Raw genomic sequence first — 57,671 nt, 5'->3', positions numbered from 1 at the left:
ATAAGTTTGAGACCGGTTTAGCAGCAGGACCAACGATAATTTCGACATCAAATTCAGCGCCGGCTTGCTGAGTAGAGGCGGTGGAAGGGGTAATGGGAATATCGCCGCCTCCTGCGCTAATCCTCACGCTTTTTCCTCCGGACCAACTGGAGACAACTGAATTATCAGAAGAACATCGAGCCTGGGCTTTCACTGTATAGGTTCCAGGAGAACTATAAGCATAGCTTTGAGAAGAAGAACCCCAGGAGGAATAAACGCCATTGCCCCAATAAAAACGGTATTGGACACTATGTCCCTGATTACAGGTCGAGCCGCCGGTTGAGAAGGACAACGATTGATTAACAGTTCCTGTTGAAGGACCGGAAGGCGTGTTCGGAGTACTTACTGTATGGCTAATGTTCCCTGCAGTTTCCCAACAAATTGCCTTGAAGAGTTCTTTTGATTTGTCATTGTAAGAAGGTGAACCAGCCCAGAAAGCCACCGAACCCTTCTGATAGGAGCGAACGAAACTAAAAATATTTCCGCTGTCATAGTCCCACATTGCCAATATAGTTGCATCCGAAGCAACATTCCTCACAGCTGCGCCTCCCCAGCCGCCACAATAAGCTAGGATATCGTTCCTGCGCAGCGATGTACGTAAGGGATTGTCGATCTCCACCTTAGCATAGCTAACACCTACGTTGCTATATCGTGATGTACCAAACCAACTTGAAATGTAACTTATGTCATAACCGCCGCCGCAAAAAACACATGGCGTGCCGCCCATCAAGATTGCACCACCTCCACTTGCTACATAGTTTTTGATATAGTCGGCAGTTGTTGTGTTACAAGCTCCGTAGTCCTCGCAGATAACAAGAATGTAGCTTGACAGATCGGAGGGAATAGTGGTTGCCACATCAGTCGTAAAACCAAGCTGAGTTAAAGCAGTTAAGACACCAGCGTCCGATGCTCCTGTAACGTATCGACATCGTTTGGTTTGTCCCAAAAGGTTTGTTACAAGAATAAGCGATGAAATAATGCCCGAAAAAATAATCCGTTTCATTTTGTCCTCCCGATTTCCTGTTCAACTTAGTACTTTGCCTACCGCTCATTTTTCATGTTCCACCCGTCCAGCACGTTGTTCTCGTAAACGAATTTTTCATAGCACAATCCAGATATTCACCTCCTCATGTTTGACAACTCCTTTGTTATCATCTTCAAAGAGTTATTCGACCATAGTCTTACAGTCCCCCAATTCTTACCCCCCTGAATCCCATACCAGTAAGATTCACGACATCATTAACTGGCAGCCAGGCAACGCTCCCTTGCTTTTTCCGGCTAACACTACATTGGTTGTAAAACAGATCAGCGACTAAAGCTGAGCGATCGCCTTATTTGAAGCTGACGCGTCTAGAGAAGGTGTCAAAAAAGCTATGGTAAAAACATTGGATCAAGATGGTTATTCACCCCCTTACCTGTTTATATTTACCTTGTGAAGCCTCAAGCTCTGCCGATGCAAGCGCTCACATCGAGCGATTTCTTTCAGATAAGTACTTTTGTGTTCCAGTTGACAGGCTTTTCCGACGGCGGTCCTGGCCTCTTCATAACTTCCGGCGCACTCGTAGGCCACCCCAAAGTCAAAGAACGCTCTGGAGTTCGTTGGAGACTGCTCGACATCAGTCTTAAAGACCTTGATGACCTTTTCCCAATTGCCTGGATTTCGCATGTCCAGTATTCCCTCTCTATTTTGTGCTTTGTCATACAATTCTTATGCCTTGTCAATAATATTCTGTAGTATCATATATTGCAAATAATAATAGGGAGTTAAATGAAAACTACATTGCCGGAGAATGACTGCTGTTCAATGTCGAGTGTAAAATTGACACAAAGGATTCCGGCTTGCTTCCGTATCCTCTGGAACATCAAGCCGTAAGGTGTTGAAAAATGACACGGATTTTATGATGCCGGTGAGACAAACCAATTCAGCCGTTCACGACTGAAATGCTCTGCTCGGTCACAAGTCGCGCTATCCGGGGAAAATCTTTGGAAGGAAGGACGGGATTGCTGTTCGACGGGGATCTTTCAGTCGACAACAAGATAATCTTGAGCGGAGGGGATTCAAATTCATTATGAGCGGCAAAGTTCTGCAACTAATTCATGCCAACGTGCGATACAGGCACTTTCTGCCCCTGCGCTGGCTTCCTTAAAGTGTCTCTCCGATTTCTTGGCCGAGTCTCTTAACTCTTTATCCCCAACTGTCTCATCTTTCGATACAGATTGGCGCGGTCCATACCCAGTATTTCGGCGGCCTTGGCCACCCGGCCGTCCGCGGCTTTCAAGGCGTTCTGGATATATTCCCGTTCAAACTGTCTGCCGGCTTCGGTGAGGGGTTTTGTTTCCTTGGCGGCGGGTGCGAGGAATGTGCCGCCTTCTTCCTCGAGCAGCGGCCGCACCGTGTCCAGATCGATTACGTCCCCTTGTTTCAAGATCATCAATCGACTCACAAAGTTGCGGACTTGGCGGACGTTGCCCGGCCAATCATAACCTTTGAGGAAATTCACCGCGGCCGGTGTGAGCTGGGGCTTGAGGGTTGCATTCTTGTCCGCATAGTCGCTGATAAAGTAATCCAACAGCAGAGGGATGTCTTCCCGGCGTTCTCGCAGAGGGGGAATCGTGATAAGGAGAACGTTCAGACGGTGATAGAGGTCTTCCCGAAAGGTTTGAGCATCGACCATTTGCTTAAGATTCTTGTTGGATGCGGCAATGACCCGCACATCGACCCTTGAGGTTTGGGCGGCGCCGACCCGTTGGATGTCGCCGGTTTCGAGAAAGCGCAGCAGTTTGGCCTGAGCCGCAGGACTTAGGTCGCCTATTTCATCCAGAAACAAAGTGCTGCCGTCGGCGGCCTCAAAGCGGCCCTTTTTGGCCGTATGGGCGCCTGTAAAGGCGCCTTTGGTATGGCCGAACAACTCGCTCTCCATAAGCGTGTCGGGAAGAGCGGCGCAGTTAATTTCCACCATCGGCCTCTTGGCTCTGGGACTACAGGCGTGGATGGCCCGTGCTACCAATTCTTTGCCCGCGCCGTTTTCGCCGAGGATGAGCACCGGCGAGTCGGCAGGAGCCACCTGCTCGATCAGTTGATACACTTTCCTTATCGCCTGCGTTTGGCCTACCATGCGATAACGAGCCAGCGAATCTGCCTTGTAACGTTCCAATTGCTGCTGCAAAAAACTGTGGGCAAGGGCGTTGCGCACGGTGACGATGATTCTGTCCCGATCGAAGGGCTTTTCCAAAAAGTCGTAGACGCCCAGCTTTGTCGCCTCCACGGCTTTGGCGATAGTGCCGTAGGCGGTAATGAGCACGACGGGTATCAGGGGCTTGCGGGCGATCATTTTTGCTGCCGCTTCGATGCCGTCGAGGTCAGGCATGGTAAGGTCCATGAGCACGAGGGCAGGTTCGTTTTCGCTGAACAGTTGCAGCCCCTCGTTACCGGAGTGCGCTTCCAAGACCTGATAGCCTTGACCGGTCAGCATTTTTCCGAGTATCTGGCAAATCGAGGGGTCGTCGTCACCAATCAAGATTTTGGGATTGTCATTCATCGGCTTGCGATCGTATGGGTCAAATTGGCTAAAGACTTTGCGTTCAGATCTCAAGGCGACTCGCGCAGAGGCCTAACGCTCTTCCCCGAGGGATTGGTACCGTCCCGTTGTGCAGCAATGGGGCGATAAGATTATAATATACAATCCCTGTGCCAAATTATTTTTATCACTCTTCCGTGTGTGTCGTCCAATCGGTCATTCTGCCGGGAACCCTTTTCGCCGCTGCAGCATACGGCAAAAGTGTGCCGAAGCACCCTGGGGGTGAAAGGCATCCAATCGGGGCACGGTCGCGAACGCACCTCAAAGGGTCGCGTTACCGACTGCATAACGGCGCTCCCAGATGTGCACAATCTGGTCAAGGAACAGTCAGCTTTCATTTTTGGCTCGAAACCACAACGTTACGGTTGTTCCCCTGCCCACTTCGCTCTGGATATCAAGCTTCCCGCCGTGGGAATCCATGACCTTCTGGACGATGCTCAGGCCCAGACCGGATCCTTCCGGCTTGTTTAGGGTGAACCAGGGCTGCGTCACTTTGTCCAAGTATTCGGGCGGGATCCGGCAGCCGGTATCCCGAAGTTGCAGCTCGACGTACACCGCAGCGGGATGAAAGTGTCCCTCTTCGGAAAAAAGTTGTACTGTTTGCGTAGAAATGAGGATGCGCCCGCCGGCCTTTAAACTTTCGATCGCATTAAAGAACACGTTTCGAAAGGCGTGACCGAATTGCTCACGGTCGATGAGGGCATGCGGGAGGTTGTCGCCCAATTCCCAGTGGATATGGATGTTGGAGGAGCGTTCCGGTTGCCACTGCAGGACGAGCTCTTTCACTTCATCGTTCAGATCAACCGGCAGCAATTGTGGCTTTTCGAATTCCACGAATCGCATGAATGCATCGTTCAACCGCTTCAATTTGGTTACCTGCGTCGTCATTTGCTCGAAAAGCTCGTCGAGTTCCCCCTCTTCAATGCGATACTTCTCCTTTAATTGCACGCGCATTTCCTCGGCACAGAGCTTTACAGTCGTTAACGGGTTCTTGATGCTGTGCGCCAATTTCTGCGCCGCCTGTGCCCAATGCTTGATCTGGCGGGCCTGTTCCTCTTCATTCGAGTCGAAAATCATGAGGCAATACATTCGCACAGAAGGCAGATAAACAGCATGTAGTTTAAGAGGGATTCGATTTTCGCCCGCAACGATGCTAAAGTCGACCAAAGTTTCGGAAAGTGCTTGCCGGAGAGTATCGTCCAAGGCCCGCTTCAACGGTTCGAGCTGCGGCGCAGAAAAAGCCTCCCGCCAAGTCTTGCCGGTTATCGCACGGGGCGGCAGCCGCAAAAGCTCCGCCCAGGTGTGTCCCGCCTTGGCAATCCTCCCTTGCCGATCGATCAGCACAACCCGATGCATAACATCGGCTTCTTCAAGCACAGAAGGAAGAATGGCGCGCGCTCTCTCACCGTAAAACCAGTTTCGGATAATGAGGCCGGCAATGAAAAGCAAAAGGACAATGGCAATCCAGGGGCTTGATTTTGCCGCCATGGACACCGCCGGAAATGGAAACGGAGAGGTTTGACATTCCAACAGTTGATATTCTTTGTGATCAGGGAATTCACTGATGACCAGCAGATGGTTCTTTTTTCCTCCATGTACCACCTGGACATAGGTTTGCGAGGCGGGAGCGGTAATCGGCCAACGGCACAGCTCCTGCAATTGGCTGTCCAAGAGGATGATCTGTTCATTGGGGAGTATGCAGACGGTTTCGTGGAGGCCGTCGCCGTCAAAATCTTCTGCTGCTGCCGCCGCCACCCGTTGCTGATAGGCTTTTGAGACTCGCTGTTCGATTAATTTCCCATCCAGGAGACGCACAAAGCCGTCGGTATTGCCCATGACGATTTCATCTTTGCCGTCGCCATCAAAGTCCCGACAAAATTGCCGTTGGAAATCCCCGACGAATGTGGTAAACTGGTTGCCGTGTCGTTTCTCAACTAAAAGTGAACCGTCGCGGGCATCCAGAATTTGAATACGATCCTGATTGGGAAAAGACTCTCGATTGCTGTATTGATACACGGCGATGCTCTTGCTGCCGTTTCCCTGAAAATCACCCACTCCGGCCCAGGCGCCGGTCCAGTACGGCCCGACGGCGCGCTGCCATCTCAGACGGCCGTCGCAGTCCAGCACAAAGACGTAGGAGCTGTCGTCGGCGGTGTCGAGCCCTTTGATGCCGTTGCAGTTCGCATAGCTGCCCACAACAATTTCTGCCTTATTATCGCCGTCCAGATCGCTCACTAGGATGTTGCCCACAGAAGGTCCGATGAGGTACTGCCAAACCACCTTTCGCGAATGAATATCGGCCGCCAGGAGACCACGTACTCCGTTTGTATCCCAGGAGGTGTTGATGATAAATAAAGCAAGGTTCTGACCGGAGCTATCGGTAATGAGCGTAACGGCACCGATAGATGGATGAAAACTAGATTCCGGTGTGTCCGGGTTTCTGTGAAAAACGACAAAATCCCTTAGGAATTTTTCGTCAATGGCCATTCCTATGGTCAGGGGGGGTGGAGGGAGAATCCTGCAGACCAGCGAGTCTTGAGTGCCGTAAGTCGCCAGAAACGCTAACGAATCCTGGACGGCAGTGGGGATCGGTTGCACGGCATACATACGGTTCCCGGAGATTTTAAAACTCCGGTAGTAGAGATTCAACTCTGAATCGACAAGGTCGGATTGTTGGTCGGGGTGTTGAACAAAGAGTTCATCGATACCATCGCGATTGAGATCGAAAGGCTGCATGCTGACCTGGTGACGGGTCCAACGGGGGTGCAGTCGGTAATATTTAGGCTGCACGCTCGCGCCCAGAGCGGTCATGTCGAGCCGGAAAACAAGAGGGCAGCAAGGCATAAGGTCCCTGCCGCCGCTCTACGGATCATGGTCGCCTCCCCATCGCAAGGCGCGCCCTTCGAAGGTACCCAAAGGCGCAGAAAAAGTCAAGCATTTTCTCCTTTGTGGCTGGAGAAACCAGGCACCCCCCACCCCGTCCTGCCTGCCTGGGACGCGCTGCGCAGGTCGCGTGTGGGCCATTGTCTTCAGCCCCAGCCTGGGTGCCCACCACTTGATTCCCCCGACACATGAGGTCACACAACAAGGCTCGGCGGTCCGCCCTCAGGAAGGGATTGCAGGCCTTTGCACGCCCCCTTGGCGCCACGCACCTCAAGCACCTCGGCAAACCGCCGCCCCTGGTTTACCCGTGGCTTAGGCACGCCGTTCCTTCGACATGGCGCGTTAGGCGCAACGTCGCCCCGTGGTAATTCCTTCGAGGCAAGAGCCCAGAAGCCCGGCTACCGCGAGGGGTGCCTCCTTTGGGCTCAAAGCCGATCGACGAACTCATACCCCAATTGGCACCGATAGGGTTGCCCGACAGTGTCGGAAAGCTCACCTGAGCCAACCGCATGGGGGTGGTACCATTACCATTTTCCTTGAATAAGAGACAATTTTGTTGTATTATTCCGACGGTTGACAGCGAGGTGAAAGTGTTTATCGACGTTGCTAAGATCTCAGTCAAGGCCGGGGATGGAGGAAACGGGTGCGTGAGCTTCCGGCGCGAGAAGTATCTGCCCAAGGGCGGCCCTGACGGCGGCGATGGTGGCGATGGTGGGGATGTGATCGTGGAAGCCGACGAGCACCTGATGACCCTCCTGGATTTCCGCTACCGGCATCGCTTTGCCGCTGGCCGAGGTGGTCACGGGCAGGGTGCCAACTGCGCCGGACGGCGTGGCAGGGAGGTGGTCATCCGAGTTCCGGTGGGGACGGTAGTCAAGGACCTCGAGAGCGGGCGGGTCATCGCGGACCTCACTGCGCACGGGCAGCGTGTGGTGGTGGCGCGTGGCGGCAGGGGCGGCAGGGGCAACGCTCGTTTTGCCACTCCCACAAATCGCGCGCCACGGGAGTGGGAAGAAGGGCAGCCGGGCGAAGAGCGCAACCTCGAGCTGGAGCTCAAGGTGCTGGCGGACGTGGGCCTGGTGGGGCTGCCCAATGCCGGCAAGTCGACGCTGCTGTCGCGACTGTCGGCTGCGCGGCCAAAAGTGGCCGATTACCCTTTCACCACGCTCTCGCCCCATCTGGGCATCGTCAGGGGCAACGACATGAGCTTTGTCATGGCCGATATCCCAGGCTTGATCGAGGGCGCGCATGCGGGCAAGGGCCTGGGCATCCAGTTCTTGCGGCACATTGAACGGACCCGGGTGCTGGTGTTCGTGATTGACGCGGCAGCAGGTGAGGTGCAGCAGACCTATCAGGTTCTTTGTCACGAACTGCAGGCCTACAGTCCGGCCTTGCTCACGAAGCCGAGGTTGGTGGCTCTGAACAAGATTGACCTGTTAGCCGACGGCCCGTCGCAAGGGGGCGGATTCGAGCCTGGTGTGCCGGTGTGTGCCATATCTGCCCTGACCGGGGAAGGTCTGGGGCAACTCGTCTACCTGGTGGAATCGCTGCTGCAAGGGGCGACGCTGCGCTTGGGTTCAGGAGGGGGCAAAGGTGAAGATTGACGTTGAAGCCTTGCTCAGGCTGTCTGCCGTGCCGGGCGTGGGACACAACCGTTTGCGGGCGCTGGTCGGGAGGTTCCAGTCCGCAGAGGCGGTGTTCAGCGCGTCCATGGCCGAGTTGATTTCGGTGGAAGGCATTGACAAGACCATCGCCCGCAACATCCGTACGTACCGCGACGATGGGTTTGCTCGCGAGCAGCTCTCGCGTCTTAACCGGCATGCGGCGCACATCGTCACCTTTTGGGATGCGCAGTACCCGCGCCTGCTCAAGTCCATAAGCGATCCCCCCGCCTTCCTCTTTGTGCGGGGCAGCTTGCGGGCAGAGGGCAATCAGGCCGTGGCCGTGGTGGGCACGCGCAGCCCCAGCGACTACGGCAGGCTGGTGACGGCGCGGCTGTGCGGCGAGCTTGCTACCCAGGGCGTGACCATTGTCAGCGGTCTGGCGCGGGGCATCGACACCGAGGCACACAAAGCGACCTTGCAGGTCGGGGGCAGGACCATCGCCGTGCTCGGTTCTGGGGTGGATGTCATCTATCCGTCCGAGAATCGCGCCTTGGCCAAGAGGATTATCGAGCAGGGGGCCTTGGTATCGGAGCTGCCCATGGGGGCGGGCCCCGATGCGCCCAACTTCCCGCGTCGCAACCGGCTCATTTCCGGCATGTCCCTGGGCACCTTAGTGGTGGAAGCGGGAGAAACGAGCGGCGCTCTCATCACTGCCAATGTCGCTTTGGAGCAGAACCGAGAGGTGTTCGCCGTGCCGGGCAGCATTTTCAGCCCAAAGAGCCGAGGCACGAACCGGCTCATTCAAGAGGGGGCGAAGCTGGTGATGTCCGCCGAGGATGTCTTGGCGGAGCTCCGCCCTCAACTCCCCTCTCTGGTCCGGGAGGCCAGGCGGCAGGAGGTAAGCGTCGCATTGACCGAATTGGAGAGAAAAGTGTTAGAATCCCTTTCCCACGAGCCGATGCACATCGATGTCATCTCCAAGAACAATGGCCTTTCCGCCGCGCAGACGCTCACTCTTTTGCTTTCCCTTGAGCTCAAGGAGTTGGTCAGGCAATTGGCCGGCAAAATGTTCGTGAGGGCATAGCAGGACGCGCGCATGAGAAGACTGCAGGAGGCGCCAGAGTTCCTGGCCGAGGCAAAGACCGCATCGCATCCCGCCGGAGTGGGCGTGGTCAGCGCAGTGCGCTGCCCGAGCTACGACTACCAGGTGGTGGCAGAGGCAGTGCAGCGCGTGCTTGCCCCGTTGGGAGGCATGGAGCGTTTTGTGCGGCGGGGGCAGAAGGTGCACGTCAAGCCCAACCTCCTTGCCGCCAAAGAGCCCGCGCGGGCCATCACCACTCATCCGGCGGTGGTGGAGGCGGTGGTGCGACTCGTGCAGCACTTGGGCGCCAAGGTGACCATTGGCGACAGCCCGGGCGGGGCAGTCACCGGTCTGCAGCGCTATTGGGACAACACCGGCCTTTCGCAAGTCGCGCGCCGCACAGGTGCACCGCTGGTGGCCTTTGAAACGGGCGGCGTGGTCGAGCGCAGGGTGCGCGGTATTAGCTACTATGTCTCCCGTTACGCGGTGGAAGCCGATGTGCTCATCAACCTGCCCAAGCTGAAGACCCACAACCTGACCCTGTACACTGGGGCCGTCAAGAACCTTTTTGGGGTGATACCGGGCTTGCGCAAGAGCGAGTACCACAAGCAGGCGCCGCACCCGGAGGATTTCGCCGAGGTGCTGGTGGACATCTATTCGGCGGTGCAGCCGCATCTGCACATCGCCGATGCGGTGGTTGGCCAGGAGGGGAACGGGCCTTCTTCTGGGAAAGTGCGACATATGGGTGTACTGTTGGCCAGTGCCGATGGGGTCGCCTTGGATGCTGTGGGCGCGGCGATGATGGGATTCGCCGAGGACGAGATCGACACCACGCGCATTGCAGCCCGGCGCGGCCTGGGTGAGGGCTCGCTGCAACGCATAGAGCTCATCGGCGCCGACATGGACAGCCTGCGCCTGCCGGATTTTGTCCTCCCGTCCAACCGGCTCATCAAGCTCATTCCCCGCTGGCTGATGCTCCTGGGGGCGCGCCTCATCTGGGTGCGGCCGCGCGCCATTCCCGAGCTGTGCCAGCGCTGCGGGGTCTGCGAGCGCAATTGCCCAGTGGGCGCCATCCATCCTGACGAGGAAGGCTTCCCCCACATGGACTATGCACGATGCATCGAGTGCATGTGCTGTGACGAAGGCTGCCCGCACCAGGCCATCGAGCAGGAGATGAGCTGGCTGGCCAGACGCTTCTCATGAGGTAACTTCCAACGCGAGGAACTATGTGCCCACCAACTTGCGGCAGGGCGAGGCTGCTTGCCCCCCTTCGCCACCTGGCAGTATTTTTCACGGTCCTCCTTGCCGTCACAGGGCAGAGCTTTGCTGGCCAGGAGCTCTCTTCGCTCGCCGCCAGCGCCAATGGTTTTCTTGTGGACAAGAGGTGCCCCTCTCGCGGACAGGTGCAGTCCGAAAATGGGCGCTACTGGTGTCGCTTTCGGGTGGCGGCCGCCGGGGACGAAGTGCGGCAGCTCGTGGACTTTTGCCTGTACGAGGAGGAGCGCCAGCTCTGGAAAATGAGTGTGGCCCCGGGTTCAGATCTCTACATCTCCAACGCGGGGGTGGTTGCCTTCGTGGTCCACGATCGCCATTGGGCCGGCGAAACAGCGCTCGTTTTCTATTCGCGGGACGGGCGCCGTCTCATGTCCCTGGCGAGCAAGGGAGCTTCCCTGTTCGGCTTTTCCGCCCAAGGAAATCTGTTTGGCGTCTGCTCTGCGGCGGGTTTGCAGGTGGTCGCCCCGGCCGCAGATCAAGTCACCACGCTTGAACCGGCGCTGCAATTTGATTTTTCCGGGGACGAGACCCTGGTGGCCCTGGCAAACCCAGGACGCGTGGTTGTGAAGAAGGGCCAGGCGACCCTGTTCGAGGCAGCCACCGGGCTCGCTTCCCCACGGGCAGTGCGCGTGTCGAGCCGGGATTCGCTGGTCGTGGTAATCGACCGACAGATGCTGCGTGCCTTTTCCTTGGCTACCGGCCAGTGTTTATTTGCGGACACTTTGACAGGGACCGCCGCCTTTCGTGACCTGCGCATAGCGGAGGGGAAGATCGTCGCCGGCATACAGGTGCCCGACAAAGGAGCCCTGCAGGGGGTGCTCAGAGTGCTGGACGTCGCAGGCAGAGTGGTGCACGAGGAGTACGGCGAGCGGCTGGTCCTACCGCAGGAGGGCGGCACGCAGCGGGGCCTACGGAAGGGCGCAGACGATGGCATCCCCTGGCCTTTCGCCCCTTTTGACAGCATGCGCACCGTGTGGAACTACTACGAGCAACACATGGGATATGACTCCAGCTCCTACCTGCACCAGGGACTGGACCTTAGCACGGCGATTGGCGAGCCGGTGTACGCGGTGGAGCCCGGCATAGTCAAGTGTGTCCTTACGCTGGGCGGGCCGGCATACTGGCGGCTGGCCATCGCTCCCCAACAGGTGGCGGAGCCCAGCGTTGGTTGGCTTTACGCCCATCTCATCAAGGAATCGATCGCCTGTGCACCTGGTGACACGGTGGCGCTGCATCAGTACCTGGGACAAATCGTCCGCTGGGGCGACGACTGGGGGCACATCCACTTCGTGCAGATACAGGACTCCGGCTTAGTGTGGCGCTACGATGACGGCGAGTGGGGAATCGTTGGCAACCCGCTGCTTTCGCTGCGGCCCAACACCGACACGATTCCGCCGCGCATCCTCGAAGTCTTCCCGGACAGTAAGTTCGGCATCTGTCTGAACGAAAGCAGCGTCTACTTGCGTCCGGACAGCGTGTACGGCGCCGTGGACTTTATCGTGAGGGTGGTCGACGACATTGGCGATGGCCTCTACGAGCTGCCAGCGTTCGAGCTCTTCTACTGGATTGTCTCGTTGGAGCGCGGCGACTTGGTAGTGCGCCGCAGGCTGGCACAACGGCTGAACCACGCCTACCCTTTTTATGGCTCCTCCCACTATGAGGAGTATGCGACGCTCATCTACAAGCGCGATAAGGTCCTGCCGCCGCCGGAATGGAGCCCTCACACCCGCGCCTTCTTTCATCTGCTGACCAACAGCGATGGCGACGATCAGCTTGACCTGTCTGAGCACCAACTTGCGTTTGTTACCACGGAGGTGCCGGATGGCCGCTACCGAATTCACGTCTTGGCCCGCGACCTGACCAATAGCGTCCGGGATAGCATGGACTTTAGGGTGATGAACTTCCCCACGCGCGCCGGGCGGGCCGCCCTTCCGGAGCACCTGGCCCTGGCACTTGAGGGGCCTTTCCCTAATCCATTCAACTCGAGCACGCGCGTGTCCTACAGAATCCCTACCGGCGGGGAGGCAGAGCTCGCCGTGTTCGATGTTGCCGGCCGCCAGGTGAAGCGCTTAGCCGGTAGTTGGCATCGGCCTGGCCGTTTTTCGGCACTCTTCGACGCCAAGGAGCTGACCAGTGGGATGTACTTCCTGGTCCTTCGGCTGGGAAGGCAGAGTGTGCGCAAGAAGTGCGTGTTGGTGCGGTAGGGAGCGCCCTGCGGCTCGGCGCATTGCCCGTTCCTGGCGCAAGGGCCGATTGTGTGAAAAACTGGTTGTTTGAAAAGGTGCGTTTTCTTATATTATGCGCGTCCTGCCGAGTGTCTGCTGCGGCAGGGAGACTCCATCTGCGAGCATGGTGAAAAGATGGAGGGCTAGACCTAATTGGTAAGGCAGCGGTCTTGAAAACCGCCGGGTGAAAACCCATGGGGGTTCGAGTCCCTCGCCCTCCGCAGTAGAGGTCGCAACCATCAGGAGAGGTGCCGGAGATGGCTGAACGGGGCGGCCTGCTAAGCCGTTGTAGGGTGTATAACTCTACCGAGGGTTCGAATCCCTCCCTCTCCGCGAAAAAGGCCAAGCGGGAGTTCATACAAACGTCAGTGGGTGACAACTACAGACCGTGAGTTCTTTGACAAAAGAGCAAGTGCGGGTACGCTTTGCCCCCAGTCCCACAGGCTTCCTCCATGTGGGCGGGCTGCGCACGGCCTTGTTCAATTTCCTCTTCGCGCGGCGGCACGGCGGTGTTTTTGTGCTGCGCATCGAAGACACTGACCGCACGCGTTACGTCGAAGGCGCCACCGAAAACCTCATCGAGATGCTGCGCTGGGCCGGCCTGGAGCCGGATGAAGGGCCGGATGTGGGAGGTCCATATGGGCCGTATGTGCAAAGTCAGCGTTTGGACATCTACCGCCACTATGCGCAACAACTGCTCGCTACTGGCCATGCCTACTACGCCTTCGATGACCCGGCCAGTTTGGAGAAAATGCGCCAGGCGCTGCGTGCGCAGGGCCGCTCCGATCAGCGCTATGACCGCGCCCACATGTGCAACAGCCTGACCCTCTCGGACTTGGAATTGCGCAGGAGAATCGCGGCGGGTGAACCGTACGTGGTCAGGCTCCTGGTGCCCGAGGACCGGGTGATCGCATTCGAGGATGTGGTTCGAGGCCGCGTGGAAATCCATAGCAGCGAGGTGGATGACCAGGTCTTGCTCAAGTCCGATGGCTACCCCACCTACCACCTGGCCAACGTGGTGGATGACTACCTGATGGCCATCACCCACGTCATCCGCGGCGAGGAGTGGCTGTCCAGCGTGCCTAAGCATGTGCTCCTGTACGAAGGCTTTGGCTGGCAGATGCCAGTGTTGGCGCACTTGCCGCTCATCTTCAATCCCGACGGCTCAAAGATGAGCAAGAGGGACATGGGCAAGCCGGGGCAGGAAGGGCGGCGTTTCGACCCGGATGTAGCTACCTATCGCAACGGTGGGTACCTGCGCGAAGCGCTCATCAACTATTTGGCCCTCCTGGGCTGGAATCCGGGAGAGGGGGATGAGCGTCAGATTTTCACCCTTGAGGAGTTGATCAGGGAGTTTTCCCTGGAGCGGGTGAACAAGGCGCGGGCCATTTTTGATCTGACCAAGCTGCAGTGGATTAACGCCGAGCACATCAAACGGCGGAGCGGTGCCGAGCTGGCGGCCCTGGTGAGGCCTGTGCTCGAGGCGCGCGGCATCGGCGACGTTGACGAGCTGTACTTGCGACGCGTGGTTGCTCTCCTCAAGGAGCGGGTGCGCATCATCCCCGATTTTGTGGAGCGCGGCTGGTACTTCTTCCGCGACCCAGAGACCTACGAGGAGAAAGCTGTCAAGAAGTACTGGAGCGCGGAAACCGCCGGGCTTTTGCGCGAGTTTGCTCAAGTGCTCGCGGGAGTTGAGGTCTTCACGAGCAGCCGCATCGAAGAGGCGGTGCGCAGCACGGCCTCGCGCCTCGGGGTTGGAGCCGAGAAGAGCATTCACCCCATGCGACTGGCGGTGTCAGGAGTCAGTGTGGGGCCTGGCCTCTTCGAGCTGCTGGAGGTTTTGGGCAAAGAGGCGGTGCTGCGGCGCATCTGGCGGGCAGCAGAGAAGTTGGGGTGAGTTTCCTCTGGGGAGTCGTCCAACGGTAGGACACATGACTCTGGATCATGGTATCGGGGTTCGAATCCCTGCTCCCCAGCAAGAGCCCGAGGCCAGGGTGCCCGTGACACAAAGGTGGGTGCGCAGCTGCGGTGAACGGGCGCCCGTAGCTCAACTGGATAGAGCTTCTGACTTCGGATCAGAAGGTTGGGGGTTCGAGTCCCTCCGGGCGCGCCAGGAAGGCAGGACACATCAGGGTGCGATGCGCGGTCGCACCTTTTGCGTGCCGGCCACCACGGGGGCAATCTTATTGACAGTGTTGCTTTTTGTTTGTATATTGGCAGGTCATGCTGCGGCGCGTTCGTCTAGTGGCCTAGGACGCCGGCCTCTCACGCCGGTAACACGGGTTCGACTCCCGTACGCGCTACTTATCGCGCGCACAAGCGCTGCGCACCGACAAGGGCAGCCATCGGGGTGCGCGCACGAGACTTTGTGAGCTGAGTGCCGCAGAAATGGTTGCGCCCGTAGCTCAACTGGATAGAGCGCTTGGCTACGGACCAAGAGGTTGGGGGTTCGAGTCCCTCCGGGCGTACAGAGGCTGTACACGGCGACGGTCATGGTGATGCACGACGGCGGCCACGAGACGTGGATGGAACAGGCCTTTCGCGAGGCAGAAAAGGCCTTAGCCAAGGGGGAAGTCCCCGTGGGCGCCGTAGTTGTGTATGAGGGCAGGGTCATTGGCCGAGGGCACAACTTAGTGGAGACGTTGCAAGATCCCACTGCCCACGCCGAGATCATCGCCCTCACTGCCGCCGCCAATTCGCTTGCCTCGTGGCGGCTCAACGACACCGTGCTCTACGTGACTTTAGAGCCGTGCCCCATGTGCATGGGGGCGCTCTTGCTGGCGCGGGTCTCCGGCCTGGTTTATGGGGCGCGCGATCCGCGCTATGGCGCGTGCGGCTCAGTGGTCGACTTGCCCAGCCAGAAGGAGCTGCGCGCCGACATCCACATCGTCGGGGAGGTGATGGCGGAGCGGAGCAGTGCGCTGCTCCGTCAGTTCTTTGCCACTGTGCGAAAGAGCGCCGCTGTGGGGCAGGGCTCATAGTCGCCAGCGCTTGCCACGGAGAGGTGCGAGAGCGGTTGAATCGGACGGTCTCGAAAACCGTTGTCCCCCTCCGGGGACCGTGGGTTCGAATCCCACCCTCTCCGCTCGAAAAGGACTGGTGAGGCAGTCAACATCTGCTCTGGGAGGCGTTGGAGAGGTGTCCGAGTGGTTTAAGGAGCACGCTTGGAAAGCGTGTGTACGAAAGTACCGCGGGTTCGAATCCCGCCCTCTCCGCCCGAGAGGCGCTGATAAGGCGACATTGACCGGGGGCGGCTGTGTGCGAGAGGCGGGGGATGGAGTTTTGGAGGATGTGGGGCCGTAGCTCAGCTGGGAGAGCGGTACGTTCGCAACGTACAGGTCATGGGTTCGAATCCCATCGGCTCCACAAGGCTGTGCTAGACGGGGAGTTAGCGGTGCCCTGTAACCTGCAATCCGCTATAGCAGGGTCGAATTCCCACCCTGAGGTCCGCTCGCACCTGTCTACTTCCCCGGCAAGCGGTGTTGATAGCCCAAGTCCTGCGCAATAGATCCGTGCTCAACCCCGTCAGGACCGGAAGGTAGCAGCGGTAGGCACTCCGTCTATGTGCCGCAGGGGAGCTTGGCTGGAGCTGGCTGCCGGAAAGGGTCAGGTGCAGAGAGATCGATGGTGGGTGCACAGCCGCTGAGCTGACTACCCAAGCTTGCCGGCGGAACGGTTCCTGTGCGGAGAGACGGATGTCCTACCTGGTGTTGGCCAGAAAATACCGGCCGATGCGCTTCGAGGAAGTAGTCGGCCAGCAACACGTCACAGCCACGCTGCGCAATGCCATTAGCTCAGGACGAGTAGCTAACGCCTACCTGTTCGCCGGGCCGCGCGGGGTGGGCAAGACTTCGGTGGCGCGCATCCTGGCCAAGGCGCTGAACTGCGACCAAGGACCTTCGCCCACCCCCTGCAACGAGTGCTCTTCCTGCCGGGAAATTGCCGAAAGCCGCAGCTTGGACGTGCTCGAGATCGACGGGGCCTCCAACCGCGGCATCGACGAAGTGCGCAACCTGCGTGAGACGTTGCGCTATGCTGCTTCTCCCGGCAAGCACAAGATCTACATCATCGACGAAGTGCACATGTTGACCATGGAGGCCTTCAACGCCTTGCTGAAGACGCTTGAGGAGCCTCCGAAGCATGTGCTCTTCATTTTCGCCACCACCGAGCCCAGGCGTGTGCCACCGACTATCCTCTCCCGCTGTCAGCGCTTCGACTTTAAGCGCATTGCTGCGCGGGACATCATCGCCCAACTGAAGACCATCTGCCAGGCAGAAGGCATCACCATCCCGGAGGAAGCGCTGCTGCTGATTGTGCAGAAGGCAGACGGCAGCATGCGCGACGCCGAGAGTATCTTAGACCAGCTGGTCGCCTATAGCGGCGACACCATCACCACCGAGCAGGTGTCCGACCTGCTGGGCATCATCGACCAAGACCTCTTTTTCGCCTGCTCGGCGCTCATCAGGGAGCACGGCAGCAAAGCGGCGCTGGCCATGGCCGACAAGGTTTTTGCCGAGGGCTTGGACTTTGTCGAGTTCATGGTGGGCCTCGCCGAGCACCTGCGCAACATCCTCATCACCAAATCCCTGCACAGCACCGAGACCTTGGACGTCTCCGACAGTTTTGCCGAACGTTACATGGCGGAGGCGGAGGGCTTTGCCGTCGAAGATCTCATGCGGCTCATCAAGATCGCCAGCGAGGCAGCGCAGAGCCTAACGCGCGTGGAAAACCCCCGCGTGCAGTTCGAACTGGCCTTGCTGCGCATGGTCAACTTGGACCGCACGGTGGACCTCGGCGAACTCCTGAGCAGGCTGGATGAGGTAAAAAAAAAGCCCCCGCTGAGCGGCCTGCTCCAGCCAACGCCCGTACCGCGCCACCAGCCACTGCGCCCCCCAGAGTAGCCGATCGCGTCCAAGCTGCTCCTGCAGCAAAGGCCGGCCAGGTGGACCTGGAGCAAGTGAGGCAGGCCTGGCCGCAGCTGATCGAGGAGGTGCGGCGGCAGCGCATGGGCTTAGCAGTGACCCTGCAGGAGGGCGTGCCCGCCAAGGTCGAAGGCAACGCGGTGGTGGTGGCCTTCCGCAGGGATAATGGCTTTCACATGCAGAGCGTGGAGCGCGGAAGGGGCTGCATCGAGGAAGCCCTGGCCCGCCACGTTGGGCAGAGGCTGCGCATCAAGTGCGTGCGGGACGAGCAGGGCGTGCTTGGCGAGGCGCCGCAACGCCAACGTCCCCCGGCGCAACAACAACTGCAAGAGTTGGCGCAGAACAATCCCGGGCTGAAGAAGTTGATGGAGCGGTTGGATACCGAGCTCCTCGAGTAGGAGCAGGGAGGAAGACTCATGCAGAAGATGGGCCTCGGCGGCCTGCTGAAGCAAGCGCAGAAGATGCAGGAGCAGATGCAGCGGGCACAAGAGGAGCTGGCTGCCTTGCGGGTGGAGGGGACAGCCGGTGGCGGCATGGTCAAGGCCGTGGTCACGGGCAAGTACGAGGTCGTCGAAGTCAAGATCGACCCCGAGGTGGTCAACCCCGAGGACGTCGAGATGCTCGAGGACCTGGTTGTCGCCGCGCTGAATCAGGCTTTCCAGAAGGTGCAGGAAAGGGCTGCCGAGGAGATGAGCAAGGTGACTGGCGGCTTAGGGTCCAACCTGTTACCGGGGCTCATGTAGCGCCCCCGGGGAGTGTTCTCTGTGCTATACCCTTCTGAGGCGGTAGAGAGAGCCATTACCCAGCTGTCGCAACTTCCGGGGATTGGTCGCAAGTCCGCGCAGCGCATTGTCTTCTATCTGCTAAAAGTGCCGGCCGACGAGGTGCGCGTGTTGGCCGAGTCGCTGGTCAGGCTTAAGGAGCGGGTGAGTCGCTGCTCCATCTGCTGCAGCATCACCGAGCAGGACCCCTGTGCCATCTGCAGCGATCCCAAGCGCGACCAGCGCGTCATCTGCGTGGTCGAAGAGGCCAACGACGTGCTGGCCCTGGAGCGCACGCACGAATACCACGGCCTGTACCACGTGCTGGGAGGCGCACTTTCGCCGCTGGATGGGATAGGGCCGGAACATCTGAAAGTGAAAGAGCTCATCACCCGCTTGCACCCGCCAGTGGAGGAGGTCATTTTGGCGAGCAACCCCAATGCGGAAGGCGAAGCAACCGCCCTCTACTTGCTCAAGCTTATCCAGCCCTTGGGCATCAAGGTGACGCGTATTGCGCGCGGCATCCCGATGGGGGTGGACCTGGAATACGCCGACGAGATTACCTTGACCAAAGCCTTGGAGGGGAGAACTGCGTTGTAGAGGGCAAGAGCGCATGGCTCACCAGGCGAGAGTTTGTGGTAGGAGGACTGTGACGTGGCACGGATGATCGAAGTGCGCTGGCATGGACGAGGAGGACAAGGGGCTAAGACGGCGGCACAGCTCCTGGCCGAGGCTGCCATCGAGGAAGGGAGCTACGGTCAGGCCTTTCCCGAGTATGGGCCGGAGCGGACAGGTGCGCCAGTGCGGGCCTACACGCGGATTTCCGATGCCCCGATAATCCTGCATAGCCCGGTCAAGCGGCCGTCGATTGTGATGGTGCTTGACCAGACCCTTCTGGACACCGTGGATGTGACCGAGGGGATGCCCGAAGACGGCACCCTCATCGTCAACACTCCGCAGACGCCGGAGCAAATCCGCAAGCGGCTGAATCTGACCGGGCGCAAAATCATCACGCTGAACGCGTCGCAGATTGCGCAAGAGACCATTGGGCGGCCGATTCCGAACACCGTCATGTTGGGCGCATTTCTGCGTGCCACCGGCATGTTGGAATTGGACACCGTGGTGGCCGACATCGAACACAAGTTCGCCCGCAAATTCAGTCGGGAGATCAGCGAGGCCAACGTCAAGGCGATCAAGCGCGCGTATCAGGAGGTGCAGATAGGATGAGCCTGAAGAGCTGGAAAGAACTTGCCACCGGCGGGGTGATTGTGGAGGCCGGTAACGCCGCGACCTACAAGACGGGCTCCTGGCGTGCCTTTAAACCCCTGTGGAAGGAAGAGCGCTGCATCCACTGTCTCTTTTGCTGGATTTACTGCCCGGAGCCGGCGGTGAAAGTGGAGGGGGGCAAGATGAAGGGGTTCGATTATGACTATTGCAAGGGGTGTGGCATCTGCGCCAAAGAGTGCCCCGAGAAAGCCAATGCCATCGAAATGGTGCCGGAGTTCTAGTTGCGAGGAGAAAGAATGGCTCAGATTGTTGCCCTCACGGGAAACGAGGCCGTTGCGGAGGCGATGCGGCAGATCAACCCCGACGTGGTGGCAGCCTATCCTATCACTCCGCAGACAGAGTTGATGCACAAATTCGCCGAGTTTCACGCCGATGGCCTGGTGGATACCGAGCTGGTCCTGGTGGAGTCCGAACACAGCGCCATGAGCGCCTCTGTGGGCGCCGCAGCTGCCGGCGCCAGGGCCATGACCGCCACCAGTGCCAACGGCTTGGCCCTGATGTGGGAGATCGTCTACATCGCAGCCTCGCTGCGCCTGCCGATCGTGATGGCCGTGGTCAATCGCGCCCTCAGCGGCAACATCAACATTCACTGCGACCACTCGGACACCATGGGCTGCCGCGACTCCGGGTGGATTCAGCTCTTCTCCGAGAACGCGCAGGAGGCCTACGACAACGCCATCATGGCGGTCAAGATCGCGGAGGATCGCCGCGTGCTGCTGCCGGTGATGGTCACGCTGGACGGCTTTATCATCAGCCACACGGTGGAGCGTTTGGAGATCCTGCAAGATCAGCAGGTCAAGGACTTCGTAGGCGAGTACCGGCCCGAGCGCTACCTTCTCGACGTCGACCACCCGTTTACGGTAGGACCCCTGGACTTGCAGGACTATTACTTTGAGCACAAGCGCCAGGAGATTGAGGCCGAAGAAAATGCACTGCCGGTCATCGAGGAGGTGTCGCGCGCCTACAGCACCCTCTGCGGCAGGGGCTATGACCTGATCGAAGAGTACCGCATGGAGGATGCAGATCGCGCCGTGGTGGCCATGGGCTCCACCTGCGGCACGGCCAAGGTCGTCGTCGACCAGTTGCGAGAGCAAGGAGAAGCGGTCGGCTTGCTCAAGGTGCGCTGCTACCGCCCGTTCCCGTATGACCGGATTGTGGCGGCGCTCGCCAAGGTCAAGGCGGCGGCAGTGCTCGATCGCGCGGTTTCCTTTGGCGCCAAAGGTGGCTCGTTATACGGCGATGTGCGCTCCGCCTTGTTCAGTAACAACGGCCACTACCCCGTGAAGGTGATTGACTACATCTACGGCCTGGGCGGACGCGATTTGGAGGAGGAACACCTGTACAAGGCTTTCGCTGATTTGAAACGCATCGTGCAGACCGGCCGGGTGGAATTTGAGGTTGGCTACTTGGGACTCCGCGAGTAGCGAACAGGCGTATGGACGAGGTGTGAGATATGGCGACCATCAAAGAGCTTGCACAGAGAGGAGATAAGCTATCCCCTGGGCATCGTGCCTGTGCTGGCTGCGTGCCGATTATTGCTTTCCATCAGGTGCTGCGCTCGGCCCAGGGACATGTCGTGTGCGGCTGTGCAACCGGCTGCATGGAGGTGGTGACCACCATCTTCCCCTACACGGCCTGGAAGGTGCCTTTTATCCATAACGCCTTCGAGAACGTGGCAGCCACCATCAGCGGTGTGGAGGCCGCTTATCGTGCCCTGAAGCGCAAGGGGCGAGTGGGCAAGGACATCAGGTTCATCGCCTTTGGCGGAGATGGCGGCACCTATGACATCGGTCTGCAGGCCCTTTCCGGGGTTTTGGAGCGCGGCCACAGCATGCTCTACGTCTGCTATGACAATGAAGCCTACATGAACACCGGCATCCAGCGCTCCAGTGCTACGCCCTTTGCTGCCGATACAAAGACCGCCCCGGCAGGCAAGGTGCACAAGGGGAAGAAGCAGTTCCCCAAGAACCTGACCGAGATCGTCATCGCGCACAATGTGCCGTATGCCGCGCAGGCCAGCGTCAGCCACTGGAAGGACCTGAACCGCAAGGTGGAGCGGGCATTGGCAGTGGAGGGGCCGACGTTCATCAATGTTCTGGCCCCCTGTCCGCCCGGATGGCGGTTTCCGCAAGAACTGGGTATCGAGATGGCTCGTCTGGCCGTGGAGACCTGTTTCTGGCCGTTGTACGAGTACGATCATGGCGCGCGCATCTTGAACTATCGCCCGAAGGAGAAACTACCCCTCAGCGAGTGGACGAAGCACCAGGGGCGGTTCCGTCATCTGCATCGCGCCGAGAACGCGCACCTTTTGGCCGCAGCTCAGGAAGAGGTGGATCGGCGGTGGGAGCTGTTGGTGCGCATGTGCGAGCAGAGCGCTGGTCAGAAGTGACCTAAACTCGGCGGGGCCCTATGACGCTTGCCAACGGTTTGACGCTGTTGCGCATCGCCCTCACACCACTTTTTGTCGCTCTGATCTTGGGCGAGAACCTGGTCAGTCTCTACGCGGGGTGCACGATCTTCGTGGTAGCCTCGCTCACGGACCTCTATGACGGCTACGTTGCTCGCCGTTTTGGCGCGGTGAGCACATGGGGCAAGTTCCTTGACCCTCTTGCCGACAAGATCCTCATCACGGCTGCCTTGATCTGCCTGGCGATCCTCGGCTACGTGGCCGTGTGGATGGTGGTGGTGATTGCGGTGCGCGACGCGCTCATCACCGGGCTCCGCTCTTATGCCATGTGGAAGAGACAGCCGGTGGTCACCATGGGGCTGGCGCGGGTGAAGACTGCTGCTCAGGCGGGGGCCGTATACGCGGTGATGGCATTCCTGCTGGCAGAGCGTACCTTGGCTGCGCGGCCATCGGCGCTGCGCGTGCTGGAGGCGGTCCACCGCCTCGGCCTCCTGGACAAGCTCATGTTCGTGGTCACCTGCTTGACTGTGACCACGGGCATCCTCTATCTTGTGGACAACCGCGCGCATGTGCGCCAGGCGGTTGGGGCTATGCTGCGCGCCCTTCTGCCGCGTGGGGTGCGCGCGTGAGTTTCCTCAGCAGGCTCTGCGCCACCGGCCTCTACACCGGGTTTTCGCCTGTGGCACCCGGCACCGTGGGGAGCGCGCTGGCACTGATCCTGGCCGTGGTCCTGCCACACCCCGGGGTCCTGGGTGGTGCACTCGCGTTGCTTGTGCTTGTGCCGCTTGGGGTGGTCACGGCGACGCGCGCCGAGCAGGCCTATGGGCACGATGCCTCGCGGATCAACATCGATGAGATCGCCGGGATGGCCCTTTCGCTGGTTGGCCTGCCGAGGACTTTCGTCGTGTACGGGGCGGCTTTCCTGGTCTTCAGGGCGTTAGATGTGCTCAAGCCTTTTCCGGTTGATGAGCTCCAGGAACTGCCCGGTGGCTGGGGCGTAATGGCCGATGACCTCATGGCCGGCCTTTACACGTGCATAGGGCTGCATGTGGCGCTCAAGATGTTTGGCTGAGCGACGGCAACAGACAACAGTGTGGATGTCGGACAAGGTGGGTTGAGCCGGAACAGAAAACTCACCTTTGTTTTTTCTTGGAGAATTGCTTATATTTCAAAGTGGCAAAGCGCCGAGCAGGGCATGAAGCAGGGCAAGCGAATAGTGGCCGAGCTGGTGACCGTCGGCGACGAGTTGTTGGCCGGGCGTGTAGCCAATGGCAATGCGCAGTTCCTGGCGCGCGCCCTGAGAGAGGTCGGCGTGGCCACCCAGTGGATGACCACGGTGGGTGACGACCCAGAGCAGATGCGCGACGCGTTTTCGCGAGCCCTGGGCCGCGCCCAGGTGGTGGTCATCGCTGGTGGTTTAGGCCCGACGCCCGATGACCTGACCAGAGAGGTGGTCGCGGAGCTTCTGGGTGTGCCACTGGTGGTGGACGAAGAAGCCGTGGTTGCTATACGCGCGCGCTTTGCTACCCGCGGCTTGCGCATGAGCGCCAACAACGAGCGTCAGGCGCAGATTCCCCGTGGTGCCACGGTGCTGCGTAACCCCTTAGGAACCGCGCCGGGGTTCATGTTCCGCTGGCAGGAGGTGAGCGGCTTTGCGCTCCCCGGCGTGCCGGCGGAGATGCGGGCGATGGTCGAACAGGAGGTCCTCCCCCGCTTGCAAGGGCTGGCCGGCGGCTGGAGCGTGGTTGAGCTTGTCGTGCGCACCACGGGGATCCCAGAGTCGACCCTTGCGGAGCGGCTGAGCGGGGTGGGCCAAGGGGAGGAGGTTCGCCTCGCCTACCAGGCCGGCAGCATAGGGGTGGATGTGCGCCTGACTGCTGAGGGACCGGATCGCGATGCCTGTCGGCGCGCGGTGGAGCACGCCGCCGAGATGGTGCGCCAGAAGGCGGGGGAGTTCATCTATGGCACGGACAACCGCCGGCTGGAAGAGGCAGTGGGCGAGCTCCTGAACAGTGCTGGTAAGAGCATTGCCGTGGCGGAATCGTGCACTGGCGGCCTGGTCGCCCACCGCCTGACCAATGTCTCTGGCAGCTCGGCCTATTTTGAGCGCGGGGTCGTTGCCTACAGCAACCAGGCCAAGGTGGAACTGCTGGGCGTGGCGGAGGAGCTAATCGCGCGCCATGGAGCCGTGAGCCCGGAGGTGGCACAAGCCATGGCAGAGGGCGTCCGCCGTGTGGCGAAGACCGACCTCGGCCTCTCCACCACCGGGATTGCCGGGCCGACAGGCGGGACGCCGACCAAGCCGGTGGGGCTGGTCTACATAGGCTTTTGTGACGGCACGCAGAGCCTGTGCAAGCGGTGCCTTTTTCCTTTCGATCGTCTGGCCAATAAGGAGCGCGCGGCCGCGGCGGCACTGGACATGGTACGACGGCATCTCCTTGGCTGGCCGCTCCTCAACGAAGAAATTTGAGAGGTGGTCTTGGGGAAGGTTCGCACGTTCATCGCCATCGACATTCCGGAGGCGCAAAAGGAGCAGATCGCGCAGCTTCAGGCCACTCTCCGCCGCGTGGGCGGGCGGATTAGCTGGACGCGCCCGGAAGGCATCCACCTGACCCTCAAGTTCCTCGGGGACGTCGACCAGGAACAGATCCCTATGGTTGCAGAGGCGGTGGCACGGGCTTGCCGGCAGGTTGCGCCCTTTGAGGTGAGCATTGCGGGGGTGGGCGCCTTCCCCAATTTTCGGCAACCTCGCGTGTTGTGGGTGGGCATCCAGGAGCCGACCGGCCGGCTGAAGGCCCTGGCGCACGCCATCGAAGAAGAGCTCCGCCCACTGGGCTTTCCGCCGGAAGGGCGGGACTTTTCGCCGCATCTGACCCTGGGTCGGGTGAAGGACCCTCGGGGCGTGGCGCCCGTGGTGCGCGCCATGCAGCAAGCCGGCTTTGCGGGGGGCACATTCCCGGCCCGCGAGGTCAGAGTCATGAAGAGCGAGCTCAAACCGACAGGGGCGGAGTACACAGCGCTGCACCACATTGCACTATCGTCTCACTAACAAAGGTGGGGCTGACAGATGACTGACCAAAAGAGCGAAAAGGAGCGGGCGCTGGAACTGGCGCTGTCGCAGATCGAACGCCAGTTCGGCCGCGGCTCGGTGATGCGTCTTGGGGAAGAAAGGGCACGTGTCAAGATCGAGGCCATCTCCACCGGCGCCTTGTCCCTGGACGCGGCTATCGGCATCGGGGGCATCCCGCGGGGCCGCATCATCGAGGTCTTCGGCCCAGAGTCCTCGGGCAAGACCACCCTGGCGCTGCACATGATCGCCGAGGCGCAGAAGGCAGGCGGCATCGCCGCCTTCATCGACGCAGAGCACGCGCTGGATGCCAACTACGCCCGCAAGTTGGGGGTGGACACCGACAACTTGCTCATCTCGCAGCCGGACACCGGCGAGCAGGCCCTGGAGATCACCGAAACCCTGGTGCGCAGCGGCGCGTTGGACATTGTGGTCATCGACTCGGTGGCGGCGCTGGTGCCCAGGGCGGAGATCGAGGGGGAGATGGGGGATGCCCAGATGGGGCTGCAGGCGCGCCTCATGTCGCAGGCTATGCGCAAGCTGGCCGGCTCCATCAGCAAATCCAAGACCGCCGTGGTGTTCATCAACCAGATTCGGGAAAAGATTGGCGTCATGTTCGGTAGCCCGGAGACCACCACCGGAGGGCGCGCCCTCAAGTTCTACGCATCGGTGCGGCTGGACATTCGCCGGGTTGGTTCCATCAAAGAAGGCGAGAACGTCATAGGCAACCGCACGCGCGTCAAAGTGGTCAAGAACAAGGTGGCACCCCCATTTCGGGAGGCAGAATTCGACGTCCTTTATGGCAGCGGCATCTCCCGCGTCGGCGACATTTTGGACCTGGCGGTGGAGCACAAGATCGTGGAGAAGAGCGGCACTTGGTTTTCCTTCGGCGAGGAGAAGATCGGCCAGGGCCGCGACAACGTGAAACGCTACCTTGAGCAATCGCCGGAGCTTCTGGAGAAGATTGAGCACCGCGTACGGGAGGCCTTGGGCACGCTGCCTGAGCAACAAGGGGAACCTGCCCCGGCAGCCGCCGAACGCACCTTTGGCTCCAAGAGCTAAGGGCAGGCTCGCCGCATGAAGGGGTCAGGGAAGCGGCAGATCACCGCCATCGAAATTCAGGAGCACGACCGCGCGCGCCGCAACGTCTTCCTGGACGGAGAGTTCGCTTTTGGCGTGCACCAAGAGGTGCTCTTGGAGAGCGGCTTTGGCTTAGGCGACTATCTCACCGGCCAGGACGTACGACGGCTCCTGGCGGCGGAGGAGCGCCATCAGGCCAAGCAGAAGGCCCTTCGGCTGCTGTCGGTGCGGGCGCGCAGCGAAAAGGAGCTCCGCACTCGCCTGCATCAGGCCGGGCTCGGTGAAGCTGCCGACGCCACCCTGCGCAGCCTAAGACGTGCCGGCTTGGTGGACGACCGGGAGTTTGCCTTGAGCTATGCCCGCTCACGCATTGCCACCAGGCCGTGCGGCGAGTTCCTGCTGCGCAGCGAACTGCGCGAAAAGGGGATTCCTGAAGAGCAGATCGAAGCGGCGGTGGCCGAAGCTTATCGCGAGAAAAGCCAGCGACAGTTGGCCTACGAGCTGGCCGCCAAGAAGAAGAGGCTCGTGGGCCGAGCTGAGGAGGAAAAAGCTCAGAAGCGGGTCGTGGACTTTCTCCTGCGCCGTGGCTTTGCCTGGGGGCTGGTGAACGAGATTCTGGAACGATGGGACGAGCTTTCTGCTCCCGAAGGCGGCACCGGCCAGGAAGGAACCTGACCAGTCAATAACACGAGGAGGCTGCAACGGCGTTAATGAAGGCAGCGACGGTTCGACAATCCTTTCTTGATTTCTTCCGCAGCAAGGGGCACCGCATTGTCCCCAGCGCCCCGGTCATTCCGGCAGGCGACCCCACGCTCATGTTCACCAACGCCGGGATGAACCAGTTCAAGGACGTCTTCCTCGGCGTCGGCAGCCGCGACTATGTGCGCGTGGCCAATTCGCAAAAGTGCATCCGGGTGTCCGGCAAGCATAACGACCTGGAGGAAGTCGGCCGCGACACCTACCACCACACCTTCTTCGAGATGCTGGGGAATTGGTCGTTTGGGGACTATTACAAGCGCGAGGCCATCGCTTGGGCGTGGGAGCTCCTCACCGAGGTGTGGCATTTGCCAAAGGAGCGGCTGTGGGCGACTGTTTTCCGCGACGACGATGAAGCCGCGGAGCTTTGGCCGCAGGTCACCGACATCGATCCCAGCCACGTGCTGCGCTTTGGCGAGAAGGACAATTTCTGGGAGATGGGCGACACCGGTCCTTGTGGGCCCTGTTCGGAGATCCATATCGACCGGGGGCCTGAGTACTGCGATGCTACAGCCCCAGGGCATGTCTGCGCAGTGAACGGCGGGTGCGCCCGCTTCTTGGAACTCTGGAATCTCGTGTTCATTCAATACAACCGCAACGAGGACGGCCAGTGTACCCCTTTGCCGGCCAAGCACGTCGACACCGGAGCCGGCTTGGAGCGACTGGTGGCTGTTCTGCAGGGCAAACGCTCGAACTATGACACTGACCTGTTTATGCCTCTGATCGAGGCCATCGCTGAGCTCACCGGCAAGAGGTACACTGGCGGCAGCGACGAGCAGGCGGTGGCTTTTCGCGTCATCGCCGACCATGTGCGCGCGCTGTCGTTCGCCATTGCCGATGGGGCCCTGCCCTCGAACGAAGGACGAGGCTACGTGCTACGCCGCCTGCTGCGGCGCGCAGCGCGCTTTGGCCGGGTGCTGGACATGCACGAGCCGTTCATTTTCAAAATTGTGTCGCCGCTGGTGGACTTGATGGGCGAGGCCTATCCCGAGCTGCGCGAGCGGCATCAGCATATAGCTCGTGTTATTTGTGCCGAGGAGGAAAACTTTAGCCGGACCCTGGATCGTGGCCTCAGCGAATTCGAAAAACGCGTAGAGCAGTTGCAGGCGGCTGGACAAACCGTGCTTCCGGGCGAGGACGCCTTCCGCCTGCATGATACCTATGGTTTTCCCCTGGATCTGACGCAGCTGCTAGCCCGCGAGCGAGGGCTTGTGGTCGACGTGGCAGGGTTTGAGGCGGCCATGGAAGAGCAGCGCAGCCGTTCCCGCGCCGCGGCCCAGGAGGCAGCTGTCGCCATGCCAGAGCTGGCAGGATTGCCCACCGGCGGCTCGCGCTTCGTCGGCTACGAGGAGCTGCGTACGCAAAGTACCGCCCTGTACGCGGACCCTGAGCGAGTGGTGCTGGAGGTGACGCCGTTCTACGCTGAGAGCGGCGGGCAGGTAGGCGACACTGGCTGGATCGTGGGGACCGAGGCCCGCTTTCGCGTGGAAGACACCGTGCGCAGCGGCGATCACCTCGTCCACCAGGGCCATTTCCAGGAGGGCGGACCCTTTGCGGCGGGCGCGGTCGTGGAGGCCCAGGTGGACGAAAGCCGGCGGCGAGCTACCGAGCGCAATCACACCGCCACGCACCTGTTGCACAAGGCGCTGCGCACGGTGCTGGGCGAGCATGCACACCAAGCCGGCTCTCTTGTTCATCCCGACTATCTCCGTTTCGACTTTAACCACTTCGAAAAGGTGAGCCCGGCAGATCTGGCGCGCATCGAGCAGATGGTCAACGAGGCGGTGCAGGCGAACTACCCGGTGCGTTGGCAAATTGTCCCCTTCGAGGAGGCGCGGCAACGCGGCGCGGTGGCCCTGTTCGGGGAAAAGTACGAAGAGATGGTGCGGATGCTGGAGGTGGACGACTACTCCCGTGAGCTGTGCGGCGGGACGCACGTGCGTGCCACGGGTGAGATAGGTATGTTCTACATCGTGAGCGAGTCGGCGGTGGCCGCGGGCGTGCGCCGCATTGAGGCGCTCACTGGGCAGAAGGCGGTGGAGCGTGCCCGGCACGACCGCGACCTGCTCCGCCAGGCGGCGCAGTTGCTCACCTGCCTACCCGACGAGGTGCCCGAACGCCTGGAAGGGCTCCTTCGCGAGAAGAAGGAGCTGTTGAGCGCGGTCAAGAGCCGCAAGGGAAAAGACCTCAGCGCCGTCGCAGCGCAGCTTGTGGGGCGTGCCCAGGAGGCGCAGGGGCTAAGGCTCCTGGCCGCCAGGGTCGAGGTGAATGACTTGGAGGAGTTCAAGTCACTGGCCGATGTGGTGCGCGAGCGACTGGGCTCAGGTGCGGGTGTGCTCTTCGCCAGCCTCGACGGCAAGGGCAACTTTCTCGCCGTGGTGACGGCTGACTTGGCAGACAGTGGTCGTCTCCACGCCGGCGCCCTGGTGCGCGAAGTGGGCAAGCTCACCGGCAGCGGCGGTGGCGGCGGCGCACGCATGGCCCAGGCAGGGGCAAAAGACTTGGGCAAGGTGGACGCAGCCCTGGCGGCCGTACCGGAGATCGTCGCCCGTCTCCTTACCTCTTGGACAACAGCAAGCGCGAGTGGAGCGTGAAGGTCTACGACTACCTGCTGCAGACGCGCGAGCGGCGCGGGGCTGGGTATTTGGTGCTCTTTGATCCAGACAAAGAGGACGTGGTGCAGGCAGCAGCGCGCGCCGAGCTCTGCCAGGAAGCAGGTGTGGACGCCCTGCTGGTGGGTGGCAGCCTGCTCCTCAGGCCCACGTTCGAGCAGTTGCTGCAGGAACTGAAGAGGCGCTTGACCATCCCGCTCATCATCTTCCCGGGCGGGGTGCGGCAGGTCAGTCCGCACGCGGATGCTATCCTGTTCATGTCCCTGGTCAGCGGGCGCAACGCCGAACACCTCATCGGCGACCAAGTAGTGGCGGCACCGTTGGTCAAAGCCTGCGGCATTGAGCCGATCCCCACGGCGTACCTGCTCATCGAGTCTGGTCAGACCACCTCGGCGGAGTACATGAGCAATACGCGCCCGATTCCGCGCCACAAGCCGGACATTGCTGCGGCCACGGCACTTGCCGCAGAATATTTAGGCATGAAGCTTGTCTACCTCGAGGCTGGTTCGGGTGCTGCGCATTCGGTGCCGGTGGAGATGATCAAGGTTGTGAGTTCCTGCATCACCCTGCCGGTAGTGGTGGGCGGGGGTATCACCTCGCCCGAGGAGGCGCGCGCGAAAGTGGAGGCCGGCGCGGCATTTGTGGTCACCGGCAATGTATTGGAAGGGGACAACAGCCCAAACGTGGTGCGGCGTTTTGCGCAGGCCGTCCATATGCGGGAATAGTGCGGGAAGGCGTCCGACTCAGTTTGGATAGGAGGAGATATGCCACAGCTGAAGGGAACCAAGACCGAGCGTAACCTGCTGACCGCCTTTGCCGGTGAGTCGCAGGCGCGCAACCGCTATACCTTTTTCGCCTCTCAGGCGCTCAAGGAAGGGTTCGTGCAGATTTCCAACATCTTCCTCGAGACGGCGGAGAACGAAAAGGAACACGCCAAGCGCTTCTTCAAGTTCCTGCAGGGGGGCGAGGTGGAGATTGCCGCCGCCTTTCCTGCCGGCGTGATCGGGAGCACGCTGGAGAACCTGCGTGCCGCGGCAGCAGGCGAACGCTACGAGCACAGCACCATGTATCCAGAGTTCGCCCGGGTTGCAGAGGAAGAAGGCTTCCAGGAAATTGCCGTAACTTTCAGGAAGGTCGCCGAGGTGGAGGTGGCGCACGAGCGTCGCTACCTGAAGCTGGCCGAGAATGTGGAGCGCGGTCGCGTGTTTCGCCGCGATACTCCAGTGCGCTGGAAGTGCAACAACTGCGGCTACATTCACGAGGGCAAGGAAGCACCGGAAAAGTGCCCGGCCTGTCAACATCCCCAGGCGCACTTTGAGCTCTTCGCCGAGCCGTACTGACCGGCTCCGCAGCTGGCCGGCAAAGGAAGACGCTCGTGATCGACCTGCACACGCATATCCTCCCTGGCTTTGACGACGGGGCAACCTCCTGGGAGGAGGCCCGCCAGATGCTCCTTGTGGCAGAGGAGGATGGCATCACCGATCTGGTGGCCACACCGCACATCCTGGGGCCTGGCGACGTCGGCAGGGAAACGGAGCTCAACCAGCTCTTTGCCGAGCTGTGCCGCATCAAGGAACAAGAGGGGCTGAAGCTGCGTTTGCATTTAGGAGCCGAAATCTACGCCTGCCACGAGATGCGCCTTGATCGGCACTTCCTGACGCTGGCCGGCAACGGACGGTACTTCTTAGTGGAATTTCCCATGGAGAATATTCCGCCATTTGCGGAGGTGCAGTTTTTCGATCTGATTATGGAGGGTTACAGACCAATTCTGGCGCACCCGGAGCGGAATTTGGCGATTCTCCGCGACCCTGGGCTGGCCGAGAAGTGTGTGGAAAGAGGTGTGCTCCTGCAGGTTAACTCCGGGAGCCTGCGAGGGGTGTTTGGCCCGGAGACGCGAAGGCTCGCCGAGCAGCTCCTGGACGCGCGCTTGGTGCACGTGGTTGCCAGCGATGCTCATGGTGCTAGTGCCCGTCGCCCTCGGCTGCGGGAGACCTACGCCCTTGTGGAGCGCAGGTGGGGCAAGGACGCTGCCAGCCGTCTGTTTGTTGAGAACCCGCGGCAGATACTCGCCGGCGAGGAGGTCGAGCAGGTCGAGCCGCTCTCCATGGAGCAGGTGCACACAGCATCCCTTGCCAGTCGACTGAGGCGCTTCTGGCGAGGTCACTGAGGAGAGGACTTTGCCAAGGCCTCGGCATGAGCATGTGCAACGCGTGGCGGAGCAGTGTGCCGCCAGCGCCGCCTTGATCCGGCAGCTTGCCGACGACTATGCAGAGCTGGTGGCGGAAATTGCGGAGGTCATGACCAATGCCCTCCGCCGCGAAAGCAAGATCCTGGTCTGTGGCAACGGGGGCAGTGCCGCCGATGCGCAGCATTTCGCTGCCGAAATGGTCGGTCGTTTCCGCAAGGAACGGCAGTCCCTCCCTGTGCTGGCCCTCAGCACCGACACCTCGATCCTTACGGCGGTGGGCAACGACTATGGATTCGACCAGGTCTTTCTGCGGCAAGTTGCAGCGTTTGGTGCCAAGGGCGACGTGCTGGTGGGCATCAGCACCAGTGGCAACTCCGCCAACGTGGCGCAAGCCATGCAATGGGCCCAGGCGCACGGTCTCGTCACGGTGGGCCTTTTGGGCTCAGGCGGCGGCACAATCGCCGGGAGCTGCCACTATGCCATCACCGTGCCCAGCCATGATGCGGCGCGCATTCAAGAGTGTCACGGAGTGATCATCCACACGCTGTGCGACCTGATCGAGGAGGGGCTCAGTCAGGGGTCAAGGCGATGAGCAGCACCTTCCCCGCTGTCGTGTGCGCGAGGAAGGGGGTATTCCTTTTCACGACGAGGTGATTACGCCTCGATGGTGTCTTTCCTCAATCCCACGGTTCTGATAGGCCTGGCGGCTGCGGCCATCCCGGTGCTGGTGCACCTTCTCACCCGCCACAAGGCCAAGACCATCCCTTTCAGCACGTTGGTCTTTCTGCGACAGCTGGAGCAACGCAAGTTGCGGCGCCTGAGACTGCGCCAGGTGCTCTTGTTGCTGCTGCGCACGCTGATCATCGTGGCGCTGGTTTTGGCCTTCGCGCGGCCGACGGTGCGCCTTGCTGGCGCCAATCTGCGGCCTGGGCCGTCATCCGCAGTGGTTGTGCTGGACCATTCGGCCAGCATGGCAAGGGGAAAAGGCGGAAGGACGCTAGAGGAGCTTGCTGCAGACAGGGCGCTACAAGTGACGAACCTGCTGGCTCCGGGGAGCGAGGCGTGGCTCGTCCTGCCTGGCTCACCCCCACGGCTCGCAACTGCCGGCCCTTTGAACAACTCGGCTCTGCTGGCCGAAGCCATTGCGCGGCAGGCGCCCTCCTGCGAGGCCACGGACTTAGACGGAGCCCTGCGGCTGGCACGGGAGCTGTTGCGCGCTGCCGCCCACCAGAGCAGGGAGATCTACGTGGCCTCTGACTTCCAGGCCACTGCCTTCGGCGAGGGCAAGCCCGACACCTTAGCGGTGCCGATTGTGGCACTTCCGGTGCAGGCGGACCAGGCACAGAACTTGGCGGTAGAGAGCGTCCGGCTGGTCAGCAGAATTGTTGAGCAGGGGCGCCCCGTGCAGGTGCAGGTGGTGGTGAGAAACACAGGTAGCGCCCCGCAGCGGAATAGGCTGCTGCAGCTCTTTGTGGATGGCAAGCGGGCCGCGCAGACCACCGTCGGCCTGGAGGCAGGCGAAGCCACCGCCGTGACGATGAACTTTGTGCCGCAGAGCAGCGGTTTTCTCAGTGGCAGTGTGGTAGTGGAAGACGATGGGCTGCCGCTGGACGACGAGCGGTTCTTTGTGCTGCATGTGCCGGAGAGCAGCCCTGTGTTGCTCATCGGCCAGGGGACTGGCGCCGAGCGTTTGCAGCTGGCCCTGAATCCGGCGCGCAGCGAGCGCCCCTTCTTTCAGATCACCGCGCGGCCACAGGCGGGGCTGACTGCAAACCTTGTGGCGGCGTACAAGGTCATAGTCTTGTGCAATGCGCCGCTCCTCAGCGCTGAGGACGTTCTGACGCTCCGCCGCTTCGTCGAGCAGGGCGGGGGTCTGATGATTGTACCCGGCCTGCAGACAGATCTGCGTGCGCTCAACGAGCGGCTGCTGTCAGCCCTCGGGCTGCCCCTGTTCGCGGAAATGGTGGGCGCGCTCGGAGAGGACACGCCGACCTTCGAGTTAGAGGACATCGATTACGGCCATGCGCTTTTCCAAGGGGTTTTTGACGAGAAAGAGCATCAGGTGCGTTCCCCGCGCTTTCACATCGCCCTGCGCACGCAGGGGGGCTCTTTGGATCGTCAGGTCATCATGCGCTTCGGCACCGGGGAGCCGTTCCTCTACGAGGCGCGCCTGGACAAAGGTCGTGTGCTGGTCTTCACCTCCGGCTTCGAACCGGAGTGGTCGAACATCACTGTCACCTCGCTCTTTGCTCCCTTGGTGACGCGGGCAGCGCGCCTGCTCTCTCAGCCGGAGACCTCGCAGGAGAGCGAGGTGCTGGTGGGACAGCCGATTGTGCTGAGGCTGGCGCCGGAGCAGGTCCAGGCGCAGTTGGAGCTGGCGACGCCAGACGGCACCAGGCTGGCCCTTGCGCCCGAATTCCGTCAGAACGGCTACGTGGTGGAGTTTACCCAGACCTGGCGGCCGGGCATCTACTCCCTCTTTGCGGGCGACAGCGAGTTGACACGCGTTGCCGTGAACATGGACGGAAAGGAGTCGCGTTTCCAGGCGCTCTCTGCTGCCCAGTTCCGCGAGCGCTATCCCACCGCCATCTGGGTGGACGAAGGACAGGATGTGGCGAGCAGCGTGCAGGAGGCGAGGCTGGGCAGGGAGTTGTGGCGGCCGTTGGCCTTGTTGGCACTCGGCCTCATGATTGCCGAGATGGCGCTGTACAGAGAGAAGGGCGAGGTCATCGACGAACCTCCACAGGAGGCGAGGGTTTGAACCGTCTGGTAACACATGCCCCCCCACGACGGGAGCGGGCCATCATCGTGGGATTGGTCACACGCTCCACCTATCGCTGGACAGCCGAGGAGTTTCTCGACGAGCTGGCCTTGTTGGCAGATACGGCAGGGGCGGAGGTGGTGGGCAGAGTGCTCCAGGAGCGCAGCGAGATCGACCCCGCCTACTTCATTGGCCGCGGCAAGGTCAGGGAGCTGCGCGCCATGGTCAAGCAGCAGCAGGCGAACCTCATCCTGTTTGACGACGATCTCAGCCCGGCGCAGGTGCGCAACATAGAGAGAGACTGTGGTGTGCGGGTGGTGGATCGCAGCGGGTTGATTTTGGACATCTTCGCGCGGCGGGCGCGCACCCGGGAAGCCAAGACGCAGGTGGAACTGGCCCAGCTTGAGTACCTCCTGCCCCGACTCACCCGGCAGTGGACCCATCTCTCCCGCCAGGAGGGGGGCATCGGGCTGCGCGGACCGGGGGAGACCCAGTTGGAGATCGACCGGCGCCAGATCAGGCGGCGCATCAACTTCCTGCGCCAGGAGCTTGAAAAGATTCACCGCCAGCGAGCCATTCGCGGCAAGCACCGCGAGGAGCTGTTTCAGGTAGCCCTCGTCGGCTACACCAACGTGGGCAAGTCCACCATTCTCAACGCGCTCACGCGGGCCGAGGTCCTGGTGGAGGATCGCCTCTTCGCCACCTTGGACCCCACGGTGCGCGTCATGGACAGCGACGGGCGGCGCACCGTGGTGCTCATCGACACGGTGGGATTCATCCGCAAACTGCCCCACCATCTGGTGGCTTCGTTTATGAGCACTTTGCAGGAGTCAATGGCTGCCGACCTGTTGGTGCACGTGGTGGATGTGAGCCATCCCCAACTGGCCGAGCAGATGGACACGGTGCGGGAGGTGCTCCGTTCCCTCAACGTGTTGGACAGGCCCATCTTGACCGTTTTCAACAAGGTGGATCGTCTCACGGACACTGGCCTCCTTCCTGGTCTGCTGGAGACACACCGTCCCAGCATCGCAGTGTCTGCCACCCGGGGCATTTTCATGGAGCGCCTGCGGGAGGAAATCCTGCGCTTCGCTGAGCAGAGGCTCATCGACTTCGAGCTGCAGGTTCCCGCGAAGGATAGTCGGCTCGTGGCAAAGCTCTATGCCCTAGCCGAGGTGCTGGAGGCGGATTACCAGGATGGGCAGGTGCTGGTGAAGGCACGGGCCACCCGAGCGAGCCTGGAGAGAATTCGTCGGCTGGCGCACGGCTGGGGCCGAGCCACTGAGGAGTACTCTTCGAAGGGAGAAGAAGACTCATGAGGTCCTGTGTATTTCGGCAGTCGCCCATCCGGTGGGCCGTCATCGCGGCGGGGGCGTTTTTTCTGCTGCCAGGCCTGCCCGCTGGTGCGCAGCAGGTGCGAATCCGCGGCACGAACACCAGCTATGCCCCGGGCGACTGGGTCACCTACTCGGTGCTTCGTTACGTCAACGACGCGGCAGTGGGTGATCAGCACGTCTATTTTGGCACGACCGGAGGCGTGGCGCCCTTCGATCGCTTCCGCAGCCGGTGGGAATACCCCTGGACGGTGAGCAACGGCTTGGCGGACAACAACGTGCTGTGCGTGGGCTATGACTTTACCACCGGGCTGCTCTGGTGCGCCACTGGGGTCTCCGTGGCCTACCTGCAGCCGGCGGCGCAGGTGTGGTCGAACTTCTTCTACGACGAGATGGGCGTGGCCGGCGGGGACAGAGTCCTTTCCATTGGCTTTGTGGGCGACCGGGTCTGCTTGGAGACCGAAGACGGGCAGCATTTTGTGGGCAGCGTTTCGGGATTTGCTCCCAGCGCGGCGCCACCGCCTGAGGAGGTGGTCTGGTTTGGGCGAAGGGCACCGCGTCAAAGGCTGCCCCACTTCTTTGCCGAGGTGGGCCTGTTCTACGACGACCGCGGAACGCTGCAGGATACCAACCTCCGCCAGTTCCCCCTCACATGCTGGGCGACTGACCCGTGGCAGTTGCTGTGGATCGGCTCCTGGGGCCTGGGCGCCGGCAAGGGCGACCTGAAAAGCTACCGCCTCACCATGCTCCCCTTGGGCCTCTGCCAACGGGACGCCAGGATCGTCGCCCGACGCGGCAACGAATTCTGGATCGGTGGTCCAGACGAAGAGCAGATTTCCGGGGTCACCGCCTGGGATGGGGCGGACTCCTGGCTCTACTACGAGCCGCGCCTCTTGACTGGTTTCCGGAGCGCCCGGGTGCGGGCCATCGCCCTGTACGACCGCGAGGTATGGCTTGGCACCGAGCAAGGGCTCGTCTGGTTCGAGCGGGCGCGCCAGTACTGGAAGACCTTCGGCAAGACGGAGCTCTTGCCAGACGAGTGGGTGAACGATGTGCTGGTAGACTCGCTCTATGTGTGGGCGGCCACGCAACGTGGGGTGACCCGCCTGGTGCGTGCCACTCTGCGCACGGATTCGCTGGTTGCGCAACTGGTGCAGTGGCCGGCCCTAGGGGACGTCCCGGTCTACGACCTGGAACGCACCCACAACCTCATGTGGATGGGGACCGAGTACGGCATCTACGTCTATGACTGCGCCCGCGACTCTGGAGGCTTCTACAACGCGCCGGAGGGGCCTGTCAATTGCACGGTGACGGCAGTGACAAGCTGCGGCAACGAGGTCTGGTTCGGCACGACAGAGTCCATCGAGGCCTTTGACATGCACACCCGCACTTGGATGCGCCCGCCTGCCCGCCTGGTACATACCGGTGCGCGCGTCAATCGCATCGCTGCCGACACCAGCACCGTCTGGGCCAGCACGGACAAGGGCGTGCTCAAGTACGACCGCAAGCACAAGCGCTGGCGCCTGTTCACCGTGGAGGACGGCCTGCCCAGCAACGAAGTGTTCTCCATCTGCCTTGATGGTGACTATGTGTGGTTCGGCACGCGCAACGGTCTCACCCGTTTCTATTGGAACAGCCCGCACAGGATCGACTAACCCATGGGGGAGAGAATTCCCTTCGAAGGACGTCAGGACAGACGCCGCCAGGAGCTCATTGAGTACCTGTTCGGTTTGCATCGCTTCGGCATGCGTCTGGGGCTGGAGCGTATCGAGGCACTGCTCGCACGCCTTGGCGAGCCGCAGCGGCGCTTTGCCAGCGTGCACGTGGCCGGCACTAATGGCAAGGGGTCGACCGCGGCAGCTTTGGCCTCCATTCTGAGAAAGGCGGGGCTGCGCACGGGCCTGTATACTTCCCCGCACCTGGTGCGACCCGAGCAGCGCATTGCCATCGACGGCGCGCCTATTGCCTGCGAGGAGTTTGTGGAGCTTGTCGCGCGCGTTCGCCCCCTGGTGGAGGAGTTAGGTGCCACGTTTTTTGAGGCCATCACCGCCATGGCCTTCCTCTACTTTGCCGAACGTCAGGTGGATGTGGCGGTCGTGGAGGTGGGCCTCGGGGGCAGGCTCGATGCCACCAACGTGCTTCGCCCTTTGCTGAGCCTGATCACGAGCATTGACCTGGACCATGTGGAACATTTGGGCGCGACAGTGAGAGACATAGCCCAAGAGAAGGCGGGCATCATCAAGCCGGGCGTGCCGTGCCTGACCTCTGCGGCCCATCCCGAAGCGCTGGGGGTGCTGCGTACGGTGGCGGCCTCGCGGAGGGCGCCTTTCCACACCGTGAGCGAGCTCTTCCGCGTGACCGACGTGGAACTGGGGCAGGAGGTAACCACTTTCTCGCTGGTGAATGAACAGGTGGCCTTCCGAGGGTTGCGCAGCCCGCTGGTGGGCGAGCATCAGCTGAGCAACTGCGCGTTGGCGGTGAGCGCTGCCCACTACCTTTCGCGCCAGGAACCACGGATTACCGCTTCAGCCATTCGCACTGGCCTGGAGGGCATGCGCTGGCCGGGCAGACTGCAGAAGATTGCCGAGCGCCCAACAACGCTCGTTGACGTGGCGCACAACCCCGCGGCCATGCGCTGCATAGCCTCGGCGCTGGGATTGTTCGCCTTCCGGCGCCTGCTGGTGGTAATGGGGGTCATGCGCGACAAGGACTATCAGGCGATGGTGGCTGCCATCGCGCCTGTTGTCTCCGTGGCAATTGCCGTGGCCCCGGCGACCAGCCGCGCCCTGCCTGGTCCAGAGCTGGCGGCGGCCTTTCGGGCCCACGGCGTGTACACGCATGAGGCCGACTCGCCTTGGGCAGGGGTGGCACTTGCTCGTCGCCTGGCAAATGCCGAAGACCTGGTGCTTTGCACAGGCTCCCACTACACGGTGGGAGAGGTACTGGCAGCTGTAGAGCAAGGGCACTGAGCGTAACAGGGCCAGGCGGAGCGGGTGATCCTCGTGCGGGACAGGAGAAGATACCGGCAGCGCGAACGCGGCTGGGTGGAGATTGTTAAGGCCGCGAAACAAAATGCTTGACAATGTGGGGATTGTTTCCTATCTTTTAACGCTTTCTGGTGCGGCAGCCCTGTTCCCTACATTCCCGCTAAATGTCCTCTTACGCCAAAGACCCGAGCGCGTGAGCGATCCTATGTGTCTCGACACACTAATCCGGAGCTAAATAATCATGGCAAGGGTGGAGCTTAAGGAGGTTACCAAGGTATTCGAGAAAAAAGTGGTGGCGGTGGACAGAGCCACTTTTGTCGCCGAGGATAAGGAATTTGTGGTACTGGTGGGCCCCTCTGGTTGCGGCAAGTCCACGACCCTACGGATGATCGCGGGATTGGAGGAGGTGACCGAGGGCGAGATCTACATCGGCGAGCGCTTGGTCAACGATGTGCCTCCCAAGGACCGCGACATCGCCATGGTCTTCCAGAACTATGCCCTGTACCCGCACATGACGGTCTACCAGAACATGGCCTTTGGGCTGAAACTGCGCAAGTACCCGAAGAAGGAAATCGAACAGCGAGTGCACGAGGCCGCAGAGATTCTGGGCATCAAGGACCTTTTGGACAGGAAGCCCAAGGCGCTTTCCGGCGGCCAGCGGCAGCGTGTGGCAGTGGGCAGGGCAATCGTGCGCAAGCCGAAGGTCTTTCTGTTCGACGAGCCGCTTTCCAACCTGGATGCGAAGATGCGGGTGCAGATGCGCGCCGAGCTCTCCAAACTCCATGGCCGTTTGGAGACCACCATGATCTACGTGACCCACGACCAGGTGGAAGCGATGACCATGGGGGACAAGATTGTGGTGATGAAGGACGGGGTGATTCAACAGATTGCCGACCCGTTGACACTGTACAATCGCCCCAAGAACAAGTTTGTGGCGGGGTTCATCGGCAGTCCGGCGATGAACTTTTTCGAAGGGCGCATCATTCAACAGGATGGGCTGTGGTTCGATGCGGTCGCCGTGCGCCTCCGCATTCCGCCTGCTTTCCTGCCCGCCCTCAAATCCTACCTGGATCGCGAGATGATCTTCGGTATCCGTCCTGAGGACATCCACCTGAGCGAGTATGCCGAGCACGTGCGCGAGGCTTCCAAGGCGGCCTGCACCGTCGAGGTGGTCGAGCCGATGGGCAACGAGATCTTTCTTTACTTGAGTTGTGGGCGCAACTCAATGGTGGCCAGAATCCCGGCGCGCCGAGAACCCGCCGTGGGCGAAAGGATGGACGTTGTCTTTGACATGAGCAAGGTCCACTTCTTTGACAAGAACACAGAGGAGGCTGTCGCCCAGAGTTAGCAATCAGTTCCCGTCGTGTCGCGTCAAGCGTCCAATACCTTCTGTTTTCCACATCCGAGCGTACAATGTCCCGGTCGTGCAAAGGGAGCGGTGTGACCAGCACCTGCCCTTCACAGACTGTTGCCGTTTGTGGGTGGCCCCATGGCAACGTAGGGAGAGAAATCTGTTAAGTTCACCTTAATCATGGAGACTGCTGTATGGACATTGCCCAACTGAAAGCGATGAAGATTGGCGAGCTGGTGAAGCTCGCCCAGGAGATGCAAATCTCCGGTTGTACCAACATGCGCAAACAAGAGCTCATCTTCTGCATCTTGGAGGAGCAGACCAAACGCGAAGGTCTGATCTTCGGCGAGGGGGTGCTCGAGGTGCTGCCCGATGGGTACGGGTTCCTGCGTTCCCCGGACTACAACTACTTGCCAGGACCCGACGACATCTACGTGTCGCCGTCGCAGATCAAGCGCTTCGGGCTGCGTACTGGCGATACCGTGTCCGGGCAGATCCGCCCGCCGAAGGAGAACGAGCGCTTCTTTGCCTTGCTGAAGGTGGAAGCGGTGAATTTCGAGAATCCGGACCTTGCCAAGAGCAACATGCTCTTCGACAACCTGACGCCCCTCTACCCGATAGAGCGGATCCGGCTGGAGACTTCCCCTACCGACTACTCCATGCGCATCATGGACCTGCTGACCCCCATTGGCAAGGGACAGCGTGGCCTCATCGTTGCGCAGCCCAAGACCGGCAAGACCACTCTGCTGCAGAAGGTTGCCAACAGCATCACCACCAACCATCCGGAGATCAAGCTCATCGTGCTGCTCATCGATGAGCGCCCTGAGGAAGTCACCGACATGGAGCGTTCGGTGAAGGCGGAGGTCATCAGCTCCACCTTCGACGAGCCGGCGGAGCGCCACGTGCAGGTAGCCGACATGGTCTTGGAAAAGGCCAAGAGGCTGGCCGAGTACGGACACGATGTGGTCATCCTGTTGGACAGCATCACGCGGCTGGCGCGTGCCCATAACGCCGTGGTGCCGCACAGCGGCAAGATCCTGTCCGGCGGCGTTGACGCCAATGCGCTCCACAAGCCGAAGCGCTTCTTCGGAGCGGCGCGCAATATCGAAGAAGGCGGCAGCCTCACGGTCATCGCCACCGCGCTCATCGACACCGGCTCGCGCATGGACGAGGTGATTTTCGAAGAGTTCAAAGGCACCGGCAACATGGAGCTGGTGCTGGACCGTCGTCTCTCCGACAAGCGGGTGTTCCCGGCAATCGACATCAACAAGTCCGGGACGCGCAAGGAAGAGCTCCTCCTCACCCCGCAGGAGCTTAATCGGGTTTGGATCTTGCGCAAGGTTCTGGCTGAGCTGTCGGTGACCGAGGCCATGGAGTTCTTGTTGGAAAAGATGCGCGGCACCAAATCCAACAAGGAATTCCTCGAGTCGATGAGCACGTGAGAGTGTCGCCGTTGTCCACCTTCCGTCTCGTACGCCGCTGTCGCCGGCAAGTCACATGAGGAGCCCAGTGAAGGTCCACTTAGTGCTTGCCGCCATGGTATGGTGTCTGGTGCTGGTGGCGGTGTTCAATGGGCTGTGCGACCGCACGCCAGGCGAGCCCCAGGAATATGTCACTCCGCGCGGAGAACGGGCCCTCCTGCACGGCAGCGGCCTCTATCGATTTGATCCTGCGCCGCTGGCCATAGAGGGGATGGTGTGGGACGCGGCGAATATGGCCGTGGCTTTGCCGCTCCTGGCCCTGTCCATTATTGCAGCTTGGCGGGGTTCCTTGCGCGGCAGAGTGCTGTTGGCAGGCCTGCTCTTCTATTTCTTCTACACCTACTTCCAGCTGTTCACCACGTACGTCTTCAATCGCATGTTCCTCGTCTATGTGGGCGTGGTGGCATTGAGCGGAGTTGCCTTCTTCCTCACTCTCGGCGCTATCGAGGTGCCGCAGCTTGCCGCCCACGTCCACCCGGGGTTCCCGCGGCGGCTGTTCATCGGATTCGCCTTTGCGGTGTGCCTGCTCCTTGTGGTGCTGTGGATGGCGCGCATCGTGCCGATCATGAAGAGCGGCCGCTTCCCGCCTGAGCTCGCAGGTTTGACAACCCTGACTACACAAGGTTTTGACTTGGGGCTCGTGGTACCGCTGTTCCTGTGCACGGGGATTCTCCTGCTGCGCAGGTCTGCGTGGGGCTACCTGCTCACAGGGGTTTGCCTGGGCTACGCCTTGGTGATGAGCGTCACGCTGCCGGCCTGGATCGTCTATCCGATGGTGAAGCAAGGCAGCCTGCGGCTTGTTGAGGCAATACCGTTCGGCACGATCAGCCTTGTCGGCATCACCCTGGCGGCGCTTTTCTTTCTGCACCTCCGCGAGGAGTGACGAAGGTTCAAAAAATGTGCTTGACTTCTGCCGGCGGAAGTCCTATATTAGGCCAGCAAGAAATGGCGGCAAAGCTGAAGCTGCGCAATTGTCTGAGCTGCCGATCGGGCCCGTTGATGCACACGCAGTGAAACCCAAGGCCGTGGGCGCATGGAGCGAAAGCTCAACCTCCAATTCCTAATCGCCGCGCTGGTGGGGCTCATCTCCGTGCCTGCAGCAGGGCAGCACCCACTCCGCCCTTCGGACTTGCCCTTGGGCAAGGTGACGGTCGACGATTACTGGCATTTCCACAATGTGGGCAACCTCGGCCTGACGGTGACCAACTATGGCGTGCTGGGGCAAGGGTACCTCGTCGCCCTCAAGGACCAGCCCTCGTGCCAGTACAAGCTGCATTCGCGTCTGGACAAAGAGCGCATCGAGCACTTTTCCTATGCAGGCCTATGGGTGGGTGGCATCGGCGGCGCGCAGGGGGAAGACAAGACCCTCGTTTCCACAGCCATCGTGGACGGAGTCTTCCGGTACGGCGAAGAGGGCTTTGAATTCACCACTTCCCCAGATGAGGGCGACACCATCCGCGTGCGCTCCACCATCATCACCTCACCGCACTTTGATCCTTCGGCCATTTCCCATCAGGACTTTGTCTGCGATTTTACCGATCGGAACACGCGTGTACCGGGCGCGCAGATCGAGATTCTGGGGCACACGCCCTTCGGGATCGACGTGCACTTAGAATCTTATGCCTGGAACTATTCGTTTGCTGATGCCTTCGTCATCCTCAACTATACAATCAAGAACGTCTCGCGGTATCCCATTGAGCAGATATATGTGGGGCTGTGGGTGGATGCCTCGGTGGCCAACATGAATTACACCAGCCGCTACGAGCCAGGCGGCGGGTTTACCTGGTACGACAACCTCAACGGCTTCGACGAAGCGTACAACATGGCCTACCAGTACGACGCCGACGGTGACAACGGCTATGCCGAAAGCTATCTGGGCATCCGCGCCTTGGGGGCTTCGGTTCCGAGAGCGGCTTACCGGGTGAATTACAACCAGTGGAAGTGGGCCACCGCCACCAATGTTGACTTCCCGGACTATTTCATGCCGCGCAATGACGAAGAGCGCTACCAAAAGATGGCGACCACGCCACCGCCGCCACTGCCCAATAGACCCGACAGCTGGATGATCCTCCTTTCGATGGGCCCTCTTGGCGATCTCGCCCCTGGTGACTCGGTGAATGCGGTATTCGCAGTGGTGTGTGGATTCTGGGGGCCAGGAGATGCGGACAGTCCGGAGCGGCGCAAGAACCTCCGTCTCAACTCCGACTGGGCACAGATTGCCTACAACGGCGAGGACGTGGACGGCGACGGCCGCCTGGACACGACCAATGAGGACGTCAACGGCAATGGCATCCTGGACCCTGGCGAAGACCTTGACGGGGATGGCCATTTAGATATTGACGAGGATGTCTACCACAATCCGCAGCGGGGGATCTACGCGCACAACGGCAGATTGGATCGCTACATCCTGCCGTCGCCGCCCCCTTCGCCGCGCCTGCTGGTGGTGCCCGGACGGGGGCGCGTGGAGCTTTACTGGGACAACCTCCCGGAGCTTACCGAGGACCCCATTACCCGCGAAATCGACTTTGAGGGCTACCGCGTGTACAGTTCCCCCAAGACGCGCGGCAGCCAGGAGGAGTTCTCCCTGCTGGCCCAGTTTGACCTCAAGAACAATCTCGGCTACGACACAGGGCTGGATCTCATTCGCCACGATACCCTCATCGACGGCAGGCAGTACCACTATCGGTTTGTCAATGAGATGTTGCACGACGGGTGGCCAGATCGCTACTTCTACAGCGTCACGGCCTTTGACCGCGGCAACCCGGTGAACAACCTGCCAAGTCTGGAGAGCTCCGTATATGAGAATCTCACCTACGTCATTCCTGGCACGCCGCCGAGTGAGGAGGAGCTCAAGGTTTACGTCTATCCGAACCCCTACCGCGGTAGCGCCCTTTGGGATGGCACCGGGGAGCGACAAAGGTTGATCTGGTTTGCCAATCTCCCCCTCGAAGCAACCATTCGCATCTACACCTTGGCCGGGGACCTCGTGGATGAGATCCACCATGATGGGCGGCGGTACGCAGGCCAGGACGTGGCGCGCCTTGCCGCGACCGCCGGACGCAAGGACATCAAGTTCCCCGGAGGCCTGCACGCCTGGGACTTGATTACGCGCAACGACCAGGCAATCGCCTCCGGTCTCTACCTGTACACCGTTGAGGACAAGAAGACGGGAAGAATCTTCACGGGCAAGTTCTTGGTGATAAAATGAATGTGGGCCAAAGCTACTGAGGAGGCAGGAGAGCATGAGAAACAAGGTCTGTGCTTTGATGGTCGCCAGTCTGCTCCTGGCAAGCCTGGCTTATGGGCAGACCAAGATTCGCGACATCCAGTACACCACCGACCCTACGGGCGCCTCACCCTTGAACGGGCAGGTGGTCACGGTGACGGGCGTCGTTACCGCCGAGCATCGCGGGACTAACCCCAATAACGGCGGCATTTCCAACGCCTACTTCTTCATGCAGGATGCTGCCGAGCCCTGGTCTGGCATCCAGGTCCTCTACAACGCTACCCTGGTGGCGGAAGGGGATAGCGTCACGGTCACCGGCACGGTCAGTGAGTACTATGGCCAGACACAGATAAAGGACGTGACGAGTTTCACCCATCATTCCACCCGGAGGAAGCTCCCGCCGCCCTTGGAAGTGACTACGGCGCAGGCGGCCAGCGAAGCCTACGAGGGCTGCCTTGTGCGCGTGAAAAACGTCACTGTTGTGGAGACCAATATCGGTACCTACAAGAACTGGAAGGCCGATGATGGGAGCGGCCCCATCTTGATTGACACGCGCGCCAAGTACTTCTACACACCTGTGGTAGGGGCGCCGATTCGCTCCTTGACCGGCATCGTCCTCTATGGCTCGAATACGTTCAGCATCGCACCGCGCTTAGCGTGGGACATTGTCGAGGGCGGCAGGTTCACGCGGATCCAGCGGGTGCAACAGGTGCGCAACTCTGACCTTCTCCTCGCGCCGGTTGACACGTACTCCGACACCTCATATGCGGTGCGCGATACGGTCACATTTCATGGCATCGTGACCATGCCCACGGGCCTCAGCTACGCGGGCGCTGGGGTAAAGTTCATCATGAGCGAGTTGGAGGGTGGGCCCTGGAGCGCGATCCTCTCGTACCATCCCGATTCCACCGCGTACCCGAGCCTATTCGAAGGCGACGTCATCGAAGTGACCGGCTACATTGGTGAGTACCGCACGGGGCCAAGCAACATGACCGAGCTGTGGATCACCAGCCCCATTGATATCGTCGGCATCGGCCAGCCACTGCCGCCGCCTGATTATGTGAAGACCGGCGACTTGCGCTTGCCGGTCACTGCAGAGCAGTGGGGGAATTGCATGGTGTACGTGAAGAATGTGACGGTGACCAAGAACAATCCCCAGTACGAGCTGTTCGCGGTGAACGATGGCTCCGGCTCGGTGTTGGTGGACGACGACTCCGACAGCCTGTTCACCTACTATGGAGCGCACCCCCGGCCGCCTGTGGGCGCCCAGGCGGATTCCATTCGCGGTTGGGTGTACCATCATTACGGCTACTACACAGACAGCACGACTTACAAGTTGGAGCCCCTCTACCTGCGCGACATCAAGTGGGGTGGGGCGCCGCCAGTCATTAGTCAGGTCGTCCGCGACATCTCTACACCGCGTTCGTCCAACCCGGTCTGGGTGTCCGCTAAGGTGACGAGCAACTTACAGGTGACCGAAGTGGCCCTCATGTACCGCGTGGACGCAGCCTATCCCTTGGCCAAGAAGGCAAACGGAGGTTACACCAGGGTGGTGATGGGCAACCCCAGCGGTGACACCTACACGGGGCAGATTCCTCCGCAGCCGCACGGGAGTTTTGTCAGCTTCTTCATCGAGGCCATGGACAACCAGGGACAGAAGAGCCTGGCGCCATCGGACACGGCCTATCAGCACTACACCTACGTGGTGCGCGATGGCATGCTGCGTGTGGCCGATGTGCAGTATACCCCATGGTCCATCGCCGACTCGCCTTTCGACGGCTATACGGTGACGCTTACCGGCATCATAACCACAGACAGCTCCGCGAACCGCATATTCAAGGCCTACGCCTTGCAGGATGCTGAAGGACCGTGGAGCGGCATCTTCGTGTTCGGGCTCCCCAACACCCTCAGCCGCGGCGACATGGTGGCAGTCACCGGCAAAGTGACCGACTACAATCCCGACTGGCACTACAAGTGGGATAACAACACCGTGCTCCTGGCCGATTCCTATGAGCTGGCCGGCTCAGGATACGCGATTTCGCCCATCGACGTGACCACCGGGACGCTGGCGGCCACCAGCCGGGATGTCGAGGCCTACGAGGGGGTGTTGGTGCGTATCAAGAATGCCACGCTGATGAGCGTCAACCGCTACGACGTGACCTTTGACGACGGCAGCGGCCCCTGCCTCGTCGATGGTGACTTTATGTTAGCTCGGGACCAGGACCCGAACAACCTGTTCTACGTCAACCAGAGCGGTGGGTATCTGGTGGCTTTTGGCGACACCATCCCACCTGGGCAGAAGGTAGACGTCATCCAGGGGATATTCCTGTACAGCTTCGGCACCTACAAGATCGAGGTGCGCGACGCGAAGGATTTCGGCAAGAAAGTGGGGGTTGATCCAGGTTTTGTGCCGCCGGTGCACACCTATCGCTTGGAGCAGAACTTTCCGAACCCATTTAACCCGTGCACCAAGATTTACTTCGAGATTCCGGCGGCCCAGAGTGTGACCGTTGTGGTTTACAACCTGCTTGGCCAGAAGGTGAAGACGGTGTTGGATGAGGCGTTGCCGCCTGGCCGCCACGTGTTGCCATGGGATGGCACCGACGAGCGCGGCCAGCAAGTGCCTGCAGGGGTCTATATCTACCGGATCAAGGCTGGCGAGTTCCTCGCCTCCCGGAAGATGGTGCTGATGCGTTAGCTGTTCATCTGCTTTGGTGACGGACGGCGGTGGTGGTCAGCCTTTCGGCCGAGTGAGAGCAGGCTGAGTTACTCATGACGTCTGTTCCGCACATAAGGGTGAGTTTGCTGCTGGCGCTGACCGGCATAGCGGCGCTGTTGCTGCTCGGCTGCGACAGGAACCCCTTCCACAAGGAGCGGAAGTCCCGGGCGCTGCGCAACGCCGCGCCGGAGACGTTCCTCTTTCTGGCCGTCAAGCCGGACACGCTGCTTATCCCGGGTCCGCACGGGGTGGACACTACCATCGTCGGCCTCGACACCACCGCCAGCAGGCAGATTTTGCACTGGTGGGGAGAGGACGCCGACGGCGAAGTGGTCGGCTACTACATTCAGTGGGACTATCAGCCGGAAAGGCAATGGACCACCGCCGAGTACGACACCTTCTACCTCCCCATTCGGGCGCGTTCCGCCAGCTTCACCTTCCGCGTGTGGGCCGTGGATGATGACGGTGCGGAGGACCCCACGCCTGCGACCATGGCCTTCCCTGTGTACAACTCTCCGCCGGAGATCGCGTTCCGCTATCGCAGCAATCCGCCGGCACCGCCCGGTAACCCCAACGTGACGGCCTACACCTTCCCGACGCGCACCTTCATGTGGGATGTGCGCGACCCGGACGGCGACGAGTCGGTGGTCAAAATCCTCTACGCCCTGGACGACACCACGACCTGGCAGGAGCTACCGGGTACCGCGCGCAGTGTGACCCTGACCGGACTTTCCCCAGGGAGCCATCGCTTTTTCGTCAAGGCAGAAGACATCGCTGGCGCGCAAAGCAGGGTCGTCTCCTTCCCGGATCCAACAGACCCCCAGACGCCCAACACCTGGGTGGTGAAAGAGCCGTGCGGTGACGTGTTGCTGGTGAACGACTTTGCCCAAGACCAGAGCACCTACCAGGTGCAGGGCTACTACGAGCAGCTGCTGCGCAACATCGTGGGCGAAGGCGGCTACAGCGTCTGGGAAATCGGCACCTGGCGCACACCGGTCATCAACCCCCAAAACAGCCTACCCTATGCGACGGCGGACATAAAGGCCAACCTCAGCTACTTCAGGGCGGTGATTTGGTTTTCTCACCTGGGCCGCCCCAATTTGGCGCAGGCTGGCCTGAGCATCACGCAATACATTGCCGCAGGTGGGAAGGTGTTCATTACCAACGCCAACGAGGAGGTGCCCGACACTGCCTGGACCTTTACCGACCTCGACTCGGTTTTCCGCCTTAATCCAGGCGGGCGACTGCTTGCGGGGGTCAAGGTCATTGCCTCCTTCACCAACAGTCCGCGCGACTCGGCTTTGACACTGAAAGTGGGCAAGTTGATTGGGAACCGTGTCTCCGCGCTGGTGCCGGGCCCACAGGCCCAGGTGGTGTGGCGCATGGAGCCTGATTCGACGGCCAGCGTGGCGGTGCCGTACAAGGGCTCGCCGGTGGTCGGCGTGCGGTACATCTTGGGAAAGGGGCGCTCCATCTATTTCTCGCTTCCCTTCACCTATTGCGATGGCTTCGGCAATGCCGAGGAGGTCCTGCGGTACATCTTGCGGGAAGAGTTCGGGCTATGAAGCGAACGTTGGTCATCGTGGTGCTGATGGCGACCTGCTGCTCGGTGGTTGTGGCGCAGCCGCGGAGCAAGGGGAGCATTGCCGGCACTATCGTGGACAAACAGACGCGCGAGCCACTGCCGGGCGTTAACGTCGTGGTCAAGGGCACCTACATGGGCGCCGCTACGGACGAGAACGGGCGCTACGTCATCGAACGCGTCAGCCCTGGCCAGTACGACATTCAAGCCTCCATGATCGGCTACAAGATCCAGCTCCGCACCGGCGTGAAGGTGGCGGCCGGCCAGCGCGTGGTCTTAGACTTTGAGCTGGAACAGTCGGTGCTGGCCTTCGGCCAGGAGATCGTCGTCATCGGCGAGCGGCCGCTGCTGCAGGTGGACCTGACCGCCTCGGAGGTGCACTTTAGCGCCGACGACATACGCCAGCGCATCGTGGAAAACGTCCGGGACATCGTCACCCAACAGGCAGGGGTGGTCAAGGCCGACAACGAGATCCACATCCGGGGTGGCCGCGCGGACGAGAGCCTGTATATCGTCGATGGCATTTCCATCAAGGATCCGCTCTCTGGCTATGGAAACACGTTGTACGTGAACGCCGATGCCATTAAGGAGCTGAAGGTTATCACCGGCGGTTTCAATGCCGAGTACGGCCAAGCCATGTCTGGAGTGATCGACGTCGTGACCAAGGAAGGCGGCGACAACTACACCGGCGGACTTGCCGTCAAGACTGATCGGCCCAATTTTGGCTTGTTCAAGAGCTACAATACGCAGGTGCTGGAATTCAATCTGGGCGGGCCTGAGCCCTTAACCGTGTTTATCCTCCCTGCATTTGGGCTACGCGTGCCGGGGTCGGTGAGTCTTTTTCTCTCCGGGTACGGGAATGTGTCGGACACCTACCTCCCCAAGGCGTCCCGCCTCTATCCGAGGCGTTCTGGGCTGGAGCCGTTTGCCCCGCGCGAAGAGAATGACTGGCACCTCCTGGGCAAGCTCACCTGGCGGGTGAACCCCAACCAAAAGTTCTCCCTGTCCTACGACCGCTCGCTCAGCATCAATCAGGGGTTCTTCCGGCGCTACGTCATCTCGCGGCGCTACTTCCCGTACGAATTCAGCAAGCACCTGGACCACTATCCCACCTTCACCTCGGAGAGCATCCTCAGCAACGCCTCCTGGATGCACACGCTGTCGGCCCGCACCTTCTACGAGCTCACGGTGGGGAACTTTTGGACCTCCACCCACAGCGCCGTGCAGAACAAGCACTGGTCTGAGTATGTGGAACAGTTAGACCTGGAGCCGGTGCGCTATCTTCCCGGCTCAGGCGGCGATGTGGTCATTCGTCGCGGCGACGGCTTCTACGACCACGGCGACTATGGGCAGTGGTTCGACTACTTCAGCGACACCTGGACGCTGAAGGGGCGCCTCACCAGTCAGATCGACCCAAAGCACCAGGTGAAGGGCGGCTTCGAGGTTGAGTACACCACCATGCAGGTGGTGGACATCGTCGATCCCTGGGTGAGCAGCGAAAGCGGCTATGGCCGCAGCTACGACATCTATCGCGTCTACTCTACCGCCGGCGCCTTCTATCTCCAAGATCGCATCACCTACGAGGGCATGATCGTCAACGTGGGGATGCGGTACGACTATTGGTTCCCAGGTAAATTCGTGCAGGATGCTATCAACGACCCGGAGACGGTCATCATCTCGGCGGCGGCGCGCAAGAAGTTCTATGATGATACTTTCGAAGTTTTTGGCATGCGAGGCAAGGGCCATCTGAGTCCGCGGGTGGGGATCTCTCATCCGGTGACCGACCGGGATGTGCTCTACTTCCACTACGGGCACTTTTCGCAGCGGCCGCAAGGGCAGTACGTCTACGCGAAGCTCAAGGCTACCTCCCCGGCTACCTACCAGCTCTTCGGCAATCCGAACCTCAACCCCATCACCACGGTGGCGTACGAGTTGGGCATCAAGCACAAGTTCACCGAAAACCTGGTGGCCGAGTTCAAGGCCTATTACAAGGACATGTTCGACTATCCGACGGCCGAGAGGGTGCGGATGGAAAACCCGCGGCTGGGCAACATCAGCTACCTGATGTACTTCAACATGGACTATGCCCGTTCCAAGGGCATCGAGCTGTGGTTGCGCCAGCGCTACGCCCGTTACCTCACCGGTACGCTGAACTTCACCTACGCGGTGAGCAAAGGAAAGAGCTCAAAGCCGAGCGATAACTTGTTGGTGGAGGCGGGAAGACTGGCAGAGAAGCCGCTGCGCGAGAATTTCTTAGAGTGGGACAGGCCCATCCGCCTGACACTGGACCTGAACCTACACGTGGGCGAGAAGCAAGGGTTCCGCCTTCTCGGTTGGCGGCTGCCGGAAAAGTGGGGCATCAATACGCACTGGGAGCTGGAATCGGGCAAGCGCTACACGCGCCTCATTGACCTTGAGCGGGAGATCTACGACACCGCCCATCCCTATGCCAACCTTGCCCCCACCTGGCACCAGCTCGATGTGCGTGCCTACAAGTATTTCCGGCTCAAGGGGGTAGAGGTCAATTTCCAGGTGGAGATCGAGAACGCATTCAACGCCCTGATCCCGCGTATCATCAATCCGTACACAGGTCGGGAATACAGGCCGGGGGACATTTTGACCAAGAGCTACACGCGCGACATCAACCCGAACCCTAACCCCATCTACGACCCGTCGAAATACCGCTGGCCACGGACGGTGCGGTGGGGAGTTGGGGTGAGATTCTGAATCCTTGCGCTGAGCTTTGCATGTCCAGGCAGAACAAGAGACATTGGCAAGCGTGGATCGCAGTAGCTGTGCTGCTGGGCGCCTGCACGGCGCAGGTGCAGGGCCAGGCGGCATTTCAACTGCTCGGCGGCCAGCGCATCGGCACCGCCTCCGGGACCTTTCTCAAAATCGAAGTTGGGGCGCAGGCAGTGGCGATGAGTGGAGCCGGCACAGCCCTGGCCAGCGACGCCACCGTGCTCTACTGGAACCCCGCTGCTGCGGCGCAGTTGGCGACGAATAGTCTGGCCCTTAGCCACATCGAATGGCCGGCGGACATCCAGTACGAATTCCTCGGCTACGTGCACCACCTACCGCGCATCGGCAGTCTGGGCGTGAGCCTCGGCATGCTGCACATGGCCGACATGGAGGTCACCAACGAGTACTATCCCACCGGTACCGGTGAGTACTTCCGCTTCCAAGACAGCTTCGCCGCCTTCACCTATGCGCGCAAGATGACTAACCGCTTCTCCTTTGGCCTGTCCTTGAAGTACGTGGATGAGCTGCTGGCCGACGTGCGCATGGGCGGGTGGATGATCGACCTTGGCACGTTCTATTGGACCGGCTACCGCCAAGTGCGCTTTGCCGTGAGCCTGGTGAATTTTGGCCCTGACCTTGAAGCACGGGGCTCGTTCCTAAAGAAGACTGTGCAGGGCGAGGTGGTGGAGCAGCCCTACGAAGCCTTCGCGCCGCCGACCACCTTCCGTGTGGGCGTAGCAGGTGACCTGTACACGGCGGAGCATCACACGTTGACTGCGGCCATGCAGGTCAACCACCCCATGGACAATGTGGAGAACGCCGTGGTCGGCTTGGACTTGGAGGTGCTGCAGCGGCTGCACGTGCGGGGCGGCTATCGGATCAACTTTGACGAAGAGCGATTCACCCTTGGCGCCGGGTTGCTGCTTCCTGTGGCCGGTGCTCGTGCGGTGCTGGACTATGCATACAAGGACTTTGCCCATCTTGGCTCGACCCATCAATTCACCTTCAGCTTTGCGTTTTGAGGGGCACACGCTGAGGGTGCGCTACCTGCTCGGTGTGGCGCTGTGCGCCCTGCTGGCCCTGGGCGGCTGCGGGCGGAAGATGCCACTGCCGGCGGTCACTACTGTGGCGCGCTCCTTCGGCGCGAGCGATACCTCCTACATCCCCTTGAACCCCACGTGGGATGCCGGGACGATAGGCTATGCCGCACCGCAGCCTATGGTGCCCACCGATATCAGCATTGGCGATGATGGGTACCTCTTTGTCGCAGACAGCGCCAACGACCGGGTGTTCGTGCTCACCAGCGCCGGTCAGCTCGTGCGCGAGTACGGCTTGGACCAAATAGCCCCGGTACCGGGCCCTCTCGCCCTCGATATCGATGCCAAGCTGAACCTGCTCATTGTGAACGGGGGCAAAACCGTCTGGGTGTGGAACCAGTACCTGCACAGAGAGGGCGTGGACTCTATCGCCGGGGTCACGGGCAAATTCTCCGGCGAGCGCGCAGCCATCGACTCGGTGCTTGGGGTTCACCCCTTCTACGTGGATGAGGGGCGCAAGACCAGCTTCCAGGGAGTGGCCTTTGGCCCGACTGCCTCAAATACCGTCTTCCTGACCGACAAGGGCTACAACCGCATCCTTCGCCTGCGCATTGTGGTCAGCGGCAGGGCGCGCCTGCACAACGGCAGGGTGCATCCGACCTTCAAGGGGGTCTACGACGGCGAGGTGGCCACCTATGGGTCGGGCGCGGGCACGGTGGACAACCCACGCGGCCTCACCGTCGACGGCGAAGGCAACATTTACTTCACGCAACTGGGCGGCAACTTCTTGGTGCAGAAGCTGAAGAAGCAGGGGGACTTTTACTCCTCGGCCTACACGCTGTATCAGCACCCCATCATGGATCTCAACCGGTGTCTCGGCCCGTATGATGTAGCGTTGGATCCGGACGGCGCCATTTTTGTGGCCGACACGCAGGCGGGCAGGGTCTACAAGTTCTTCAACAAGGGGGGCAGCGCGGGCCATCCTGCCTCCTTGGGGAAAACCGGTCTTGGCCAGGAGGTGTTTGCTCGGCCCCGGGGACTGTTTGTTTCCGGTGACAATGTGGTGTATGTGGCCGAGGCCGATGGCCACCGTATTCGCCGCTTCCGTTTCTCAGTTTCCGAGTCAGACCTGCCTGTTGAGCAACCCTGAATAAATCTCGCGCAAGCACTCGGTCCCGGGCTCACCTAGGGTGCTCTACATGTCGCCGGCGATGTCAAGAAACCTTCGATATGTAGAACTTCGTCCTTGACTCCTTGCGGGAGAATCGTTATATTTGTCGGTGTCCGGCAGCGAGCAGGCCGGGCGCAGGACCTCATTGGCTTTTCGGGACAGGTGAGCGCACTGGATGGAGACGTGCCAGGCGGCGGTTCTGTTCTTTGACAACTGTTGAACGGCAAGACCGGCGCGGGCGGAGAGGGCTCAAGCTCCTAACCAAGCCGTTTGAGGAGGCGGACTCGTGCCCTTGTCGAGGGGGCCAGAGGCAAGAGATGGCGGGTTGGCGCACGTCACCCGTCGCAAGGGATGCCTCTTGGCTTGAGGGTCGAAAATCAGGCAAACCGAGGAGCATGCTGCTCCAGTGTGCAAGGAAGGCAACCATTCCTGGAGGGAGTGTATGAAAGGCAAACTACTGGTCATTGTTTCTCTGCTGGTGGTGGTCAGTGTGCCAGGGCTGCTGTTGGCGCAAAGCGGCAGGGTGGTGGGTAAGGTTACCGACGCGCGAACCGGCGCCCCACTGCCTGCGGCCAACGTGGTGTTGCAGGGCACGGTCGTAGGGGCGGCCACCAATCTGGCAGGGGAGTTCGTCATCCCCAAGGCGCCGTTGGGGACGCACCAGCTGCGCGTCAGCTACATAGGTTATCGCACGGCGTTCGTTGAGGTGGGCGTGCAGGCGGGGCTGACCACGCGCGTCGAGATGGAGTTGGAGCCCGAGGTCATCTCCGGCGCCACCATCATGGTGCTCGCCGACAGGGCCAAGATCCGCGAGACGCCAGTGGCTTTCACCGACGTGCGCAAGGAGGAGATGGAGGCACGGCTCGGCTCGCAGGACATCCCTTTGGTGCTGAACACCACCCCGAGTGTGTACGCCACCATGCAGGGCGGCGGCGCCGGTGATGCGCGGGTCAACGTGCGCGGCTTTAACCAGCGTAACATCGCCATCATGATCAACGGCGTGCCGGTCAACGACATGGAGAACGCCTGGCTGTACTGGTCCAACTGGGATGGCGTCGCAGATGCGACCTCCTCCATCCAGATACAGCGCGGCTTGAGCGCCGTCAACCTCGCCACGCCGTCCATCGGCGGCACCATGAACATCATCACCGATCCAACGGCCACCGAGCTCGGTGTCAGGTTCAAACAGGAAGTCGGCAATGATGGCTTCCTGAAGTCGACCCTCATCGCCAACAGCGGCCTGATTGCGGGTAAGTACGCCTTCAGCGCCGGCGCGGTGCGTAAGATCGGTGATGGGGTCATCGACAAGACCTGGACCGATGCTTGGGCCTACTACTTCGGTGCCAGCTGGCAGGTCAACCCCAACAACAGGTTGGAGCTCTACGAGCTGGGCGCCCCCCAGAGGCACGGCCAGAACAGTTTTCGCCAGAACATCGGCGTCTACAGCGCCGAATTTGCCAAGAAGCTGAGTGACTACGACCAAGCGGCGCTCAGCAAGTACTTCCAGGCGGCCCAGGGGCGCAAGTACAACCAGAACTGGGGTCCGGTAAGTCCGTCCTACACCGGCTTGCAGTACTGGGACGGCAAGACGCACGAGCGCTACAACCCCAATTTCATCAACGAGCGCGAGAACTATTACCACAAGCCGCTGGTCAACCTGAACTGGTACTCACAGCTCACGGAGAAGTTGGGGCTGCTGAGCACCGTGTACTACTCGGGCGGCAAGGGCGGGGGCACGGGCACGTTTGGTTCCATCAAATGGAATACAACGACGCCGACGCGCACACCTGACTGGAATGCCACCATCGCTAACAACAAAGCGAGCACCGCAGGCTCGAAGGGGATTCTCCGCAACAGTGTCAATACACAGTGGACGATCGGGGCGATCTCCAAGGTGACCTATCAGCTCAGTGCCCCGGTGAAGTTGACCGCCGGCGTTGATTGGCGCACCGCCGAGATCAAGCACTATCGCGAGGTGCGCGACTTGCTGGGCGGCGAGTACTTCTACGCGAGCCACTCCGACTTTTGGACCGACGCCGAAAAGCAGCGCAAGCTCGGCGACAAGATCGACTATGACTTTACCAACACGGTGGACTGGGCAGGTGTGTTCGGCCAAGCGGAATACGCGCGAGGGGCGGTGACCGCCTACGGCATGGGCGGCTACTCCACGATCAAGTACACCTACACCAACCACTTCCGCAAGGACCCGGCCACGGGCGGCGAGTTGAAGGCCAATACCGACTGGATCTCCGGGTACCAAGTGAAGGGCGGCGCCAGCTACCGTCTGACCAGAGAGTTGGACGCCTTCGCTAACGCCGGCTATGTGGAGAAGGTGCCGATCTTCGACAACGTGATCAACGACCGCACGGGCACCAAGGCCACGGATCCGAAGAACGAAAAGTTCGCCTCGGTGGAGGCTGGCGTTAACTACGTGGGCATGGACGGCAGGTTGGTGGTGCGCGGCAACCTCTACCACACCACCTGGATGGACCGCTCGGTGCCGCGCGAAGTGACCAACCCGGATGGCACCGAGGGCATTATCTTCATCCAGGGCATTGACCTGCGCCACCAGGGTGTGGAGCTGGAGACCTCATTCCAGCCGATGCACCTGTTCCGCATCGAAGGCTCCGCTTCCATCGGCGACTGGAAGTACCTGAAGGACGTCTCCGGTGTCTACAAGGACTACACCACCGGCGGTGCCCAGGACGTCGCCTACAACTTCTACGTCAAGGACCTGAAGGTGGGCGACGCGCCGCAGACGCAGTTTGCCCTCGTGGGCTCGCTTTTCCCGCTGCGTGGGCTAAAGGCGCAGGCGGTCTATCGCTACTACATGCGCCACTATGCCGATTGGGACCCGCTGGGCAGAACCAACCCCGCCGACCGCAAGCAGAGCTGGCGCGCACCCGACTACGGCGTGCTTGACTTCCACCTCACCTACGATCTGCCTTTCCGCTTTGGTGGCGTGGGACTGCAGCTTTTTGCCCATCTGTTCAACGCGCTGGATACCGAGTACATTCAGGATGCCACCGACAACAGCGCGTACAACGCCTGGGACAAGGACCACGATGCGGATGATGCCGAGGTGTTCCTTGGGCTACCGCGCACCTTCAATGCCGGCTTGACGATCACTTACAGGTAGTCCTTTCGCGGCTGCAAGAACCAGGGGCTGGTCGGGTGGCGACCAGCCCCGTTGTGTTTTGCACGGTCACCGCAGTTGGACACTCATTTTTGACCCGGGCTGGGCAAGGACGTTGTGGAGCGACCCATCTCGCGCCGTGGCTAGGGGGTTCTGGCTGCTCCGGAGGGTGAAGGTTGGGGCTCAGTAGCCCAACTCCTGATTGCGCTCGCCCCTGATGGCGAGCACTTGACACAGCCAGGGAGGACACTTCTTGTGCTGTTGCGGAGAAGGCGGTGGGGAGTTGAGGGGGAGAGTCTTTCCTGGACCTGGTAAAACAGAAGATTACTGGCGGTCTTGTCCACCAGCTCGCGCTCGCAGGTGATGGGCTCGGTCTTGTAGA

Annotated in this window: 41 protein-coding genes, 9 tRNA genes, 1 other RNA gene and 1 pseudogene (1 of these 52 running past the window's edge); 49 read left to right on the top strand and 3 right to left on the bottom strand. The window is 60.9% G+C overall.

Features of this window, described 5'->3' with window-relative positions:
- From NUW13_15495 to NUW13_15485, 3 genes are all read right to left on the bottom strand, one after another.
- Positions 1 to 1,042: the 5' portion of a cohesin domain-containing protein gene (locus NUW13_15495; GenBank protein MCR4440414.1), read on the bottom strand. Its footprint begins 1,331 nt before the window's first position; the window shows 1,042 of its 2,373 coding nt (coding positions 1-1,042); the start codon lies at positions 1,040 to 1,042; the stop codon falls past the left edge of the window.
- Positions 1,043 to 2,216: 1,174 nt separating this feature from the next.
- Complete coding sequence (locus tag NUW13_15490; GenBank protein ID MCR4440413.1) at positions 2,217 to 3,632, bottom strand: sigma-54 dependent transcriptional regulator; 1,416 nt, start codon at positions 3,630 to 3,632, stop codon at positions 2,217 to 2,219.
- A 312-nt stretch (positions 3,633 to 3,944) separates the two neighbouring features.
- Positions 3,945 to 6,353 carry an ATP-binding protein gene (locus tag NUW13_15485; GenBank protein ID MCR4440412.1) on the bottom strand — a complete coding sequence of 803 codons (2,409 nt, stop codon included), beginning with the start codon at positions 6,351 to 6,353 and terminating at the stop codon, positions 3,945 to 3,947.
- A gap of 737 nt (positions 6,354 to 7,090) precedes the next feature.
- Between NUW13_15485 and obgE the strand changes: the two are divergent.
- From obgE to NUW13_15240, 49 genes and pseudogenes are all read left to right on the top strand, one after another.
- Positions 7,091 to 8,056: pseudogene (gene obgE / locus NUW13_15480) on the top strand (GTPase ObgE).
- A gap of 37 nt (positions 8,057 to 8,093) precedes the next feature.
- Positions 8,094 to 9,188 (top strand): DNA-processing protein DprA, encoded by a 1,095-nt coding sequence (dprA, locus tag NUW13_15475; GenBank protein MCR4440411.1) that lies wholly within the window; start codon positions 8,094 to 8,096, stop codon positions 9,186 to 9,188.
- 12 nt (positions 9,189 to 9,200) lie between these two features.
- Positions 9,201 to 10,388 carry a DUF362 domain-containing protein gene (locus NUW13_15470; protein MCR4440410.1) on the top strand — a complete coding sequence of 396 codons (1,188 nt, stop codon included), beginning with the start codon at positions 9,201 to 9,203 and terminating at the stop codon, positions 10,386 to 10,388.
- Between the two features lie 23 nt (positions 10,389 to 10,411).
- Positions 10,412 to 12,664 carry a T9SS type A sorting domain-containing protein gene (locus tag NUW13_15465; protein MCR4440409.1) on the top strand — a complete coding sequence of 751 codons (2,253 nt, stop codon included), beginning with the start codon at positions 10,412 to 10,414 and terminating at the stop codon, positions 12,662 to 12,664.
- Between the two features lie 158 nt (positions 12,665 to 12,822).
- Positions 12,823 to 12,906, top strand: a tRNA-Ser gene (locus tag NUW13_15460).
- A 21-nt stretch (positions 12,907 to 12,927) separates the two neighbouring features.
- Positions 12,928 to 13,018 (top strand) — tRNA-Ser (locus NUW13_15455).
- A gap of 64 nt (positions 13,019 to 13,082) precedes the next feature.
- The gene (gene gltX / locus NUW13_15450; GenBank protein ID MCR4440408.1) at positions 13,083 to 14,582 is read left to right on the top strand and encodes a glutamate--tRNA ligase; all 1,500 of its coding nucleotides are present in this window, start codon (positions 13,083 to 13,085) and stop codon (positions 14,580 to 14,582) included.
- An 8-nt stretch (positions 14,583 to 14,590) separates the two neighbouring features.
- Positions 14,591 to 14,661 (top strand) — tRNA-Gln (locus NUW13_15445).
- A gap of 60 nt (positions 14,662 to 14,721) precedes the next feature.
- A tRNA-Arg gene (locus NUW13_15440) sits at positions 14,722 to 14,798 on the top strand.
- A gap of 117 nt (positions 14,799 to 14,915) precedes the next feature.
- A tRNA-Glu gene (locus NUW13_15435) sits at positions 14,916 to 14,988 on the top strand.
- Positions 14,989 to 15,079: 91 nt separating this feature from the next.
- A tRNA-Arg gene (locus NUW13_15430) sits at positions 15,080 to 15,153 on the top strand.
- A 24-nt stretch (positions 15,154 to 15,177) separates the two neighbouring features.
- Entirely contained in the window at positions 15,178 to 15,666 is a 489-nt protein-coding gene (tadA, locus tag NUW13_15425; protein MCR4440407.1) for a tRNA adenosine(34) deaminase TadA, read from the top strand.
- Positions 15,667 to 15,683: 17 nt separating this feature from the next.
- Positions 15,684 to 15,770: transfer RNA gene (locus NUW13_15420), tRNA-Ser, on the top strand.
- A gap of 47 nt (positions 15,771 to 15,817) precedes the next feature.
- Positions 15,818 to 15,900: transfer RNA gene (locus NUW13_15415), tRNA-Ser, on the top strand.
- Between the two features lie 78 nt (positions 15,901 to 15,978).
- Positions 15,979 to 16,051, top strand: a tRNA-Ala gene (locus tag NUW13_15410).
- A 5-nt stretch (positions 16,052 to 16,056) separates the two neighbouring features.
- Positions 16,057 to 16,324: signal recognition particle sRNA large type (gene ffs / locus NUW13_15405), an RNA gene on the top strand.
- A gap of 56 nt (positions 16,325 to 16,380) precedes the next feature.
- Positions 16,381 to 17,586, top strand: a complete 1,206-nt coding sequence (dnaX, locus tag NUW13_15400) for a DNA polymerase III subunit gamma/tau (GenBank protein ID MCR4440406.1) — start codon at positions 16,381 to 16,383, stop codon at positions 17,584 to 17,586.
- 56 nt (positions 17,587 to 17,642) lie between these two features.
- On the top strand, positions 17,643 to 18,005 hold the full coding sequence (locus NUW13_15395; protein ID MCR4440405.1) for a hypothetical protein: 363 nt from the start codon (positions 17,643 to 17,645) through the stop codon (positions 18,003 to 18,005).
- A 27-nt stretch (positions 18,006 to 18,032) separates the two neighbouring features.
- Positions 18,033 to 18,350, top strand: a complete 318-nt coding sequence (locus tag NUW13_15390; GenBank protein ID MCR4440404.1) for a YbaB/EbfC family nucleoid-associated protein — start codon at positions 18,033 to 18,035, stop codon at positions 18,348 to 18,350.
- Positions 18,351 to 18,371: 21 nt separating this feature from the next.
- Complete coding sequence (gene recR / locus NUW13_15385) at positions 18,372 to 18,968, top strand: recombination mediator RecR (protein MCR4440403.1); 597 nt, start codon at positions 18,372 to 18,374, stop codon at positions 18,966 to 18,968.
- Between the two features lie 54 nt (positions 18,969 to 19,022).
- A complete protein-coding gene (locus tag NUW13_15380) occupies positions 19,023 to 19,595 on the top strand; it encodes a 2-oxoacid:acceptor oxidoreductase family protein (GenBank protein ID MCR4440402.1) in 573 nt (190 codons plus the stop codon).
- Positions 19,592 to 19,876, top strand: a complete 285-nt coding sequence (gene porD, locus NUW13_15375; GenBank protein ID MCR4440401.1) for a pyruvate synthase subunit PorD — start codon at positions 19,592 to 19,594, stop codon at positions 19,874 to 19,876. The genes NUW13_15380 and porD overlap by 4 nt, the downstream gene beginning before the upstream one ends.
- Before the next feature lie 15 nt (positions 19,877 to 19,891).
- On the top strand, positions 19,892 to 21,079 hold the full coding sequence (gene porA / locus NUW13_15370; protein MCR4440400.1) for a pyruvate ferredoxin oxidoreductase: 1,188 nt from the start codon (positions 19,892 to 19,894) through the stop codon (positions 21,077 to 21,079).
- A gap of 29 nt (positions 21,080 to 21,108) precedes the next feature.
- Positions 21,109 to 22,044, top strand: coding sequence for a thiamine pyrophosphate-dependent enzyme (locus NUW13_15365; protein ID MCR4440399.1), 936 nt, complete (start codon positions 21,109 to 21,111; stop codon positions 22,042 to 22,044).
- A gap of 20 nt (positions 22,045 to 22,064) precedes the next feature.
- Positions 22,065 to 22,691 carry a CDP-diacylglycerol--glycerol-3-phosphate 3-phosphatidyltransferase gene (pgsA, locus tag NUW13_15360; protein MCR4440398.1) on the top strand — a complete coding sequence of 209 codons (627 nt, stop codon included), beginning with the start codon at positions 22,065 to 22,067 and terminating at the stop codon, positions 22,689 to 22,691.
- A complete protein-coding gene (locus NUW13_15355) occupies positions 22,688 to 23,134 on the top strand; it encodes a phosphatidylglycerophosphatase A (GenBank protein ID MCR4440397.1) in 447 nt (148 codons plus the stop codon). The genes pgsA and NUW13_15355 overlap by 4 nt, the downstream gene beginning before the upstream one ends.
- Positions 23,135 to 23,257: 123 nt before the next feature.
- Positions 23,258 to 24,532, top strand: coding sequence for a competence/damage-inducible protein A (locus NUW13_15350; GenBank protein ID MCR4440396.1), 1,275 nt, complete (start codon positions 23,258 to 23,260; stop codon positions 24,530 to 24,532).
- A 9-nt stretch (positions 24,533 to 24,541) separates the two neighbouring features.
- Positions 24,542 to 25,111 carry an RNA 2',3'-cyclic phosphodiesterase gene (gene thpR, locus NUW13_15345; GenBank protein ID MCR4440395.1) on the top strand — a complete coding sequence of 190 codons (570 nt, stop codon included), beginning with the start codon at positions 24,542 to 24,544 and terminating at the stop codon, positions 25,109 to 25,111.
- 18 nt (positions 25,112 to 25,129) lie between these two features.
- Positions 25,130 to 26,191, top strand: a complete 1,062-nt coding sequence (gene recA / locus NUW13_15340) for a recombinase RecA (GenBank protein ID MCR4440394.1) — start codon at positions 25,130 to 25,132, stop codon at positions 26,189 to 26,191.
- A gap of 15 nt (positions 26,192 to 26,206) precedes the next feature.
- Positions 26,207 to 26,884 carry a RecX family transcriptional regulator gene (locus NUW13_15335; protein ID MCR4440393.1) on the top strand — a complete coding sequence of 226 codons (678 nt, stop codon included), beginning with the start codon at positions 26,207 to 26,209 and terminating at the stop codon, positions 26,882 to 26,884.
- Between the two features lie 35 nt (positions 26,885 to 26,919).
- Positions 26,920 to 29,559, top strand: coding sequence for an alanine--tRNA ligase (alaS, locus tag NUW13_15330; GenBank protein ID MCR4440392.1), 2,640 nt, complete (start codon positions 26,920 to 26,922; stop codon positions 29,557 to 29,559).
- Positions 29,556 to 30,302, top strand: a complete 747-nt coding sequence (locus NUW13_15325; GenBank protein ID MCR4440391.1) for a geranylgeranylglyceryl/heptaprenylglyceryl phosphate synthase — start codon at positions 29,556 to 29,558, stop codon at positions 30,300 to 30,302. The genes alaS and NUW13_15325 overlap by 4 nt, the downstream gene beginning before the upstream one ends.
- A 39-nt stretch (positions 30,303 to 30,341) precedes the next feature.
- A complete protein-coding gene (locus NUW13_15320) occupies positions 30,342 to 30,917 on the top strand; it encodes a rubrerythrin family protein (protein ID MCR4440390.1) in 576 nt (191 codons plus the stop codon).
- A 35-nt stretch (positions 30,918 to 30,952) separates the two neighbouring features.
- Positions 30,953 to 31,744 carry a hypothetical protein gene (locus tag NUW13_15315; GenBank protein MCR4440389.1) on the top strand — a complete coding sequence of 264 codons (792 nt, stop codon included), beginning with the start codon at positions 30,953 to 30,955 and terminating at the stop codon, positions 31,742 to 31,744.
- Positions 31,745 to 31,754: 10 nt separating this feature from the next.
- Positions 31,755 to 32,357: a D-sedoheptulose 7-phosphate isomerase gene (locus tag NUW13_15310; GenBank protein MCR4440388.1), complete on the top strand. Its 603-nt coding sequence runs from the start codon at positions 31,755 to 31,757 to the stop codon at positions 32,355 to 32,357.
- A gap of 72 nt (positions 32,358 to 32,429) precedes the next feature.
- Positions 32,430 to 34,526: a BatA domain-containing protein gene (locus NUW13_15305; GenBank protein ID MCR4440387.1), complete on the top strand. Its 2,097-nt coding sequence runs from the start codon at positions 32,430 to 32,432 to the stop codon at positions 34,524 to 34,526.
- The gene (gene hflX, locus NUW13_15300) at positions 34,523 to 35,842 is read left to right on the top strand and encodes a GTPase HflX (protein ID MCR4440386.1); all 1,320 of its coding nucleotides are present in this window, start codon (positions 34,523 to 34,525) and stop codon (positions 35,840 to 35,842) included. The genes NUW13_15305 and hflX overlap by 4 nt, the downstream gene beginning before the upstream one ends.
- Positions 35,839 to 37,512, top strand: a complete 1,674-nt coding sequence (locus NUW13_15295) for a hypothetical protein (GenBank protein MCR4440385.1) — start codon at positions 35,839 to 35,841, stop codon at positions 37,510 to 37,512. Before hflX ends, NUW13_15295 begins: the two co-directional genes overlap by 4 nt.
- 3 nt (positions 37,513 to 37,515) lie before the next feature.
- Positions 37,516 to 38,826 (top strand): bifunctional folylpolyglutamate synthase/dihydrofolate synthase, encoded by a 1,311-nt coding sequence (locus NUW13_15290; GenBank protein MCR4440384.1) that lies wholly within the window; start codon positions 37,516 to 37,518, stop codon positions 38,824 to 38,826.
- A 259-nt stretch (positions 38,827 to 39,085) separates the two neighbouring features.
- Positions 39,086 to 40,192 (top strand): sn-glycerol-3-phosphate ABC transporter ATP-binding protein UgpC, encoded by a 1,107-nt coding sequence (ugpC, locus tag NUW13_15285; protein ID MCR4440383.1) that lies wholly within the window; start codon positions 39,086 to 39,088, stop codon positions 40,190 to 40,192.
- Between the two features lie 197 nt (positions 40,193 to 40,389).
- On the top strand, positions 40,390 to 41,637 hold the full coding sequence (gene rho / locus NUW13_15280; GenBank protein ID MCR4440382.1) for a transcription termination factor Rho: 1,248 nt from the start codon (positions 40,390 to 40,392) through the stop codon (positions 41,635 to 41,637).
- Positions 41,638 to 41,704: 67 nt separating this feature from the next.
- Positions 41,705 to 42,559, top strand: coding sequence for a hypothetical protein (locus NUW13_15275; protein MCR4440381.1), 855 nt, complete (start codon positions 41,705 to 41,707; stop codon positions 42,557 to 42,559).
- Positions 42,560 to 42,709: 150 nt separating this feature from the next.
- On the top strand, positions 42,710 to 44,884 hold the full coding sequence (locus tag NUW13_15270) for a hypothetical protein (GenBank protein ID MCR4440380.1): 2,175 nt from the start codon (positions 42,710 to 42,712) through the stop codon (positions 44,882 to 44,884).
- Positions 44,885 to 44,918: 34 nt separating this feature from the next.
- The gene (locus NUW13_15265; protein ID MCR4440379.1) at positions 44,919 to 47,600 is read left to right on the top strand and encodes a T9SS type A sorting domain-containing protein; all 2,682 of its coding nucleotides are present in this window, start codon (positions 44,919 to 44,921) and stop codon (positions 47,598 to 47,600) included.
- A gap of 74 nt (positions 47,601 to 47,674) precedes the next feature.
- Positions 47,675 to 49,186 carry a hypothetical protein gene (locus tag NUW13_15260; protein MCR4440378.1) on the top strand — a complete coding sequence of 504 codons (1,512 nt, stop codon included), beginning with the start codon at positions 47,675 to 47,677 and terminating at the stop codon, positions 49,184 to 49,186.
- Positions 49,183 to 51,930, top strand: coding sequence for a TonB-dependent receptor (locus NUW13_15255; protein MCR4440377.1), 2,748 nt, complete (start codon positions 49,183 to 49,185; stop codon positions 51,928 to 51,930). The genes NUW13_15260 and NUW13_15255 overlap by 4 nt, the downstream gene beginning before the upstream one ends.
- A gap of 20 nt (positions 51,931 to 51,950) precedes the next feature.
- Positions 51,951 to 52,967 (top strand): PorV/PorQ family protein, encoded by a 1,017-nt coding sequence (locus NUW13_15250; protein MCR4440376.1) that lies wholly within the window; start codon positions 51,951 to 51,953, stop codon positions 52,965 to 52,967.
- A gap of 16 nt (positions 52,968 to 52,983) precedes the next feature.
- Complete coding sequence (locus tag NUW13_15245; protein MCR4440375.1) at positions 52,984 to 54,132, top strand: NHL repeat-containing protein; 1,149 nt, start codon at positions 52,984 to 52,986, stop codon at positions 54,130 to 54,132.
- Positions 54,133 to 54,595: 463 nt separating this feature from the next.
- Positions 54,596 to 57,292, top strand: a complete 2,697-nt coding sequence (locus tag NUW13_15240) for a TonB-dependent receptor (GenBank protein MCR4440374.1) — start codon at positions 54,596 to 54,598, stop codon at positions 57,290 to 57,292.
- The last annotated feature ends 379 nt before the right edge of the window (positions 57,293 to 57,671 follow it).

It is taken from the genome of candidate division KSB1 bacterium, assembly GCA_024655945.1.
Taxonomy (GTDB): Bacteria; Zhuqueibacterota; Zhuqueibacteria; order JANLFK01; family Oleimicrobiaceae; genus Oleimicrobium.
The sequence above is the reverse complement of the archived record's forward strand: the minus strand, read 5'-3'. Positions and strand labels throughout refer to the sequence as shown.

What these genes read in the sequence shown, in the direction of transcription:
- NUW13_15290 (MCR4440384.1), top strand. Translation starts at nt 37,516, where the DNA reads ATGGGGGAGAGAATTCCCTTCGAAGGACGTCAGGACAGACGCCGCCAG.
- tadA (MCR4440407.1), top strand. Translation starts at nt 15,178, where the DNA reads ATGGTGATGCACGACGGCGGCCACGAGACGTGGATGGAACAGGCCTTT.
- NUW13_15255 (MCR4440377.1), top strand. Translation starts at nt 49,183, where the DNA reads ATGAAGCGAACGTTGGTCATCGTGGTGCTGATGGCGACCTGCTGCTCG.
- recA (MCR4440394.1), top strand. Translation starts at nt 25,130, where the DNA reads ATGACTGACCAAAAGAGCGAAAAGGAGCGGGCGCTGGAACTGGCGCTG.
- NUW13_15465 (MCR4440409.1), top strand. Translation starts at nt 10,412, where the DNA reads ATGTGCCCACCAACTTGCGGCAGGGCGAGGCTGCTTGCCCCCCTTCGC.
- NUW13_15470 (MCR4440410.1), top strand. Translation starts at nt 9,201, where the DNA reads ATGAGAAGACTGCAGGAGGCGCCAGAGTTCCTGGCCGAGGCAAAGACC.
- NUW13_15350 (MCR4440396.1), top strand. Translation starts at nt 23,258, where the DNA reads ATGAAGCAGGGCAAGCGAATAGTGGCCGAGCTGGTGACCGTCGGCGAC.
- ugpC (MCR4440383.1), top strand. Translation starts at nt 39,086, where the DNA reads ATGGCAAGGGTGGAGCTTAAGGAGGTTACCAAGGTATTCGAGAAAAAA.
- NUW13_15365 (MCR4440399.1), top strand. Translation starts at nt 21,109, where the DNA reads ATGGCGACCATCAAAGAGCTTGCACAGAGAGGAGATAAGCTATCCCCT.
- NUW13_15295 (MCR4440385.1), top strand. Translation starts at nt 35,839, where the DNA reads ATGAGGTCCTGTGTATTTCGGCAGTCGCCCATCCGGTGGGCCGTCATC.
- NUW13_15305 (MCR4440387.1), top strand. Translation starts at nt 32,430, where the DNA reads ATGGTGTCTTTCCTCAATCCCACGGTTCTGATAGGCCTGGCGGCTGCG.
- NUW13_15250 (MCR4440376.1), top strand. Translation starts at nt 51,951, where the DNA reads ATGTCCAGGCAGAACAAGAGACATTGGCAAGCGTGGATCGCAGTAGCT.
- porD (MCR4440401.1), top strand. Translation starts at nt 19,592, where the DNA reads ATGAGCCTGAAGAGCTGGAAAGAACTTGCCACCGGCGGGGTGATTGTG.
- NUW13_15270 (MCR4440380.1), top strand. Translation starts at nt 42,710, where the DNA reads ATGGAGCGAAAGCTCAACCTCCAATTCCTAATCGCCGCGCTGGTGGGG.
- NUW13_15240 (MCR4440374.1), top strand. Translation starts at nt 54,596, where the DNA reads ATGAAAGGCAAACTACTGGTCATTGTTTCTCTGCTGGTGGTGGTCAGT.
- rho (MCR4440382.1), top strand. Translation starts at nt 40,390, where the DNA reads ATGGACATTGCCCAACTGAAAGCGATGAAGATTGGCGAGCTGGTGAAG.
- NUW13_15485 (MCR4440412.1), bottom strand. Translation starts at nt 6,353, where the DNA reads ATGCAGCCTTTCGATCTCAATCGCGATGGTATCGATGAACTCTTTGTT.
- NUW13_15265 (MCR4440379.1), top strand. Translation starts at nt 44,919, where the DNA reads ATGAGAAACAAGGTCTGTGCTTTGATGGTCGCCAGTCTGCTCCTGGCA.
- NUW13_15335 (MCR4440393.1), top strand. Translation starts at nt 26,207, where the DNA reads ATGAAGGGGTCAGGGAAGCGGCAGATCACCGCCATCGAAATTCAGGAG.
- porA (MCR4440400.1), top strand. Translation starts at nt 19,892, where the DNA reads ATGGCTCAGATTGTTGCCCTCACGGGAAACGAGGCCGTTGCGGAGGCG.
- dnaX (MCR4440406.1), top strand. Translation starts at nt 16,381, where the DNA reads ATGTCCTACCTGGTGTTGGCCAGAAAATACCGGCCGATGCGCTTCGAG.
- NUW13_15260 (MCR4440378.1), top strand. Translation starts at nt 47,675, where the DNA reads ATGACGTCTGTTCCGCACATAAGGGTGAGTTTGCTGCTGGCGCTGACC.
- NUW13_15390 (MCR4440404.1), top strand. Translation starts at nt 18,033, where the DNA reads ATGGGCCTCGGCGGCCTGCTGAAGCAAGCGCAGAAGATGCAGGAGCAG.
- pgsA (MCR4440398.1), top strand. Translation starts at nt 22,065, where the DNA reads ATGACGCTTGCCAACGGTTTGACGCTGTTGCGCATCGCCCTCACACCA.
- alaS (MCR4440392.1), top strand. Translation starts at nt 26,920, where the DNA reads ATGAAGGCAGCGACGGTTCGACAATCCTTTCTTGATTTCTTCCGCAGC.
- NUW13_15320 (MCR4440390.1), top strand. Translation starts at nt 30,342, where the DNA reads ATGCCACAGCTGAAGGGAACCAAGACCGAGCGTAACCTGCTGACCGCC.